The sequence below is a fragment of the Bogoriella caseilytica genome (genome assembly GCF_003752405.1).
Lineage (GTDB): Bacteria > Actinomycetota > Actinomycetes > Actinomycetales > Actinomycetaceae > Allobogoriella > Allobogoriella caseilytica.
The window spans coordinates 3,138,308-3,195,365 of the sequence record NZ_RKHK01000001.1 but is presented as its reverse complement, the minus strand read 5'-3'; the positions used below and the strand labels follow the sequence as shown (position 1 = coordinate 3,195,365).

General features: G+C 68.0%; 52 protein-coding genes and 1 pseudogene (2 of these 53 cut by a window edge). 32 read left to right on the top strand and 21 right to left on the bottom strand.

From position 1 onward, the window contains the following. From uvrB to EDD31_RS14400, 3 genes are all read left to right on the top strand, one after another. Positions 1–1,789: the 3' portion of an excinuclease ABC subunit UvrB gene (gene uvrB, locus EDD31_RS14410; RefSeq protein WP_123304814.1), read on the top strand. The gene continues 293 nt to the left of window position 1, outside the view; the window shows 1,789 of its 2,082 coding nt (coding positions 294–2,082); its start codon lies beyond the left edge, outside the window; its stop codon occupies positions 1,787–1,789. 19 nt (positions 1,790–1,808) lie between these two features. Further along, on the top strand, positions 1,809–2,144 hold the full coding sequence (locus EDD31_RS14405; protein ID WP_148058969.1) for a hypothetical protein: 336 nt from the start codon (positions 1,809–1,811) through the stop codon (positions 2,142–2,144). A 275-nt stretch (positions 2,145–2,419) separates the two neighbouring features. Continuing rightward, positions 2,420–3,493, top strand: a complete 1,074-nt coding sequence (locus tag EDD31_RS14400) for a TerC family protein (protein WP_123304810.1) — start codon at positions 2,420–2,422, stop codon at positions 3,491–3,493. Here the strand turns inward: EDD31_RS14400 and EDD31_RS14395 are convergent. The 5 genes from EDD31_RS14395 to EDD31_RS14375 form a co-directional block, all read right to left on the bottom strand. After that, positions 3,490–4,251 (bottom strand): GTP pyrophosphokinase, encoded by a 762-nt coding sequence (locus EDD31_RS14395; protein ID WP_245991244.1) that lies wholly within the window; start codon positions 4,249–4,251, stop codon positions 3,490–3,492. The two genes, EDD31_RS14400 and EDD31_RS14395, sit on opposite strands and share 4 nt — an antisense overlap. Before the next feature lie 115 nt (positions 4,252–4,366). Further along, positions 4,367–5,356, bottom strand: a complete 990-nt coding sequence (locus EDD31_RS14390) for a bile acid:sodium symporter family protein (RefSeq protein WP_123304808.1) — start codon at positions 5,354–5,356, stop codon at positions 4,367–4,369. Continuing rightward, entirely contained in the window at positions 5,353–5,640 is a 288-nt protein-coding gene (locus tag EDD31_RS14385; protein WP_123304806.1) for a YciI family protein, read from the bottom strand. The genes EDD31_RS14390 and EDD31_RS14385 overlap by 4 nt, the downstream gene beginning before the upstream one ends. Before the next feature lie 61 nt (positions 5,641–5,701). Next, positions 5,702–6,391, bottom strand: coding sequence for an MBL fold metallo-hydrolase (locus tag EDD31_RS14380; RefSeq protein WP_123304804.1), 690 nt, complete (start codon positions 6,389–6,391; stop codon positions 5,702–5,704). A gap of 44 nt (positions 6,392–6,435) precedes the next feature. Further along, positions 6,436–7,104, bottom strand: a complete 669-nt coding sequence (locus EDD31_RS14375) for a nucleoside/nucleotide kinase family protein (protein WP_123305615.1) — start codon at positions 7,102–7,104, stop codon at positions 6,436–6,438. 292 nt (positions 7,105–7,396) lie between these two features. On the opposite strand from EDD31_RS14375, the gene EDD31_RS14370 reads away from it, so the two are divergent. From EDD31_RS14370 to EDD31_RS14305, 14 genes are all read left to right on the top strand, one after another. Continuing rightward, positions 7,397–8,947 carry a sodium-dependent transporter gene (locus tag EDD31_RS14370; protein ID WP_123304802.1) on the top strand — a complete coding sequence of 517 codons (1,551 nt, stop codon included), beginning with the start codon at positions 7,397–7,399 and terminating at the stop codon, positions 8,945–8,947. Next, positions 8,944–9,105, top strand: coding sequence for a methionine/alanine import family NSS transporter small subunit (locus tag EDD31_RS14365; RefSeq protein WP_123304800.1), 162 nt, complete (start codon positions 8,944–8,946; stop codon positions 9,103–9,105). The genes EDD31_RS14370 and EDD31_RS14365 overlap by 4 nt, the downstream gene beginning before the upstream one ends. Positions 9,106–9,368: 263 nt before the next feature. After that, entirely contained in the window at positions 9,369–12,356 is a 2,988-nt protein-coding gene (gene uvrA, locus EDD31_RS14360; protein WP_123304798.1) for an excinuclease ABC subunit UvrA, read from the top strand. Between the two features lie 9 nt (positions 12,357–12,365). Further along, positions 12,366–14,417, top strand: coding sequence for an excinuclease ABC subunit UvrC (uvrC, locus tag EDD31_RS14355; protein ID WP_123304795.1), 2,052 nt, complete (start codon positions 12,366–12,368; stop codon positions 14,415–14,417). 46 nt (positions 14,418–14,463) lie between these two features. Beyond that, positions 14,464–15,432 (top strand): RNase adapter RapZ, encoded by a 969-nt coding sequence (gene rapZ, locus EDD31_RS14350; RefSeq protein ID WP_123304793.1) that lies wholly within the window; start codon positions 14,464–14,466, stop codon positions 15,430–15,432. 162 nt (positions 15,433–15,594) lie between these two features. Further along, a complete protein-coding gene (locus EDD31_RS14345) occupies positions 15,595–16,557 on the top strand; it encodes a gluconeogenesis factor YvcK family protein (protein ID WP_123305613.1) in 963 nt (320 codons plus the stop codon). A gap of 5 nt (positions 16,558–16,562) precedes the next feature. Further along, positions 16,563–17,543 (top strand): DNA-binding protein WhiA, encoded by a 981-nt coding sequence (whiA, locus tag EDD31_RS14340; protein WP_123304791.1) that lies wholly within the window; start codon positions 16,563–16,565, stop codon positions 17,541–17,543. 141 nt (positions 17,544–17,684) lie between these two features. Then, on the top strand, positions 17,685–18,689 hold the full coding sequence (gene gap / locus EDD31_RS14335) for a type I glyceraldehyde-3-phosphate dehydrogenase (RefSeq protein ID WP_123304789.1): 1,005 nt from the start codon (positions 17,685–17,687) through the stop codon (positions 18,687–18,689). 78 nt (positions 18,690–18,767) lie between these two features. Continuing rightward, positions 18,768–19,961 (top strand): phosphoglycerate kinase, encoded by a 1,194-nt coding sequence (locus tag EDD31_RS14330; RefSeq protein WP_123304787.1) that lies wholly within the window; start codon positions 18,768–18,770, stop codon positions 19,959–19,961. 3 nt (positions 19,962–19,964) lie between these two features. Beyond that, on the top strand, positions 19,965–20,762 hold the full coding sequence (tpiA, locus tag EDD31_RS14325) for a triose-phosphate isomerase (RefSeq protein ID WP_123304785.1): 798 nt from the start codon (positions 19,965–19,967) through the stop codon (positions 20,760–20,762). A 116-nt stretch (positions 20,763–20,878) separates the two neighbouring features. Further along, positions 20,879–21,124 carry a preprotein translocase subunit SecG gene (gene secG / locus EDD31_RS14320; RefSeq protein WP_123304783.1) on the top strand — a complete coding sequence of 82 codons (246 nt, stop codon included), beginning with the start codon at positions 20,879–20,881 and terminating at the stop codon, positions 21,122–21,124. Positions 21,125–21,178: 54 nt separating this feature from the next. After that, complete coding sequence (locus EDD31_RS14315) at positions 21,179–21,526, top strand: RNA polymerase-binding protein RbpA (protein WP_123304781.1); 348 nt, start codon at positions 21,179–21,181, stop codon at positions 21,524–21,526. Positions 21,527–21,760: 234 nt separating this feature from the next. Continuing rightward, the gene (locus EDD31_RS14310; protein WP_123304779.1) at positions 21,761–23,701 is read left to right on the top strand and encodes an ABC transporter ATP-binding protein; all 1,941 of its coding nucleotides are present in this window, start codon (positions 21,761–21,763) and stop codon (positions 23,699–23,701) included. Continuing rightward, positions 23,698–25,506, top strand: coding sequence for an ABC transporter ATP-binding protein (locus tag EDD31_RS14305; RefSeq protein ID WP_123304777.1), 1,809 nt, complete (start codon positions 23,698–23,700; stop codon positions 25,504–25,506). The genes EDD31_RS14310 and EDD31_RS14305 overlap by 4 nt, the downstream gene beginning before the upstream one ends. 184 nt (positions 25,507–25,690) lie before the next feature. Here EDD31_RS14305 and EDD31_RS14300 read toward each other — a convergent pair whose 3' ends face one another. After that, positions 25,691–26,620: a PDDEXK family nuclease gene (locus EDD31_RS14300; RefSeq protein WP_148058968.1), complete on the bottom strand. Its 930-nt coding sequence runs from the start codon at positions 26,618–26,620 to the stop codon at positions 25,691–25,693. A 260-nt stretch (positions 26,621–26,880) separates the two neighbouring features. Here EDD31_RS14300 and EDD31_RS14295 point away from each other — a divergent pair, with 260 nt between their 5' ends. The 4 genes from EDD31_RS14295 to EDD31_RS14280 all read left to right on the top strand — a co-directional run bounded on the left by EDD31_RS14295 (position 26,881) and on the right by EDD31_RS14280 (position 31,586). After that, positions 26,881–27,642, top strand: a complete 762-nt coding sequence (locus EDD31_RS14295; protein WP_123304773.1) for a LamB/YcsF family protein — start codon at positions 26,881–26,883, stop codon at positions 27,640–27,642. Between the two features lie 10 nt (positions 27,643–27,652). Then, a complete protein-coding gene (locus EDD31_RS14290; protein WP_245991242.1) occupies positions 27,653–29,233 on the top strand; it encodes a 5-oxoprolinase subunit B/C family protein in 1,581 nt (526 codons plus the stop codon). A gap of 20 nt (positions 29,234–29,253) precedes the next feature. Further along, positions 29,254–30,399 (top strand): 23S rRNA (uracil(747)-C(5))-methyltransferase RlmC, encoded by a 1,146-nt coding sequence (gene rlmC, locus EDD31_RS14285; RefSeq protein WP_123304769.1) that lies wholly within the window; start codon positions 29,254–29,256, stop codon positions 30,397–30,399. A 158-nt stretch (positions 30,400–30,557) separates the two neighbouring features. Next, on the top strand, positions 30,558–31,586 hold the full coding sequence (locus EDD31_RS14280; RefSeq protein WP_123304767.1) for an aldo/keto reductase: 1,029 nt from the start codon (positions 30,558–30,560) through the stop codon (positions 31,584–31,586). A 165-nt stretch (positions 31,587–31,751) separates the two neighbouring features. On the opposite strand, the gene EDD31_RS14275 is transcribed toward EDD31_RS14280, so the two are convergent. The 3 genes from EDD31_RS14275 to EDD31_RS14260 all read right to left on the bottom strand — a co-directional run bounded on the left by EDD31_RS14275 (position 31,752) and on the right by EDD31_RS14260 (position 36,540). Further along, the gene (locus EDD31_RS14275) at positions 31,752–34,004 is read right to left on the bottom strand and encodes a transglutaminase TgpA family protein (RefSeq protein WP_148058967.1); all 2,253 of its coding nucleotides are present in this window, start codon (positions 34,002–34,004) and stop codon (positions 31,752–31,754) included. Positions 34,005–34,141: 137 nt separating this feature from the next. Beyond that, on the bottom strand, positions 34,142–35,494 hold the full coding sequence (locus EDD31_RS14265; protein ID WP_123304761.1) for a DUF58 domain-containing protein: 1,353 nt from the start codon (positions 35,492–35,494) through the stop codon (positions 34,142–34,144). A gap of 20 nt (positions 35,495–35,514) precedes the next feature. Then, positions 35,515–36,540, bottom strand: a complete 1,026-nt coding sequence (locus EDD31_RS14260; RefSeq protein ID WP_123304759.1) for an AAA family ATPase — start codon at positions 36,538–36,540, stop codon at positions 35,515–35,517. 16 nt (positions 36,541–36,556) lie between these two features. Between EDD31_RS14260 and EDD31_RS14255 the strand changes: the two genes are divergently transcribed. Beyond that, entirely contained in the window at positions 36,557–37,126 is a 570-nt protein-coding gene (locus EDD31_RS14255) for a ribonuclease H family protein (protein WP_170163314.1), read from the top strand. 38 nt (positions 37,127–37,164) lie between these two features. Here the strand turns inward: EDD31_RS14255 and EDD31_RS14250 are convergent, their stop codons facing one another. Beyond that, positions 37,165–38,154 (bottom strand): LLM class F420-dependent oxidoreductase, encoded by a 990-nt coding sequence (locus EDD31_RS14250; protein ID WP_123304755.1) that lies wholly within the window; start codon positions 38,152–38,154, stop codon positions 37,165–37,167. Between the two features lie 22 nt (positions 38,155–38,176). Between EDD31_RS14250 and clsA the strand changes: the two genes are divergently transcribed. The 5 genes from clsA to EDD31_RS14225 all read left to right on the top strand — a co-directional run bounded on the left by clsA (position 38,177) and on the right by EDD31_RS14225 (position 41,631). Continuing rightward, on the top strand, positions 38,177–38,797 hold the full coding sequence (gene clsA / locus EDD31_RS14245; protein ID WP_281270451.1) for a cardiolipin synthase ClsA: 621 nt from the start codon (positions 38,177–38,179) through the stop codon (positions 38,795–38,797). Positions 38,798–38,864: 67 nt separating this feature from the next. After that, positions 38,865–39,353, top strand: coding sequence for an FHA domain-containing protein (locus EDD31_RS14240; RefSeq protein WP_123304751.1), 489 nt, complete (start codon positions 38,865–38,867; stop codon positions 39,351–39,353). Between the two features lie 7 nt (positions 39,354–39,360). Beyond that, complete coding sequence (gene ftsR, locus EDD31_RS14235) at positions 39,361–40,146, top strand: transcriptional regulator FtsR (protein ID WP_245991240.1); 786 nt, start codon at positions 39,361–39,363, stop codon at positions 40,144–40,146. A 100-nt stretch (positions 40,147–40,246) separates the two neighbouring features. Then, positions 40,247–40,822 carry a bifunctional nuclease family protein gene (locus tag EDD31_RS14230; protein WP_245991238.1) on the top strand — a complete coding sequence of 192 codons (576 nt, stop codon included), beginning with the start codon at positions 40,247–40,249 and terminating at the stop codon, positions 40,820–40,822. A gap of 290 nt (positions 40,823–41,112) precedes the next feature. Beyond that, a complete protein-coding gene (locus tag EDD31_RS14225) occupies positions 41,113–41,631 on the top strand; it encodes a MerR family transcriptional regulator (RefSeq protein WP_123304749.1) in 519 nt (172 codons plus the stop codon). A gap of 13 nt (positions 41,632–41,644) precedes the next feature. On the opposite strand, the pseudogene EDD31_RS14220 reads toward EDD31_RS14225, so the two are convergent. The 4 genes and pseudogenes from EDD31_RS14220 to EDD31_RS14205 all read right to left on the bottom strand — a co-directional run. Next, positions 41,645–41,938 (bottom strand): annotated as a pseudogene (locus EDD31_RS14220) (hypothetical protein); the annotation flags it as partial. A 99-nt stretch (positions 41,939–42,037) separates the two neighbouring features. Beyond that, a complete protein-coding gene (locus EDD31_RS14215; RefSeq protein ID WP_123304747.1) occupies positions 42,038–43,285 on the bottom strand; it encodes a glycosyltransferase family 4 protein in 1,248 nt (415 codons plus the stop codon). A 3-nt stretch (positions 43,286–43,288) separates the two neighbouring features. Beyond that, the gene (locus tag EDD31_RS14210; RefSeq protein ID WP_123304745.1) at positions 43,289–44,212 is read right to left on the bottom strand and encodes a DMT family transporter; all 924 of its coding nucleotides are present in this window, start codon (positions 44,210–44,212) and stop codon (positions 43,289–43,291) included. Between the two features lie 303 nt (positions 44,213–44,515). Next, on the bottom strand, positions 44,516–44,722 hold the full coding sequence (locus EDD31_RS14205; protein WP_148058966.1) for a hypothetical protein: 207 nt from the start codon (positions 44,720–44,722) through the stop codon (positions 44,516–44,518). Positions 44,723–44,827: 105 nt separating this feature from the next. Between EDD31_RS14205 and EDD31_RS14200 the strand changes: the two genes are divergently transcribed. Next, positions 44,828–45,007, top strand: coding sequence for a hypothetical protein (locus EDD31_RS14200; RefSeq protein WP_123304740.1), 180 nt, complete (start codon positions 44,828–44,830; stop codon positions 45,005–45,007). Between the two features lie 38 nt (positions 45,008–45,045). Here EDD31_RS14200 and EDD31_RS14195 read toward each other — a convergent pair whose 3' ends face one another. Beyond that, positions 45,046–45,903 carry a UbiA family prenyltransferase gene (locus EDD31_RS14195; RefSeq protein WP_245991236.1) on the bottom strand — a complete coding sequence of 286 codons (858 nt, stop codon included), beginning with the start codon at positions 45,901–45,903 and terminating at the stop codon, positions 45,046–45,048. A 220-nt stretch (positions 45,904–46,123) separates the two neighbouring features. On the opposite strand from EDD31_RS14195, the gene EDD31_RS14190 reads away from it, so the two are divergent. From EDD31_RS14190 to EDD31_RS14660, 4 genes are all read left to right on the top strand, one after another. Next, on the top strand, positions 46,124–47,023 hold the full coding sequence (locus EDD31_RS14190) for a macrolide 2'-phosphotransferase (protein WP_123304738.1): 900 nt from the start codon (positions 46,124–46,126) through the stop codon (positions 47,021–47,023). A 49-nt stretch (positions 47,024–47,072) separates the two neighbouring features. Beyond that, on the top strand, positions 47,073–47,414 hold the full coding sequence (locus EDD31_RS14185) for a hypothetical protein (protein WP_148058965.1): 342 nt from the start codon (positions 47,073–47,075) through the stop codon (positions 47,412–47,414). A gap of 251 nt (positions 47,415–47,665) precedes the next feature. Beyond that, the gene (locus tag EDD31_RS14825; protein ID WP_170163313.1) at positions 47,666–47,842 is read left to right on the top strand and encodes a hypothetical protein; all 177 of its coding nucleotides are present in this window, start codon (positions 47,666–47,668) and stop codon (positions 47,840–47,842) included. 63 nt (positions 47,843–47,905) lie between these two features. Continuing rightward, on the top strand, positions 47,906–48,457 hold the full coding sequence (locus EDD31_RS14660; RefSeq protein ID WP_148058964.1) for a hypothetical protein: 552 nt from the start codon (positions 47,906–47,908) through the stop codon (positions 48,455–48,457). A gap of 631 nt (positions 48,458–49,088) precedes the next feature. On the opposite strand, the gene EDD31_RS14180 is transcribed toward EDD31_RS14660, so the two are convergent. The 6 genes from EDD31_RS14180 to EDD31_RS14155 form a co-directional block, all read right to left on the bottom strand. After that, positions 49,089–49,958, bottom strand: coding sequence for a hypothetical protein (locus EDD31_RS14180; RefSeq protein ID WP_123304734.1), 870 nt, complete (start codon positions 49,956–49,958; stop codon positions 49,089–49,091). Between the two features lie 65 nt (positions 49,959–50,023). Next, a complete protein-coding gene (locus tag EDD31_RS14175) occupies positions 50,024–51,043 on the bottom strand; it encodes a hypothetical protein (protein ID WP_211336132.1) in 1,020 nt (339 codons plus the stop codon). Beyond that, entirely contained in the window at positions 51,040–52,314 is a 1,275-nt protein-coding gene (locus EDD31_RS14170) for an AlbA family DNA-binding domain-containing protein (RefSeq protein ID WP_123304732.1), read from the bottom strand. The genes EDD31_RS14175 and EDD31_RS14170 overlap by 4 nt, the downstream gene beginning before the upstream one ends. A 5-nt stretch (positions 52,315–52,319) precedes the next feature. Then, positions 52,320–53,012, bottom strand: a complete 693-nt coding sequence (locus tag EDD31_RS14165; RefSeq protein WP_148058963.1) for a hypothetical protein — start codon at positions 53,010–53,012, stop codon at positions 52,320–52,322. Then, positions 53,005–53,433, bottom strand: a complete 429-nt coding sequence (locus EDD31_RS14160) for a hypothetical protein (protein ID WP_123304728.1) — start codon at positions 53,431–53,433, stop codon at positions 53,005–53,007. Before EDD31_RS14160 ends, EDD31_RS14165 begins: the two co-directional genes overlap by 8 nt. Further along, positions 53,430–57,058, bottom strand: partial view of a type ISP restriction/modification enzyme gene (locus EDD31_RS14155; protein WP_123304726.1) — the 3' portion only. It continues 268 nt past the right edge of the window; the window shows 3,629 of its 3,897 coding nt (coding positions 269–3,897); its start codon lies beyond the right edge, outside the window; the stop codon is at positions 53,430–53,432. Before EDD31_RS14155 ends, EDD31_RS14160 begins: the two co-directional genes overlap by 4 nt.

The following is a 57,058-nucleotide window of genomic DNA, read 5'->3' as shown; positions in this document are numbered from 1 at the left end:
CGTCTCGTACTACGACTACTACCAGCCCGAGGCCTACGTCCCGCAGTCGGACACCTACATCGAGAAGGACTCCTCGATCAACGACGAAGTGGAGCGCCTGCGGCACAGCGCCACCAACTCCCTGCTCACCCGGCGCGACACCGTGGTGGTCGCCTCCGTCTCCTGCATCTACGGCCTGGGAACCCCCCAGGAGTACGTGGACCGCATGGTGCAGCTCAAGGTCGGTGACCAGATCTCCCGCGACGATCTGCTGCGCCGCTTCGTGCAGATGCAGTACGTGCGTAACGACCACGCCTTCACCCGCGGCACCTTCCGCGTGCGGGGCGACACCATCGAGATCATCCCGGTCTACGAAGAGCTCGCCATCCGCATCGAGATGTTCGGTGACGAGATCGACGCCCTCTCCGCCCTGCACCCGCTCACCGGTGACATCGTGAACTCCGAGCAGTCCGTGCACGTCTTCCCCGCCACGCATTACGTGGCCGGTCCCGAGCGGATGGAACGCGCCATCGGCAGCATCGAATCCGAACTCGAGGAGCGCCTGGCCGAACTCGAAGCGCAGAACAAGCTGCTCGAAGCCCAGCGGCTGCGCATGCGCACCACCTACGACATCGAGATGATGCGCCAGATCGGCTCCTGCTCCGGCATCGAGAACTACTCACGCCACATCGATGGCCGCGGCCCGGGCACCGCGCCGCACACGCTGCTGGACTACTTCCCCGAGGACTTCCTCCTCGTCATCGATGAGTCCCACGTGACCGTGCCACAGATCGGCGCCATGTACGAGGGCGACATGTCGCGAAAGCGCACTCTGGTCGACCACGGCTTTCGCCTGCCCTCGGCCATGGACAACCGGCCGCTGAAGTGGGAGGAGTTCCTCGAGCGCATCGGCCAGACCGTCTACCTCTCCGCCACCCCTGGTGACTTCGAGATGGCGCAGTCCGACGGCGTGGTCGAGCAGATCATCCGGCCCACCGGGCTGGTCGATCCCGAGGTGGTGGTCAAGCCGACCGAGGGGCAGATCGACGATCTGCTGGGAGAGATCCGCGACCGGGTCGATCGTGACGAGCGCGTGCTGGTCACCACCCTGACAAAGAAGATGGCCGAGGACCTCACTGACTACATGCTCGAGCGCGGCGTGCAGGTCCGCTACCTGCACTCCGATGTGGACACCCTGCAGCGGGTGGAGCTCCTACGCGAGCTGCGCATGGGCACCTACGACGTGCTGGTGGGCATCAACCTGTTGCGCGAGGGTTTGGACCTGCCGGAGGTCTCCTTGGTCTCCATCCTGGATGCGGACAAGGAAGGCTTCCTCCGCTCCCCGCGCTCGCTCATCCAGACCATCGGCCGCGCCGCGCGAAACGTCTCCGGGCAGGTGCACATGTACGCCGACACCGTCACCCGATCCATGTCGCAGGCCATCGAAGAGACCAATAGGCGCCGGGAGAAACAGGTCGCCTACAACACCGAGAACGGCATCACCCCGACGGCGCTGCGCAAGAAGATCGCCGACGTCACCGACATGCTCGCCCGCGAGGAAATCGACACCCAGGAACTGCTCGCGGGCGGCTACCGCAAGAGTCCCAAGCGCCCCGCCGCCGGAGGAGAGGCCACCAGCCGTGAGAAGCTCGCCGGTGCTGCGGCCTCGGACCTCGCCGGGCTGATCCAGGATCTCAATGACCAGATGCACGCGGCCGCCGAGGAACTCCAGTTCGAGCTCGCCGCCCGGCTACGGGACGAGATCTCCGGGCTGAAGAAGGAACTCCGCCAGATGCAGGCCGCGAACTGACCCGGGTAAGCTGGCCGGCGTGACGGATGACACGCAGGGAATGAACAGCAGTGACCGGGCCGAGCTGAGCGCGCTGCGCACGCGCCGGATCATCTCGCTGGTGTTCTTTGAGATGGCATTCATCGTCCCGCTCATGCTGCTTTTCCTTTTCGAGGTGATCCCGCTCATGATCTTCATGATCGGAATCGTCGTCCTCACGATCAGCTTCGCGGCCTTGCTCTATCTCATGGTGATCCGCCCCGTCTCTGCGGCTGGGCAGCAGGTGGTGACCGACGCAAAAGCAGAGGTTCCCGGAGCCACGGGAACCACCGGTTCCACCAGGGACGGTTACGACCCCATGAAGAAGTACCGCTGAGCGGCGAAGAAGTGCCGCTGAGCGGCGCATCGCTGCGCGGCGCGGTCACCACGACGCCGACGACGGACCGGAAGTGACCGAGGGCACAACAATCGAGGGCTCTGCGGGAGCGACGCGGGCGTAGTCTTCCGCTCCAGGAGGGGAGTATTCCCCGAACGATGGTGTCGTCATCACAGCGGGTTGGCCCGCTCGGCATCGTCGGTCTGCACCAGGCCCCGGCATCAGCAGACGGAAGAGACCTCCGGTACCACTGACCCGTACCGGAAGGAACCCCCATGGACGTGCCCATGCTCGCCTGGATCGGCCTCGTGACCGTCATCCTCACCATGATCTCGGTCGACGTGCTCGGCCACCTGCGCACCCCGCACACTCCTTCGCTGCGAGAAGCCGCCTGGTGGTCCGCCGCCTACGTGGGGATCGGCCTCCTGTTCGGCCTCGCCGTCTGGGCTGGGTGGGGGGCGGAACGGAGCGCCGACTACTACTCGGGCTTCATCCTGGAGAAGAGCCTGTCGGTGGACAACCTCTTCGTCTTCGTCATCATCATCGCGGCCTTCCGGGTGCCGCGGCACTACCAGCAAGCCGTACTGCTCTCCGGGATCCTCGTCGCCATCGTGCTCCGCGGAGTCTTCATCGCCTTCGGCGTCGCCATCATCGAACGATGGAGCGCCGTGTTCTACCTGTTCGGTGCCTTCCTCATCTACACCGCGATCGCCCAGGCACGTGAGGGCAAGCTCCAGCCCGAAACCGGCGAGGAGTACCAGGAGAGCGGCGTGATCCGCCTCGTCCGGCGCGTGATTCCGGTGAGCGCGGACTACGAGGGGGGCAAGCTCACCACCCGACAGCACGGGCGGTGGATGATCACCCCGCTGCTACTCGTCGTCGTGGCCCTCGGCTCGATCGACGTGATCTTCGCGCTCGATTCCATCCCGGCGATCTTCGCGATCACGCAGGAACCGTTCCTCGTGTTCGCCGCGAACGCCTTCTCCCTGCTGGGCCTGCGGCAGCTGTACTTCCTCATCGATGGCTTGCTCGACCGTCTCACCTACCTGCACTACGGTCTGGCGGCGATTCTCGCGTACATCGGCGCCAAACAGATCATCCACGCACTGCACGAGAACAGCCTCGGCTTCCTCAACGACGGGGAGCCATGGACGGTGATCCCGGAGCCGGGGCGCTTCCTCTCCCTCGGCGTCATCGTCGTGGTCTTGACCGTCACCGTGCTCGCCAGCCTGCGATCAGGGCGCGGCACGGATGGCACTGAAGTCAGCGAGGTTCAGGGCGCGAAGCTGGAGCTGGCTGAGCGCCCCGGCGGGCGGGTGGGGCGCTCAGACCGCTGCGTGGAGCGCTAGGCCCGGTGGGTGCCGGAGGCCGAGCCGTTGAGCTCGGCGCGCAACCGCTCCATCTGCACGTCCATGTCGGCAGCCCGCTCGGCCGCCGTCTGGAGTTCCGCCCGCAGGTGCGTGGGCACCTCGCCGTCGTACTTGTACGACAGCTTGTGTTCCACGCTGGCCCAGAAATCCATGGCCGAGGTGCGGATCTGCATCTCCACCGGCACCTGCTCGGTGCGGTCGGAGAGGAAGATCGGCACCTCGAGGATCAGGTGCAGCGAGCGGTAGCCGTTTGGTTTGGGCTTGGCGACGTAGTCCTTGACCTGCAGGATGGTCAGGTCGGGCTGGCGCTCGAGCATCGAGGCGATCCAATAGACGTCGGAGACGAAGCTGCAGGTGATGCGGATGCCGGCGATGTCCCTGATCGTCTTGCGCACTGCGGGCACATGTGGCTCCAGACCGAGACGCACGATCTTGCGCACCAGGGACTCCGGCGACTTCAGGCGCGAGGTGACGTGCTCGATGGGGCTGTGCTCGTGGGTGGCCTCGAACTCGCGCTGGAGGATCGTCACCTTGGTGAGCACCTCGTCGATGCCCGACTGGTAGACCATGTGCAGCTCGGCGAACTGATCACGCACCGTACGCAGCTGGAGGGCGAGCTCCTCTGCTTCGCCCTGGGTGATGGAGAGCGTGGTCAGGAGCTCCTGCCGCATCTCCAGGATGCTCTCTTGCGACAGCACTCCACGCTCACCGAACTCATCTGCCGCCGTGGCGATCATGCCCAGCCTCTCTTCGGCTCACTCGGTCACCCTGACAAACGTCTAGGCACGCGCCGGTGTTCCAGTTCCGTCTTCCCATCGTGCGTCCGCGCAGCCCTGTGGCCGGTGCTGCGAGTCAGGCTTGGGCGGGCGCCATGGCGGGTTCTCCGCCCGCCAGTCGGCGCGCGAGCACTGCGCAGACAATCAATTGCATCTGGTGGAAGATGATCACTGGCACCGCCACCACGGCCGCCGTCGCCGGCTCGAAGAGGATCGCCGCCATGGGCAGGCCGGTGGCCAGTGACTTCTTGGAGCCGCACATCAGCAGCGCGATCCGGTCACCGCGATTCATGCGCAGGAGTTTCCCGCCCCACCAGGTGCTGCAGAGCATGACGGTCAGGAGCGCCGCACTCAGCCCCAGCAGTACAGCGAGCATGCTGGGGGAGACGGCCGACCACACGCCATCGGCGGTCGCCGCGGTCACGGCGCCCGCGACGACGATCAGGATGGTGCCGCGGTCGATGACGGTGGTGACCGACTTGTGCGCGCGAATCCACCTCCCTGTCCACCGCTGGAGGATCTGGCCCACCACGAAGGGCAACAAGAGACGTAGCAGCACGTCAACCAGGCTCCCGCCGCCGGCCGCTCCGGCCTCGTGCATCACCCACAGCACCAGCAGCGGGGTGAGCACCATGCCCAGGATGTTCGAGATCGTCGCCGCGCACAGGGCACCGGCCACGTTGCCCTTCGCGATCGAGGTGAAAGCCACCGAGGACTGCACCGTGGACGGCAGCAGCGTCAGGTAGAGCAAGCCGGTGGCCAGCGCTGCGCCGAGCAGCGACCCGGTCACCGCGTGTAGCGCGATGCCCAGCAGCGGGAAGACCAAGTAGGTGGTGAGCAGCACCGAGCTCTGCAAGCGGATGTTGCGCAGTCCGATGAAGACCTCGCGGGTGGACAGTCGCATGCCGTAGACGAGGAAGAGCAGCGTCACCGCCACGGTGCCGGCGATGCTGATGATGTCGCGGACCGGCTCGGGCACCGGCACCAGGATGCCCAGGGCCAGCACGGTCAGGAGCGCGACAACAAACGGGTCCACCCATCGGCGGACCGCAGAACCTACGCTCATTCGGCGAGCTTGCCGATGGCCGGACTCCAAGCGCGGGCGGTGCGCTGCGTGATCAGGTGGGCGCGGTGGAAGGGGTCTGCGTCCAGCAGCTCTAGCGCAGCGGCGTCGTCGTAGGCCTCGACGATGAGGAGCGCACCCGGCGCGCCGGCGTCCTGCCAGCGGCCGGCCACCACGAGGGAGCCCTCGTCGTGGAGGTGTTGCAGGAAGTCCCGGTGCTGGGGGCGCAAAGACTCCAGGTCCTCAGTGCGGGTCTGGTCGTAGACGTACTCGACGGCGAAGAGCATGCCTGCAGGGTAGTCCTGCTCGTGGTGGGGCAGTAGCCCCGGATTGCGGAGTGGTCGGCAGTTACCAGCCGCGTTCGCGCCAGGCGGCCAGCTGCGGCCGCTCGATGCCGAGCAGGGTGTCATCGCCGTGACCGGGATAGATGCGCGTGGTGTCGTCGAAGGCGTCGAAGATCCGTGCGTCGACGTCGTCGATGAGGGCGGTGAAGTTCTCGGAAGAGTCGGTCTTGCCTACGCCGCCAGGGAAGAGGCTGTCACCGGTGAACAGGTGCGCGCGGCCAGGGCGGGGACCGTCGGCCGGCTCGCTGAGGACGACGGCGACTGAGCCCGGCGTGTGGCCCCGCAGGTGGATCACTCCCAGCTCCAGATCGCCGAGCTTGATCGACTCACCGTGACGCAGCTCGCGGTCCACCTCCACCGGGAGAGCCGCGGCATCGTCGGCGCCGGCGAGCACTGCTGCACCAGTGTTGTCGGTGACCTCTTCCAGAGCACGGTGGTGGTCCCAGTGCTGGTGTGTGGTCACCACCGCGAGCAGCGGGCCTCCGGCTTCGTCGATCAGTTTCAGTAACCGGCCCGCCGAGTCAGCGGCATCGATGAGGAGCTGACCGGATGCCGTGGTGAGCAGGTAGGCGTTGTTGTCCTGCTCGGAGACGGAGATCTTGCGCAGTGTCACCGAGCCGAGCTGGTGCAGCACGGGGGCCGCGCCGGGCTCAGTGTGCGGGGACGCGAGGAGGTCGGGGTCGGTCTGGCTCATAGTGGTGATCCTCTGGTGGGGAACGGGGCGTGGTGGAGAGCTGCCTAGCTGGGCGAGCTCTCGGGCGAGAACCGGGCGAGCTGGTCGTCCAGGCCGCGGCTGTCGATGATGAGGTGCGCGCGATCGCGAGTGGTGGCGACGAGCCGGGCGTTCGGTTCGTCGACCGTGCGCACCCATGCGTGCGCCTCGGCCGAGGAACGCCCGCGTACATGTCGTGCGATGAGACGTGCCTCGCGGAGAGTGGCCGGTGCCTCGAGGTACCAGGAGCTGTCGAGGAGGGGCCGCACCGCGCTCCACGCACCGTCGAGCAGCAGGTAGTTGCCCTCGGTGACGATCACCTGGGTGCTGGCTTCGATGCGGAGGCGCCCGGCGATCGGCTCGTGCAGCCCGCGGTCGTAGTCGGGGCAGTAGACCGCTTCACTGGGCCCGGCGGCGAGCCGCTCCAGCAGCGCGACGAAGCCGGCGACGTCGAAGGTCTCCGGGGCGCCCTTGCGCGCACGCAGTCCGAGCCGGTCGAGCTGGTGGTTCGAGAGGTGGAAGCCATCCATCGGCAGCACAGCTGCTGACAACCCGGCTTGCTGCAGGGTCTCCACCACCCGGGCGGCGGCGTAGGACTTGCCCACGCCCGGCGGTCCCACCAGCCCCAGGAACGCCGTCCGGCCGGACGTTGTGGCGCGCTGGGTCAGCTCCGCAAGTGCCTCGTGGACCGCCATGGGACCAGTGTCCCGCATGACCGCCATGGGACCAGTGTCCCGCATCGCGCCCGGCGGCCCCTCTCCGCGTTGCCGGCGGCCCCTCTCCGCGTTGCCGGCGGCCCCTCTCCGCGATTGTGCTCACTTCATGTCGCTCTGGATGCCGGGTCGGCCCGTCAGAACGACGCGAGGTGAGCACAAACGAGAAGCGGGTGTGTTCCAGAGCTCAGTCGCTGGCCCACGAGAGGAGAGTGATCACCGTCGCGTCGGAGCAGGCGTGCGCAATCGGTCGTGAGGAAGTAGCTTCTCCCGCATGAATACGGGGGCAGCAACGGCCAGTGCGCCGGAAGTCGGCCGCGAGCGGTGGTCCGGTCAGCTCGGCTTCGTCCTGGCAGCGCTCGGCTCGGCGGTAGGCCTGGGTAATATCTGGCGCTTCCCGAACGTGGCCTACGAGAGTGGTGGCGGGGCCTTCCTCATCCCGTACCTGGTTGCTCTCCTGACCGCCGGAGTGCCGATCCTCCTGCTGGACTACTCGCTGGGGCATCGATTCCGTGGCGCCGCCCCTACGGTCTTCCGGCGGCTCGGCCGGCGCTTCGAAGGGCTCGGCTGGTTCCAGGTGGCCATCTGCTTCGTGATCGCCACCTACTACATGGCCATCATCGTGTGGGCGCTGCGGTACACCCTGTTCTCGCTCGATCTGGCCTGGGGCGCGGACCCAGCAGCCTTCTTCCAGAACGACTTCCTTCAGGCCGAGGAGCCGGCCTACACCGGTCGCTTCATCGGCGGGATCTTTTGGCCGATGCTTGGGCTTTGGATCGCCACATTGGCGGTCCTGGCCCTCGGGGTGAAGAAGGGGATCGAAGTGGCCACCAAGGTCTTCGTGCCCCTCCTCGCCGTGCTGTTCTTCATCCTGGTGATCCGGGCGCTCTTCCTCGAGGGCGCGGCAGCGGGGCTGGACGCCTTCTTCACCCCCGACTGGAACGCGCTGGTGGACCCCGGAGTGTGGATCGCGGCCTACAGTCAGGTGTTCTTCTCCCTGTCGATCGCCTTCGGCATCATGATCACCTACTCCAGCTACCTGCGACGGCGCTCGAACCTGGCGCCGGTGGGGTACGTCGTCGCCTTCGGTAACGCGTCCTTCGAGATCCTCGCTGGTATCGGCGTCTTCGCCACCTTGGGGTTCATGGCCTACCAGCAGGGCGTGGCGGTGGACCAGCTCGAGAACATCGCCGGCATCGGGCTGAGCTTCATCACCTTCCCGCAGATCATCTCGATGATGCCCGGTGGGCCCTTCTTCGGGGTGTTGTTCTTCCTCTCGCTGACACTGGCCGGCTTCACGTCGCTGATCTCGGTGCTGCAGGTGGTCATCGCGGCGTTCCAGGACAAGTTCGCGCTCTCCCGGGTGAGCGCCACGGCCTTCATCGGCGGCGCCATCGCAGCGATCTCGCTGGTGCTGTACTCCACCACCGGCGCGATGTTCATTCTCGACAGCGTGGATGCGCACACCAACGAGATCGGCGTGGTGCTCTCCGCGATCCTAATGTGCCTGGTGGTCGGGATCGGCACCCGGCAACTCCCGGCATTGCGCCGGCACCTCAACGCCGCCTCGACCCTTGGACTGGGGCGCTGGTGGATCGCGTTGGTCGGCATCGCCATCCCACTCCTTCTGACCTTCATGCTTGTCAGTACGCTGGTCACGCTCATCGCCGAGCCCTACGAGGAGTATCCGCAGTCATTCCTCTTCACCTTCGGGTGGGGGGTGCTGGCGCTCATGGTGGTGTTCGCGGCGGTGGCGACGGCGCTGCGCTGGCGCCGTCCGGTCGATGACTTCACACCCGAGCCAGTGCAGGAGGTGGGGCGATGAGCACCGCAGCCATTCTGATGATGATCGTGGCCGTGCTGATCGTCGGCGGCGGGCTCGTGGCCTCGATCATCTACTTGCTGCGGCACCCGGTGGACGACGTGCCCGACGGTGACGCGGAGGGCAAGGTGCCTCCCGGGAGTTCGCCGAGCGAGCAGTGATCTCGGAACCGTGACGGCGGGGTCGCGGGTCACGGTCGGAGGGGGAGGGCCGGGGGCCGGCGGAGATCATCCGCGAGATATCGAGATGTCGGTGCGGCGATTGTGCACGACTTCAGTCGTTCTGATTGGCCGCGGCGCCCCGCAGAGCGACGAGACGTGAGCACAATCGCGAAGGAGGCTCACGCCCTCCTGCCCGCACCGGCGAGACACACCCCACTCGAACAGCCGTGCGAATGTCGGTGATCCGTCCTAGACTCGCGCGAGTGAGCGATCAGCTAACAGTCCGCGGCGCCCGCGAGCACAATCTCAGGGACGTCTCCATCGATCTGCCCAGGGATTCCCTCGTCGTCTTCACCGGGCTCTCCGGTTCCGGGAAGTCCTCTCTCGCCTTCGACACCATCTTCGCCGAAGGCCAGCGCCGCTACGTCGAGTCGCTCTCAGCGTACGCGCGCCAGTTCCTCGGCCAGATGGACAAACCTGACGTTGACTTCATCGAGGGCCTCTCTCCGGCGGTCTCGATCGACCAGAAGTCCACCAACCGGAACCCGCGCTCCACGGTGGGCACGATCACCGAGGTCTATGACTACCTCCGGCTGCTCTTCGCCCGCGCCGGCACCCCGCACTGCCCCATCTGCGGTGAGCAGGTGGTCGCCCAGACGCCGCAGCAGATCGTCGACCGGTTGCAGGAGATGCCCGAGGGCACCCGTTTCCAGGTCCTCGCGCCCGTGGTCCGTGGCCGTAAGGGCGAGTACGCCGACGTCTTCCGGGATCTCCAGGCTCAGGGCTTCGCCCGCGCCCGGGTGGACGGTGAGACCGTGCAGCTCTCCAGCCCGCCCACACTGGAGAAGAAGCTCAAGCACGACATCGACGTCGTCGTCGACCGGCTCGTGATCCGCGAGGGGATGCGCCAGCGCCTGACCGACTCCGTCGAGACCGCGCTGCGCCTGGCCGAAGGGCTGCTCGTCGTCGACATGGTCGACCTCGAGGCCGACGATCCGGAGCGTGAGCGCCGCTTCTCCGAGAAGCGCGCCTGCCCCAACGACCACCCCCTCGCGCTCGAGGAGATCGAGCCGCGTACCTTCTCCTTCAACGCCCCCTACGGTGCCTGCCCCGAGTGCACCGGCCTCGGCACGCGGCTGGAGGTCGACCCCGAGCTCGTGGTCCCGGATGAGGACCTCAGCCTGGCCGACGGCGCCGTGGCGCCCTGGGCCACCGGTGGCGCCGGCGATCACTTCCTCCGTCAGCTCACCGCCCTGGGCGAGCAGCTTGGCTTCAGTGTCGATACGCCGTGGCGTGGCCTGCCGCAGCGCGCCAAGGACGCGGTCCTCCACGGCGAGAACTACGAAGTGCACGTGAAGTACAAGAACCGGTGGGGGCGGGAGCGGGCCTACACCTCCGGATTCGAAGGCGTCGTCTCCTTCGTCAAGCGCAAGCACGCCGAGACCGATTCCGATTGGTCCCGGGAGCGCTACGAGGGATACATGCGCGAGATTCCCTGCCCCGTGTGCGACGGTACGCGCCTCAAGCCCGAAGTGCTCGCGGTCAAGGTCGGCGGGCTCTCGATCGCCGAGGTTTGTGCCCGGTCGATCGCGGAATCGAAGGTCTTCCTTGATGCGCTGGAGCTCGGGGCCCGCGAAGCGGCCATCGCCGGTCAGGTGCTCAAGGAGATCCACGCCCGGCTCGGCTTCCTGCTCGACGTCGGCCTGGACTACCTCACCCTCGCTCGCGCCGCAGGCACGCTCTCGGGCGGCGAGGCACAGCGGATCCGGTTGGCCACGCAGATCGGCTCTGGCCTGGTGGGCGTGCTGTATGTGCTGGACGAACCCTCGATCGGCCTGCACCAGCGCGACAACCGACGGCTCATCGACACCCTCACCCGTCTGCGGAACCTGGGTAACACCCTGATCGTGGTCGAGCACGACGAAGACACGATCCGCACCGCGGACTACATCGTCGACATCGGCCCCGGCGCCGGGGAACACGGTGGTGAGATCGTGCACGCCGGCGACGTCGAGGGCATGCTCGCCAACGAACGCTCACTGACCGGCGCCTACCTCTCCGGCCGCCGGGTGATCCCGCTTCCGTCCAAGCGACGCAAACAGGACAAGTCCCGTCAGCTCTCGGTGGTCGGTGCCCGGGAGAACAACCTCAAGGACGTCACCGTCCGCTTCCCGCTGGGCAACCTCATCGCCGTCACCGGGGTCTCCGGTTCGGGCAAGTCCACGCTGGTCAACGGCATCCTCTACAAGGCTCTCGCCAACGACCTCAACCGGGCTCGCAATGTGCCCGGACGGCACAAGCGCGTGACCGGCATCGAGCATCTCGACAAGGTCGTGCACGTGGATCAGTCGCCGATCGGCCGCACCCCGCGATCGAACCCGGCCACCTACACCGGCGTGTGGGATCACATGCGCAAGCTCTTCGCCACCACCGAGGAGGCGAAGGTGCGTGGCTACGGGCCTGGCCGCTTCTCCTTCAACGTCAAGGGCGGGCGCTGCGAATCCTGCAAGGGCGACGGCACCCTGCGCATCGAGATGAACTTCCTGCCCGATGTCTACGTGCCCTGCGAGGTCTGCCAGGGCGCCCGGTACAACCGGGAGACTCTCGAGGTGCACTTCAAGGGCAAGAACGTCTCCGAGGTGCTCAACATGCCGATCGAGGAGGCCGCCGACTTCTTCGCCGCGCATCCGGCGATCGCCCGGCACCTGCGCACCCTCGTCGACGTGGGCTTGGGCTATGTGCGTCTCGGACAGCCCGCTCCCACGCTCTCCGGTGGTGAGGCGCAGCGCGTGAAGCTGGCCGCCGAACTGCAGAAGCGCTCCAATGGCCGCTCGGTCTACGTGCTGGACGAGCCCACCACCGGCCTGCACTTCGAGGACATCAACAAGCTCCTCATGGTGCTGCAGGGCTTGGCGGACAAGGGCAACACGGTGATCGTCATCGAGCACAACCTCGACGTCATCAAGTCCGCCGACTGGGTCATCGACATGGGGCCCGAGGGAGGCTCGGGCGGTGGCACCGTGGTGGCCACCGGCACCCCGGAGCAGGTCGCGAAGGTCAGCGAATCCCACACCGGCGCCTTCCTGGCCGAGGTGCTCGCCAGCGACCAGGCGCGAGCCTCGGGCGTAGTGGGCGGGTCCGCTTCGGGTGGATCCGCCCCTGCCGCCGCCAAGGGTGGCGCGCGCACCAACGGCGTCCGGGCGAAGGCGTCTAGCGCTGCGGAGCCGGTGGCCGCCGGCACGCAGTCGTAGCCTGACAGCATGGCCGACCCCTCCACCTACCGCCCCAAGCCGGGGGAGATCCCGGTCGAGCCAGGCGTCTACCGCTTCCTCGACGGCCACGGCCGCGTGATCTACGTGGGCAAGGCGAAGTCACTGCGGTCACGCCTGTCCTCGTACTTCCAGGATCTCGCCGGCCTGCATCCACGCACCCAGCAGATGGTCACCACCGCGGCCAAGGTGGAGTGGACGGTGGTCGGCACCGAGGTCGAAGCCCTCACCCTGGAGTACGCCTGGATCAAGGAGTTCGATCCGCGGTTCAACATCAAGTACCGCGACGACAAGTCCTACCCCTTCCTGGCCGTCACCATGGGGGAGGAGGTTCCGCGAGTGCAGGTGATGCGCGGCTCCAAGAAGACCGGCACCAAGTACTACGGCCCCTACACCCACGCCTGGGCCATCCGGGAGACGGTCGATCAGCTCCTGCGGGTGTTCCCGGTACGCACGTGCTCGCCCGGTGTCTACAAGCGCGCGGCCGCCTCGGGCCGGCCCTGTCTGCTCGGCTACATCGACAAGTGCTCCGCGCCCTGCGTGGGCCGGGTCAGCCCGGAGGAGCACCGCGAGCTGGCCGAGCAGTTCTGCCATTTCATGGACGGTGAGACCGGGCCGCACATGAAACGCCTCGAGCAGCAGATGAGGCAGGCGGCCCTCGATCAGGACTTCGAACGTGCGGCACGGCTCCGCGACGACATCGGGGCCTTGCGCCACGTGGTGGAGAAGAACGCGATCGTGTTGCCCGACGCCACCGACGCCGATGTCTTCGGTCTCGCTGCCGATGAGCTGGAGGCGTCGGTACAGGTCTTTCACGTGCGCGGCGGACGGATCCGCGGTCAGCGCGGCTGGGTGGTCGAACGCGTTGAGGCAGTCGACGAGGCCGGTCTCGTCGAGCACCTCCTCGAGGTCTATGACGACAACCCGACCATGGGCATCCCCCGGGAGGTGCTGGTGCCCGTGCTTCCGGAGAACGCGGAAGCCATCGCCGACTACCTCTCCGGCTTGCGAGGCTCGCGGGTTTCGCTGCGCGTGCCGCAGCGCGGGGACAAGAAGGCGATCGCCGAGACGGTGCGCACCAACGCGGTGCAGGCCTTGGCCCTGCACAAGACCCGGCGTGCCGGCGACCTCACCTCCCGCTCCCAGGCCCTGGCCGAACTCACTGAGGCCATCGGGCTGACCGAATCGCCCCTGCGGATCGAGTGCTACGACATCTCCCACACCCAGGGCACACACCAGACCGGCTCCATGGTGGTCTTCGAGGACGGCATGCCCAAGAAGTCGGACTACCGCCGCTTCGTGATCCGCGGCGAACAGGGCGAGGGCGCCAAGACCACTGCCGGCGCCACTGCCGGCGCCGCCGCCAGTAGCGCTGCCAGCGCCGATGACACCGCCGCCATGGACGAAGTGCTCCGCCGGCGCTTCAAGCGGTACCTCGCCGAACAGGCCGGCATCGAGACCGCCGGAGTACCCCAGCCGGACCCGGCAGCAGCTGACGTGGAGGAGTCCGATCGGGACGCCGGCCCGCAACTCGACGACGACGGCGTTCCCCTGGCCACCGGGCCGGTGGATCCCGAGACCGGACGCGCCCGGAAGTTCTCCTACCCGCCCAACCTCGTTGTCGTCGACGGCGGCCTGCCGCAGGTCAACGCCGCCCGAGCGGCCCTCGACGACCTCGGGGTGGACGAGGTCGCGGTGATCGGATTGGCCAAGCGCCTCGAAGAGGTGTGGATCCCGGGCGAGGACTTCCCGGTGATCCTGCCGCGTACCTCGCCGGCCCTGTACCTGCTCCAGCAGCTGCGCGACGAGTCCCATCGCTTCGCCATCTCCCATCACCGTTCCCGGCGCGGCAAGGCGATGACCCGCTCGGTTCTTGATGACATCCCTGGCCTGGGCGCCACCCGACAGACCGCTCTGCTCAAGCACTTCGGCTCAGTCAAACGCCTGGCGCAGGCGGACGTGGCGGAGATCGCCGCGGTCAAAGGCATGGGGCCGGCCACCGCCCAGGCCGTGCACGATGCGCTGAGCTCGCGCGAGAAGTAGGCCCGGGTCCTGAGCGGGCGAGCCAGCAACCTGGCATCCTGGCCGCATGACATCGCCGGAGCCTGAGAACGACTGGCCGGAGGACTCCGGCCCGCCCACCGTCCCCGACGGCATCCCCGTGCTCGATGAGAGCACCTCGCTCCCGCAGAATGACCCACCCGAGATCCTGATCATCACGGGCATGTCCGGCGCTGGGCGATCGCGCGCCGCGGCTGCCCTGGAGGATCTCGACTGGTACGTCGTCGACAATCTGCCGCCCCGGCTGCTGGGCACTCTGGCGCGGATGATGACGCCCGGCGACGGCGGTGTTCACCGTTTGGCCGCCGTCGTCGATGTGCGTTCCGGGGAGTTCTTCGCCGAACTCGTCGGCGTGCTGGACCAGTTCCGCGCGCAGGGCACGGACTACCGCGTCATCTACCTCGACGCCTCGGACGAAGAACTGGTGCGCCGCTACGAATCCGTGCGCCGCCCCCACCCGCTCCAGGGGGACGGACGCCTGCTGGACGGCATCACCGAGGAACGTAGCCTGCTCGCCACCCTCCGCCGCCGGGCCGACGTCCTCATCGACACCACCGAGCTCTCCGTGCACGACCTCGCCCGCCAGATCCGCGAGAACGTCGCCGACGGCGGCGCGCTGGCCGGGCCGCGGCTGACGGTGGTCTCCTTCGGCTTCAAGTACGGCCTGCCGCTGGACGCCGATCACGTGGTCGACATGCGCTTCTTGGCCAACCCCTACTGGGTCTCCGAACTGCGCCACCTCACCGGGCAGGATCGCCGGGTGAGCGAGTACGTGCTGGGCCAGGACGGCGCCACCGAGTTCGCCGAGCGCTACGTGGCCGCCCTGGAGCCGGTGCTGGCTTCCTACGTCAACGAACTCAAGCCCTTCGTCACCATCGCGGTGGGATGCACCGGCGGCAAACACCGATCAGTGGCCGTCTCGGAGTTCATTTCGCAGCGCCTGCGGGAACATGGCCATCCGGTGCGCACCCTGCACCGTGATATGGGCCGTGAGTGAGCGGGTGCCATGACCGAACCGACCGCGCGGCCAGGACCCGCTGAGGATCCCGAGCCCACCTTCACGCACGAGCCCACCACTACAGCCAAGCCCGACCCCCGTCCGCTGCTCGGCCTCCAGCCGCTCGATCGCGGGCTCCCTGCCACCGTGCACCGGCCACCCATGGGGCCGCCGGTGGTCGCCCTCGGGGGAGGGCACGGCCTGGCCGCCACCCTCAAGGCGCTGCGCCACCTCACCAAACAGCTCACCGCCGTCGTCACGGTCGCCGACGACGGCGGATCCTCCGGCAAGCTCCGTGGCGAGCTCGGAGTCCTGCCCCCCGGCGATCTGCGCATGGCGCTGTCCGCGCTCTGCGACGACGGGGACTGGGGCCTGCTCTGGCGTGACGTACTGCAGCACCGCTTCCACTCCGCGGGCGAACTCGACAACCACGCTGTCGGCAATCTGCTCATCGTCGCGCTGTGGGAACTGCTCGGTGACACCGTCGCCGGTCTGGACATGGTCGGCCGCCTGCTCGGTATCCAGGGTCGGGTGCTCCCGATGTCGGCCGTGCCGCTGGAGATCGAAGGAGACGTCAAGCTGCCCGACTGCCACCCGGACGGCCCCGGCTTCCGCACCCTGCGCGGCCAGAGCACCGTGGCCCTCGAGCCCGGCCGCATCGAGCAGATCCGCCTCTTCCCTCAGGCGCCGCCGGCTGTTCCCGAGGCCGTGGAGGCCGTGCGCGAGGCCGAGTGGGTCGTGCTGGGCCCGGGCTCCTGGTACTCCTCCGTGGTCCCGCACCTGCTGGTACCCGAGCTCGCGGCCGCCCTGCACGAGACCAAGGCCCGTCGTGCGCTCACCGTGAATCTCTCCGCCCAGGAGGGGGAGACCGACGGCATGACCGCGGCCGATCATGTGCGCTCCCTGCGCGAAGACGCACCCGAGTTGCGTCTGGACGTGGTGATCGCCGACCCCTCGGTCGTGGAGGACCTGGACGACCTCACCGACGCGGCCGAGGCCTTCGGCGCACGGGTGCTCTTCCGTCAGGTACGGGTGGGCGATGGCACACCGCGTCACGATCCGCTGCGCCTGGCCGCTGCGTATCGCGATGCCTTCGAAGGCACCATGGGGGACGTGGGAAGATGACCCGCATGTCATTGACCGCCGCCGTGAAGGATGAGCTCGCCCGAGTCGTTGTGGAGAAGCAGTCCGCGCGGAAGGCAGAGGTCGCCGCCACTCTGCGTTTCGCCGGAGGGCTGCACATCATCTCCGGCCGGATCGTGGTCGAGGCCGAGCTCGACCAGGGCGTCGCGGCCCGCCGGCTCCGGGAGACCGTGCGCGAGTGCTACGGCCACCAGGCCGACATCATCGTCGTCTCCGGTAACGGGCTGCGGAAGGGCAACCGCTACGTGGTCCGCGTGATCCGCGAGGGGGAGTCCCTCGCCCGGCAGACCGGATTGCTGGACGCTCGCGGGCGCCCCGTGCGCGGCTTGCCACCGCAGATCGTCTCCGCCGGTGTCGCGGAGGCCACCGCGGCGTGGCGCGGCGCCTTCCTGGCCCACGGTTCACTCACCGAACCGGGGCGTTCCACCGCCCTGGAGGTCACCTGCCCCGGCCCCGAAGCGGCCCTGGCGCTGGTGGGCGCAGCCCGCCGGATGAGCATCCTCGCCAAGGCCCGCGAGGTGCGCGGCATCGATCGGGTCGTCATCCGTGACGGCGAGGCCATCTCTCAGATGCTCACCCGACTCGGCGCGCACGACGCCGTCATGGTGTGGGAGGAACGCCGCATGCGCCGCGAGGTGCGCGGTACGGCCAACCGCCTCGCCAACTTCGATGACGCCAACCTGCGCCGCTCCGCCCGCGCGGCGGTGGCCGCAGGAGCCCGCGTCGAGCGCGCCTTCGAGATCCTCGGCGACGACGTGGCCGAGCACCTCCGCCAGGCCGGGCGTTTGCGCCTGGAGCACAAGCAGGCCTCCCTCGAGGAACTCGGACAGCTCTCCGATCCGCCGCTGACCAAGGACGCCGTCGCCGGCCGGATCCGCCGGCTGCTCGCCATGGCCGACCGCCGCGCCGCCGAGCTCGGCATCCCCGACACCGAGGCCGGGCTCTCCCCGGATCTGCTCGACCTCTAGCCCGGGACCAATGGCCCATCTCACCGGGACCCCCCGATGAGACAGACCCCCGGCACCGGTGAGTAGACTCGGAGCAGCACCCCCAGGGGTGATTCCCACAATCGATCGAGTGCGCCGCCTGGCGCACACCAGGAGGACATTGTGACCATCCGCGTCGGCATCAACGGCTTCGGACGTATTGGCCGTAACTTCACCCGCGCGCTGCTCGCCTCGGGGCAGGACATCGAGATCGTCGGGGTCAACGACCTCACCGACAACAAGAGTCTCGCCCACCTGCTGAAGTACGACTCCGTCTTCGGCAAGCTGCCCTACGAGGTCAGCGCCACCGAGGACTCCCTCATCGTCGATGGCAAGACCATCAAGACCACCGCCGAGCGCGACCCGGCCAACCTGCCCTGGGGTGACCTGAACGTCGACATCGTCATCGAGTCCACCGGTATCTTCACCGACGGCACCAAGGCCAAGGCGCACCTCGACGCCGGCGCCAAGAAGGTCATCATCTCCGCCCCGGCCAAGAACGAGGACGCCACCTTCGTCGTCGGCGTGAACCACACCGACTACGACGCCGCGAACCACAACATCGTCTCCAACGCCTCGTGCACCACCAACTGCCTGGCCCCCATGGCCAAGGTCCTGAACGACGAGTTCGGCATCGAGCGTGGCCTCATGACCACGATCCACGCCTACACCGCCGACCAGAACCTGCAGGACGGCCCGCACAAGGACCTGCGTCGCGCCCGCGCCGCCGCGGTCAACATCGTGCCGACCTCCACCGGCGCCGCCAAGGCCGTGTCCCTGGTGCTCCCCGAGCTCAAGGGCAAGCTCGACGGATACGCCCTGCGCGTGCCGGTCCCGACCGGTTCGGCCACCGACCTCACCTTCACGGCGGCCCGCGAGGTCACCGTGGAGGAGATCAACGCCGCCATCAAGAAGGCCGCTGACGGCCCGCTGCAGGGCGTGCTGGAGTACGTGGACGACCCGATCGTCTCCTCGGACATCGTGGGCAACCCGCACACCTCGATCTTCGACTCCGGCCTGACCAAGGTCAGCGGAAACCAGGTCAAGGTCGTCTCCTGGTACGACAACGAGTACGGCTACTCCGCCTCGCTGGTCACCCTCGCCGCCTACATCGGCGAGCGTCTCTGAGCCACCCCCTGTTGAGCCGATGAGGACGCCCGCGCACCCCTCGGGTGCGCGGGCGTTTCCCTGGAAGGAGCAGTTCCTGTGAAGACCATCGAGGATCTGGGCGACCTGCGCGGCAAGCGCGTTCTGGTCCGCTCCGACTTCAACGTGCCGCTCGACGGCACGACCATCACCGACGACGGGCGCATCCGCGCCGCCCTGCCGACGATCACCGCGCTGACTGAAGCCGGCGCGAAGGTGATCCTGACGGCGCACCTGGGCCGGCCCAAGGGTGAGGTCAAGGCCGAGTACTCCCTGGCTCCGGTGGCCGCGCGACTCGGCGAACTGCTCGGGCACGAGGTGCGCTATGCCTCCGACCTGGTGGGGGACTCCGCCACGTCCACGGTGGCCTCGCTCGCCGTGGGGGACGTGGCTCTCCTGGAGAATGTGCGTTTCGACGCGCGCGAGACCTCCAAGGACGACGCCGAACGCGGCGCGCTGGCCGCAGAGCTGGCCCAGCTTGCCGACGCCTTCGTCTCGGATGGCTTCGGCGTGGTGCACCGCAAGCAGGCCTCGGTCTACGACGTGGCGCAGCTGCTGCCGCACGCGGCCGGCAAGCTGGTCTTCAAGGAGATCGCCTCGCTGTCCAAGGCCACCGACGACCCGGAGCGCCCCTATGCAGTGGTGCTGGGTGGCTCGAAGGTCTCCGACAAGCTCGGGGTGATCTCGAACCTGCTCGGGAAGGCCGACCGCCTGCTCATCGGTGGCGGGATGGTCTTCACCTTCCTGGCCGCCAAGGGCTTCGGCGTGGGATCCTCCCTGCTGGAGCAGGACCAGGTCGAGACGGTCAAGGGCTATCTCCAGGACGCCGAGGACAAGGGTGTGGAGATCGTGCTGCCCACCGACGTCATCGTCGCCCCGGAGTTCAAGGCTGACGCACCGGCCACGGTCGTGTCCGCCGAGGAGATCCCGGCAGACCAGATGGGCCTGGACATCGGCCCGGACTCGCAGCGCCTCTTCACCGAGAAGCTGGCCGATGCGCGCACCATCGTGTGGAACGGCCCCATGGGCGTCTTCGAGTTCCCTGCCTTCGCCGGCGGCACCCGCGCCGTGGCGCAGGCGATGTCCGACTCGGAGCGGGCCTTCACCATCGTCGGTGGCGGAGACTCAGCGGCCGCCGTGCGGACCCTCGGATTCGACGAGTCCACCTTCTCCCACATCTCGACCGGTGGTGGCGCCTCCCTCGAACTTCTCGAGGGCAAGGTTCTCCCCGGCATCAACGTACTGGAGGGCTGATACATGGCAGCTAGCACCCGCACCCCGCTGATGGCGGGCAACTGGAAGATGAACCTTGACCACCTCGAGGCGATCTCCGTGGTCCAGAAGCTCGCGTGGACCCTGCAGGACGCCAAGCACGACTTCTCCGCGGTCGAGGCCGTGGTGGTCCCGCCCTTCACCGACCTGCGCTCGGTGCAGACCCTCGTCGACGGCGATGACCTGAAGATCGCCTACGGCGCCCAGGACGTCTCGGCGCACGAGTCGGGCGCCTACACCGGCGAGATCTCTGCCGGAATGCTGGCCAAGCTCGGCGTGAGCTACGCCGTGGTCGGCCACAGTGAGCGGCGCGAACAGCACCACGAGGACGACGCCCTGGTGGCTGCCAAGGCCAAGGCTGCTCTGGCCGCCGGGATCACCCCCATCATCTGCGTGGGTGAGGGCCTGGATGTGCGCAAGGCTGGCGACCAGGTGCCCTACACCCTCGCCCAGGTCGAAGGTTCGCTCGCTGGCTTCGACGCGGAGCAGGCCGCGAAGGTCGTCATCGCCTATGAGCCCGTGTGGGCCATCGGCACCGGTGAGGTCGCCACCCCGGAGGACGCCCAGGAGGTGTGCGCGGCGATCCGTGCGCGCCTCGCCGAGCTGTACGACTCGAGCGTGGCCGAAGCCGTGCGCGTGCTCTACGGCGGCTCGGTGAAGTCCTCGAACGTGGCCTCGATCATGGCTCAGCCTGACGTTGACGGCGCCCTGGTGGGCGGCGCCAGCCTCAAGGCCGAGGAGTTCGCGGCGATCGTTCGCTACCAGGACCACGCTGGTAGTTGATAGCCTGTCGGGGCCTTGCGAGTATCTTGCTCGCAAGGCCCCGGCCAGCTGTGGCCGGCCGCGGCCCTCGACCGAGGCCGGCATTCCTTCCCGATCGAACAGAGGTAGACCGCAACGTGGAGATTCTCCGGATCGTCCTGCAGGTGCTCCTGGTCCTGCTCGGCGTCCTCATGGTCGTCTTCATCCTGCTGCACAAGGGCAAGGGTGGCGGTATCTCCGACATGTTCGGTGGTGGCATCTCGAGCTCGGCCGGCTCCTCCGGGGTCGCCGAGCGTAACCTCACGCGATACACGTTGATCCTGGCGATCGCCTGGGTCAGCGTGGTGGTGCTCCTCGGACTGATCCAGCGGTTCGAGTTCTAAACCGGTAGTACCTCGTGGCCGGCTCCTGAGCGCCGGCCGGCCTCAGGAGGCGGCATGGCGAGCGGTAATGCAATCCGTGGGTCCCGGATCGGCTCGAGTCGTGGGGGTGAGCCCGAGCGCGGGACGCCTGCGCCGCGGACCTGGGTGACCTTCTGGTGCGAGAACCGGCACGAGACCACGCGCGGCTTCGCTCAGGATGACGACGTCGACATCCCCGAGCTGTGGGACTGTCCCCGCTGTGGGCTGCCGGCCGGCACCGACCGGGACAACCCGCCCCAGGCGCAGAAGGTGGCGCCCTTCAAGACCCACCTCGCTTACGTGAAGGAGCGTCGCACGGACGCCGACGGCGAGGCACTGCTGGACGAAGCTCTCGAGGCCCTGCGCGCCCGCCGCGACGGTTGAGCCAGGAGCACGCCGTCGTGACGAGCGGGCGCCGTCGTCCTTGACGTGACTCTCGCGCGCGCTGACGTGGCCCTGGCGCGAACTGACCTGACCCGTGCGCGCGCCGCCGGTTCTCCTTGAGCCCATGACCAGGTCAAGCCTTGGCCATCGCGTGTCCAAGTTCGCCCACTGAGACGCGCATCTCGGCGATTACATGTGCGGTGCACGGGTTTGGTAGGGAAGAATAGATGCACGATGCCATCAAAAACTGCTGCTCCACGCAGGCCTGAGGCACCCGGGCCCGCCGGATCGCATCTGTCGACGCCCGCCTCACTTCGCCGCCTTTACCCCTACGTCCGCTCCGCGCTGCCACAGCTGCTCGCCGGTCTGCTCTCGGCGCTCGGCGCTTCGCTCGTGGCCCTGGCCATCCCGCAGGTGCTGCGTTATGTGGTGGACACCTACCTCACCGACGTCGACGCCGGCGCCTCGCTGAGCGACCTCGTCTGGCCGATCGTCCTCGTGCTCGGCCTCGGGCTCGCCGAGGCCGGCTTCATCCTGCTCCGCCGCACTCTGGTGATGTTCCCGGGCACCCGGGTGGAGTCCGATATGCGCATGGGGCTCTTCCGGCACCTGCAGGACCTCCCGCAGGCCTTCCACGACCGTTGGCCTGGCGGGCAGCTGCTCTCCCGCATCGTGGGTGACCTCGGGATGCTGCGCCGCTGGCTGGTCTTCTCCGCCATCCAGCTCGTGGTCTCGGTCCTGACGATCATTGTGGGCACCGTCCTGCTCATCACCACCGCAGGTTGGCTGGGACTGATCTACCTCGCCGGCGCGATCCCGATGACGATCATCGCCTTCACCTTCTCCCGCAAGTTCCGCGTGGTGGCCCGCCGTTCCCAGGAGCAGCTCGGCGAACTGGCGAACACCGTGGAGGAATCGGTGCACGGCATCCGGGTGCTCAAGGCCTTCGGGCGCGGCCGCGATGCCCTCCGCGGTTTCTCCGGAGAGGCCGCGCAGCTCCGCGAGACCGAGCTGTCCAAGGCCAACACCCAGTCCAAGCTGGTCCAGGCCCTGCAGATCATTCCCGAGTCCACGCTGGCGATCGCCATGGTCGTCGGCGCCTTCCTGGTGGCCAACGAGACCATCACCATCGGCGCCTTCTCTGCTTTCTTCCTCACCGCCGCGATCATGAACGGCCCCGTGGTCGATCTCGGCATGACCCTGGCGATGACGCTGAACGCCCGCACCGCCGTGGACCGGTACTTCGAGATCCTCGAGACCCCGAACTCGATGGCCGACCCCGACCACCCCGATGAGGCGGGCACACCTGCCTCGGACAAGGGCTCCCATGTGCGGCTGCGCGATGTCGAGTTCCAGTATTCGGATGCCGCCGAGCCGCTGCTGAGCCACATCGACCTCGACCTCCCGGCCGGGACGACGACCGCGCTGGTGGGCCTGACCGGCTCCGGCAAGTCCACGCTCGCGATGCTCATCCCGCGCATCTTCGACGTCACCGACGGCAGCGTGGAGATCGACGGTGTCTCGGTGCGCGGCATGCGCCGCTCCGATGTGCGTGACGGCGTGGCCGTGGCCTTCGAAGACCCCACCCTGTTCTCCGCTTCGGTGCGCGAAAACGTGCTCTTCGGCGTCGACGACGCCCTGGATCACGCCGAGAAGGAGCGCCTCATGCACGAGGCGCTCGAGGTGGCCCAGGCTGCCTTCGTCTACGAGCTGCCCGAGGGCGTGGACACCAAGATCGGCGAAGAGGGCCTCTCGCTCTCCGGTGGCCAGCGTCAGCGGCTGGCGCTGGCGCGTGCCATCGCCTCGCGGCCCCGCGTGCTGGTGCTCGACGACCCGCTCTCTGCCCTCGACGTCACCACCGAGGAGGCCGTCTCCCGGCGGCTGCGTCAGGTGCTCGACGGCACCACGTCGCTGGTCATCGCGCACCGGCCTTCCACCGTGGCGCTGGCCGACCGGGTCGCGGTGCTGGAGAACGGCAGCATCCGCGCCGTCGGGACCCACAGCGAGCTGCTGGCCACTGACGCGCACTACCGCTACATCATCTCCACCCTCGAAGAGGACGCCCAGGAGCACGGCATCGGGCACTTCGAGGACCTTCCACCCGCCGAAGGGGAGGCCGACGAGACCGACCGCAGCGCCGGCGTCGACGACGAGGCAAAGGGGGCCCGGCTGTGAGTCACTCCGCGACCGACAATGAGGACCAGATCGAGCTCGGACGGGACGAGAACAAGGCGATCCGGCAGCGTTCCCTTCGCCTGCTCGGCTCCCTGCTCTCCCCGCACAAGAAGGCTCTCGCCATCGCTGCCGGCCTGGTGATGCTCTCCTCGCTCGGCCAGGTCGCTGGGCCGTGGCTCGTGGGCTGGACGATCGACAACGCCTTGATGCCGCTCATGGAAGACGGCGACACCGGTCCGCTGACCTTCTCCGGCCTGACCTACCTCGCCGCCGCCGTGATCGGTGGCCTGGCGGCCGGGGCCTACATCCGTCAAGCAGCTCGTATCGCGCAGGGCGTGATGTACGACCTGCGCCGCCGCGTGTTCCGCCAGACCCAGCGCCTGTCGCTGGAGTTCCACGAGAAGTACACCTCCGGGCGCGTGATCTCGCGGCAGACCTCCGATATGGAGGCGCTGCGCGAACTGCTCGACGGCGGCCTGACCGGTGTCATCTCCTCAATGTTCCTCATGGTGTTCATCGCCGGCACGATCGTGTTCACCGACTTGGGTTCCGCGGGCATCCTGGCGCTGGCCTTCATCCCGTCCTTCTTCCTCACCCGCTGGTTCCAGAAGAAGTCGCAGTTGTTCTACCGGGAGCAACGCACCGCCTCGGCGCGGCTGATCGTGAAGTTCGTGGAGACCATGACCGGCATGCGCGCCGTGCAGGCCTTCCGCCGGGAGTCGACCACCGAGCGGGACTTCGGGAACCTCTCGAACAGTTACCGCGAGGCTTTCCTCAAGGTTTTCTCGATCAACGGCCGCTTCCAGCCGGGGCTGGTCGTCATCGGCAACCTGACCGTGGTGGTCGCCCTCGCCGTGGGCGCCTGGCGCGTGATCGAGGGTGACCTCGGCGCCGGCACCCTGGTGGCCGTGCTGTTGCTGGTCAAGCGCTTCTTCCAGCCCATCCAGCAGATCGGCATGTTCTACAACTCCTTCCAGTCGGCCACCGCCGCGCTGGAGAAGGTCTCCGGGCTGCTCGCCGAGGAACCCACCGTCGTGGAGCCGAAGAACCCCGCGCCGCTGGAGAACCCCCGCGGCGATCTGCGGCTGAGCTCGGTGAAGTTCCGCTACGGCAGCGGCCCTGTGGTGTTGCCGCACATGGACCTGCACATTCCAGCCGGGCAGACCGTGGCCCTGGTGGGCACAACCGGGGCGGGCAAGTCCACTCTGGCCAAGCTCGTCACGCGCTTCTACGACGCCTCGGAGGGCACCATTAGCCTCGACGGCGTGGACCTGCGCGAGATCTCCACCGACGATCTGCGCAATGCCGTGGTGATGGTGACCCAGGAGGCGTACCTGTTCTCCGGATCGGTCCGTGAGAACATCGCGCTCGGGAAGCCCGGGGCCACCGACGAGGAGATCGTGGCGGCGGCCCAGGCCGTCGGCGCACACGAGTTCATCCTCAAGATGCCCGAAGGCTATGACACCGAGGTGAACAAACGCGGTGGTCGCGTCTCCGCCGGCCAGAAGCAGCTGCTGTCCTTCGCCCGTGCCTTCCTCGCCGACCCGGCCGTTCTGGTGCTTGACGAGGCCACCGCCTCGCTGGACCTCCCGGGGGAGCGGATCGTGCAGCACGGCCTGCAGACGCTGTTGGCCGACCGCACCGCAATCATCATCGCGCACCGGCTCTCCACCGTCGCGATTGCTGACCGGGTGCTGGTCATGGCCCATGGCGAGGTCACCGAAGACGGCACCCCCGAGGAGCTCCTGGCAGCTGGCGGTACCTTCGCCGACCTCAACCAGGCCTGGGAGGACTCACTCGTCTGAGCCGGTGGCTGGCCGGGGTCAGGGGTCCGGGGTGGTCCGCCGGGGCCTCCGCTCGCCCCTTCCGCAAGCCCCTGGCGATTGTGCTCGCTCGATGTCGCTCTGGCAGGCCCGCGGGCCTGCCAGAGCGACGTGTAGTGAGCACAATCGTCTCGGCGGACGCCGAGGTTCATGAGCGGTGGATCCGTCAGGATGCGAGCAAGTGGCCCACTTGGGCGACCGCCCTGGTGAAGCCGTCGCGCGCGTCCTCCCGGTTGAAGCGCAGCAGGGACCAGCGGGCCGAGGTGAAGGCGTTGTCTCGGCGTTGATCGTGGCGCGCCCGTTCGGGGTCGAAGTGCGTGGCGCCGTCGAACTGGATGGCAATGCGTTGCCGGCGATAGCCGAGGTCTGCCGGTGGTGACCACGGATCGTCGTCGGGGCGCACCTGAAGCTCGGGTTCCGGGAGTCCTGCGTTCACCAGGGCCAGCCGCAGTGCGGTCTCCTGCGCCGAGTCCGCTCCGATGCGCACCTGATCGACCGCTGCCCGTGCCCGCTTGACGCCGTGCATCCCTGCGGCACTGTCCACCACGTCGCGCAAGGAGGCGAGGGTCGTCCACGGCTCGGAGCGTCCCTCGTACCTCCGGTAAGGCCGCCGCACAATGTGGTCGCCGAGCATGACCAGCTCCTCAATGCTCATCGCCCCGGCGAGTTCGAGCCACGTCAAAGCCGGTGAGCTGATCAGTGTGTTCTCGTAGCGCTCGAGGTTCCGTGGAGCCCGGGTCGTGCGGTGGCACATCACCTGATCGCGCCGGGAGTATGTGCCGGCAGCCTTGAGCACGGTGAGGTGGACGGTCCTGGCATCCAGTAGCCGTCCTGGTATCGACCAGCCACGCAGCATCGCGGCGGTGTGGTGAGAGATCCAGCTGTTGGCACGCTCGCGCGCGAGGAGGACCGCTCGCTGGCGAAGCCGTTCGATCTCGTGCACGGGCATGTGGGAGCGCTGCATCCTGATGCCGCGGGCGATGGGAGCGATGTCCCGTCGCCGCAGCCGGTTGAGGTCAACGCCCGCAACACGTAGCGCGCCCGGAGTCAGTGCCTGTCCTTCCAGGCTGTGGGGCAGGGGGCGCGGTGTTCTCATGCCACGCGATTCTGCTTCCCGTGACCCTGCCATGGGGGTTATCCACAACACCGATCGCTCGAGATGAGGCGGGCGCCCGGGCCCCGGCGAGGACGCCTCCACCACCCACTCGGCGATTGTGCTCGCTTACTGTCGTTTTGAACCCGGGAACGGCGGCTCATAACGACGTGGAGTGAGCACAACCGCGGAGGAGTGGGGGCGACCGGCGGAGCGAGCAGGGCAGCGGCGGTCGAGGAGAACTCCGCCGATAGGGTGAAGGCATGCAACCCGCGCCCGGGATCGACCTCAACGCCGACCTTGGCGAGGGCTTCGGCCCTTGGCCGATGGGTGATGACGCCGCGATGCTCGACCTCGTCACCAGCGCGAACGTAGCGGGCGGCTTCCACGCCGGCGATCCGGCGGGCATCGCGCGTACTCTCGCGGCGGCCGCGGCCCGCGGGGTGAGCGTTGGCGCCCACCCCGGCTACCGGGATCTCGTGGGCTTCGGTCGACGCTTTGTGGCCGCCACCGCCGAGGAACTCCGCGCCGACGTCGTGTACCAGGTGGGCGCGGTGCAAGCACTGGCCCGCGCTGCTGGGCTCGACGTCGGTTATATCAAGGCACACGGCGAGCTCTACCATCAGCTCTCGAGCAATCCGACGCACAGCGCTGCTTTCCTGGCCGCTGCGACGGACGTCGGTCTGCCGGTGCTGGCCCTGGCCGGTTCCGCCTTCGCCCAGTGGGCCGCCGAGGCCGGAGTGCCGGTCTACGCCGAGGCCTTCGGTGACCGCGCCTACGCACCGGACGGTTCCCTGGTGCCGCGTGGCGAGCCCGGTGCGCTGCGCCACGATGCGCAGCAGGTGATCGACGGTGTCCTCCAGCTCGCCGAGACCGGCACCGTGACCGCCATCGACGGCTCGGTCATCCCCGTCCGCGCGGACTCGATCTGCCTGCATGGTGACACCCCCGGAGCAGTCGAGTTCGCCCGCTCGGTCCGCGCCGCACTGCAGGATGCGGGCATTCCGTTGCGACCTTTCGTGTGAGGCGGACGCCGTGAGTGGGGAAGACTACCGGCCACTTCGAGCGGGCGGCGCCGTGCTGGTGGAACTGCCTGGTCTCGACGACGTGCTCACCTTGCTGGAGTCGCTCCGGGCGGAGCCTGTGGCGGGGATGGCCGAGGCGGTGCCTGCCGCTCGCACCATCCTGATCCGGCCCGAGGGTGGAACGAGCTGGGAGGCCCTCGCGGAGCGCATCGCACAACGCTGGCGGCGCTGTACGGGCAGCGACCGCGAGCGACCCCTGGGACCGGTACAGCCAGTGGCCATTCCCGTCCTGTACGACGGCGAGGACCTCGACGAGGTCGCGCACCTGTGCGGCATGCGCCGCGAGGATGTGATCGCCCGGCATACTGCCGCCACCTACACCGTGGCCTTCACCGGTTTTGCTCCCGGCTTCGGCTATCTGGCCGGCGGCGACCCCGCGCTGTACGTCCCTCGCCGCGAACGCCCCCGCACCGTCGTCCCCGCCGGCGCGGTGGGCCTGGCCGGCGAGTTCAGTGGGATCTACCCGCGCAGCTCGCCGGGCGGATGGCAGCTCATCGGCCGCAGTGACGTCGTCCTCTTCGACGCCGCGGCGGAGCCGCCCGCGCTGCTGCGTCCCGGTACCCTGGTCCGCTTCACGGCTGTGGATGAGCTGACCGGTACTCCGCCTTCTGGCCCGGCGCACACCGGCTCCCCGGCCCCCGAGGATATCGACTCCACCATCCGGGGCCTGCCCGCGGTGGAGGTTCTCACTCCAGGGCCCCACGCCCTCATCCAAGACCTCGGCCGACCGGGCCGGGCCGCGCTGGGCGTAGGAGTCTCTGGCGCGATGGATCGCGCTGCGCTCCGTCGAGGAAACCGGCTGGTCGGGAACTCCACCGGCGCACCGGCCCTGGAACACGTCGGCGGCGGCCTCCGGCTCCTCGCCCTGCGGGACATCGTCGTGGCGGTCACCGGGGCGCAGACGCCGATACTCCTCGACGGCGAACCCGCCGAGCATTCCTACCCGCTGAAGCTTCCCGTTGGGCAGGAACTCGAGATCGGGTCGCCGGAGGCGGGCACGTACGCCTACGTCGCGATCCGGGGGCTCACGGCGCCCCGAGTCCTGGGGAGCAGTGCAAGGGACGTACTCGCCGGTCTTGGCCCGGAGCCGCTAGGCCCCGGCGACCAGCTCACCGTGGGGCCTGTGGGCGCTGCTGTGGTGCTCGGTGAGACGGGCCCAGCCCTGCCGCGCGCTGACGACGAACTCACCCTCGACGTCGTCCCCGGGCCTCGCGCCGACTGGTTCACGGGTGACTCTCTCCACCTGCTCTTAAGTCAGGCCTGGCAGGTCACCGAGCGCTCCAACCGGGTGGGCCTGCGCCTCAGGGGGGACCGCCCGCTGGAGCGCTTGCGGCACGAGGAACTCCCCAGCGAGCCGACCGTACGGGGCGCGCTGCAGGTACCCGCTGAGGGACAGCCCGTGCTCTTCGCCGCCGATCACCCGCTCACCGGCGGGTACCCGGTGATCGCCTGCGTGGCGGAGCATCACCTCGACCTCGCGGCCCAAGCGCCACCGGGCGCTCGTTTGCGCTTCCGGCTGGCCATTCGCTGATCGGGCACACTGGTCCCGTGATGTTCTGCGGCTACCACGCGGCCGGGTTGTGCGGCTCCTGCACCGCCATCGACCGCCCGTACGCCGAGCAACTCAGCGCGAAGCACATTCATGCCCAGCAGCTTCTCGACGACGCCGACTTGGAGTGGCTCGAACCGGTCGCCTCCCCGGAATCCGGCTACCGCAACAAGGCCAAGATGGTCGTCACCGGCACGGCCGCTGCGCCGCGCCTGGGGATCCTCGGGGCCCCGGATCCCGCACTGGCCAGTGGGGGTGTGGATCTGCGCGGTTGTGGGGTCAATGCCCCAGAGCTGCGCGCTGCTATGCCAGTCCTCGCCGACTTCATCACCCGCGCGGCACTCACTCCCTACGACGTGCACGCCCGGCGCGGCGAGCTGAAGCACCTGCTGGTGACCGTCGGCAGCGGGGGCGCGCTGATGATCCGCTTCGTGCTGCGGTCCACCGAGTCGCTGGTGCGGATCGAGAAGCACCTGGGATGGCTGCGCGGGGAGCTGCCGCAGGCGGCCGTGGTGTCGGTCAACCTGCAGCCGGAGCACAAGGCCGTGCTTGAGGGCGAGCGCGAGATCGTGCTCACCCAGCAGCAGTCCCTGCCGGTGGTGATGGGGGAGGTGGAGCTGCAGGTGCTGCCCAAGAGCTTCCTGCAGACCAACACCGACGTCGCCTCGGCGCTGTACCGCCAGGGTGCGGCGTGGATCGAGGAGGCGGCACCGGCGAAGGTGTGGGATCTGTACTGCGGCGTGGGGGGCTTCGCGCTGCACGCCGCAGCGCACGTGAGCGATCCGGGGAGAGAAGTGACCGGCATCGAGATTTCCGCGGAGGCGGTCGCCGCTGCGGAACGGGCCCGCGATGCGGCCGGGTTGCGCGCGACCTTCCACGTGGGCGATGCGACCGCCTTCGCGGCCCAGGCCGAGGCGCTGCCCGACCTCATGATCGTGAACCCCCCGCGGCGTGGTCTCGGCCGGGAACTCGCCGGCTGGCTGGAGGATTCCGGTGTGCGGCAGGTGCTGTACTCCTCCTGCAACGCCACCAGCCTGGCGCGCGACCTCGCGGCGATGCCCTCGCTGAGGCCGACGCGCGCCCAGGTGCTCGACATGTTCCCGCAGACCAGTCACTACGAGGTGCTCACGCTGCTCCGGCGCCACTGAGCGGGACAGTCTTTTCGGGACCGTGTTATGGCCATGCGGTCCGGCCCTGCATGGGGTAGGAAGGACGAGGCGGGCATGGTGGCCCACTCCACGACCCGCCCGTGTCACTGACCGCTGGCACAGCCGGGCGGTCGCCGTCGAGAGGCCGGAGGAATCCCATGGAATACCGCACTCTAGGGCGCAGCGGAACGCTGGTGTCCGTGCACGCACTGGGCACGATGACCTTCGGCGCGGAGGCCGATGAAGCCACCTCGGGCGAGATCATGAACGCCTACGTCGAGGCGGGCGGCAATTTCTTCGACACGGCAGACGTGTACTCCCGCGGCGTCTCTGAGGAGATCATCGGGCGATGGTTGAAGGAGCACCCCACCGAGGCCTCGCAGGTGGTGCTTGCCACCAAGGGTCGATTCCCGATGGGGGAAGGGCCCAATGACGTCGGCCTCTCCCGCCGGCATCTCCGAGACGCCCTCGATGCTTCCTTGCGCCGCCTCGGCGTCGAGCACATCGACCTCTACCAGATGCACGCGTGGGACGCCGTCACGCCTGTGGAGGAGACGCTGCGTTTCCTCGACGACGCCGTCCGTGCCGGCAAGATCTCCTACTACGGCTTCTCCAACTACCTCGGCTGGCAGCTGACCAAGGCGGTGCACGTGGCCGACGCGCGCGGTTACACCCCGCCGGTAACGCTGCAGCCGCAGTACAACCTGCTGGTGCGGGACATCGAGCATGAGGTGATCCCCGCCTCGCTCGACGCCGGGATCGGACTGCTGCCCTGGTCCCCGCTCGCCGGTGGTTGGCTGACCGGGAAGTACGAGCGCGACGTCGAGCCCACCGGCGCCTCCCGCCTCGGGGAGGATCCGAAGCGTGGCATGGAGGCCTGGGAGGCCCGGAACTCCGACCGGCGCACCTGGCGGGTTCTCGATGCGCTCAAGCAGGTCGCGGAGGCCCGGGGCGTCTCGCAGTCGCAGGTGGCACTCGCGTGGCTGGCGGGCCGGCCGGCGGTGACCTCGGTGATCCTCGGCGCGCGGAAGATCAGCCAGCTCGAGGACAACCTCGCCGCGGCCGACCTGACGCTCTCCGAGGACGAGAGGCAGGTGCTCACCGAGGCCAGCGCGCCAGAGCCGGACGACTACCCCTACGGCACCGCCGGTGTCGCCCAGCGCCACCGCGCCGTGACCGGCTGGTAGGGGGCGCCGAGCTGGCGGCGGCGGGGCAAGGCGCCGCTGGCTCGCGCCACTTCTCGCGATTGTGCTCACTCGACGTCGGAATAGCCACGCTCCACGGTCCTGGGAACGACGATGAGTGAGCACAAACGCCCAGATGATCCAGAGGTAAGTGCTCACCGCCTTCTCCTACACGGCCGCCCGAGGTCGACCGCTCCGGCGCCCCACGATCCGATCAGCCGCCTCGGCGATCCCCGTCCGCCCGCTCCGCGGCCAGAGCGCCACCCGGATGCGCTGACGCCAATTGAGCCGGGCATGGGCTGTGGTGATCACGGTTCGCACAGCCGGGCCGCACTCTCGTGCCGCCGTCGCCTCAACGCCCGCGCCGTAGCGTGCCGACTCCACATGCGCCACCAGCACGCCGATCACGTGGGTGACCTCTGCGGCGCCGCCGAGCTTGGTGGCGTATCGGCGTCCAGCCTGCCGAGGGGTGAGCTGCGGGGCCGGGGCGATCCCGACGTCGTGCAGTGAACGGACCAGTTGCTCCCAGCGCGCTTCGACCCGCTCCGCGGAATCGGAGGCGGCGTGCAGCGGTGCCAGCCGGAAGCGCCGTCCGGCTGCCGGCACCACGGCAAGCATGACCGCCGAGGCGAGCAACGCCAAGACCCACAGCCACACCGGCGTGCCCGAGGCATCATCGGCCGTTCCGGGCAGGGCACCGGTGTCCTCGTCCTCCTCCGGGGCTTCCGGCTCCTCCGGGAGCTCGGGAGCCTCAGGCTCCGCCACGTCCTCGTCCTCCTCTGTGGCAGGCTCGGGGTCGTCCTGCGTCCCTGCCACAGGGAAGCTGGGCGCGTCACCGGCGCGGATCCCGGGTGTCGGCTCGAAGGCCGTCCAGCCCAGGCCGGAGATGTAAAGCTCGGGCCACGCGTGCGCGTCGGAAGCCACCACCGTGCGGACGCCGTCCTCACCCTCCTCGCCAGGGATGAACCCCATGGCGAGACGCGCGGGGATATCCGCAGCCCGCGACATCATCACCATCGCGGTGGCGAAGTGGGTGCAGTAGCCGGTGCGGGTGGCCAAGAAGTGGGCGAGCGGATCCTCACCGGGATCAGTGGTCTCCGTGGGCGGGGCGAGCTCCAAGGAGTAGGTGTAGGTGTTGCTGCGCAGGTGTGCCTGAATCGCCTCGGCGATCTCCATCTGATTCAGCGCGGCCGGGTCGGGATCGTCGAAGCGTTCGCCCAGCACCTCCTGCAGGAGGTCGCGCACCGTCTCGCCCGTGGCCTCGTCCACGCGCCGGAGCTCCTCCTCGGCGTCGACCGGCTCGCCTGTGCCCACATCGGCGGGCAACGTGCCCTCAGGCGGGGTGGCCACCGCGCTGTAACTCTCCACGGACTGGCCCGCGCTCACGGTGCCCGTGCGCGGATCGAGCTGGAGCGCAACTCCTGAGGCATCCACGGAGGTCACCGGGTGGGGGAGCGCGAGGTTCGGCGCCCCGAGATTGCTCTCCTGCACCTCGATCTGCCAGGAGCCTCGCTCCACGTCCTCACGCTCCACCACCTCGGGCAAGGGCTGGCTGCCCGCACCCAGGTCCCGGCTCCACCCGCCATCTGCGTAGCGGTGCACCGCCAGAACCCGCATCGGCCCGGACGCCCCGGTCTCCTCATAGCGCAGCACCGGCGCATCGGAGTCGTTACGCAGATCCCGGGAGAGGTCGAGGGTGCCGGTGAACTGCACGGAGCCGGCGGTGGAGCCGCTCCCGGTCCCGAAGCCCTCTCCGCTGAGCAGGGCGGGCGGATGGGCATGCGGCAGGCTCGGCGCCAGGACCGCCAGCGCTATCGCGGCCGGCGCCAGGACGGCGGACTGCGCGATCGCGGAGGGACGCGCACCCGGCGCTCCCCGTGGCGTCGGCGTGACCAGGAGGAGCAGCCAGGCCAGTGCGAGGACGACGAAGTAGTGCGGCGGCATGGCCACGCCGGCACTCGAGCCGGTACCCACGAGGACGGCGAGGAGCGGGATGCCGGCCAGGATCGGTGCGCGGAGCGTGGCGGCGAGGGCATCCACGGCCCAACCGCACAGCACCAGCAGGGCCGCCACGATGAAGGTCAGCCCCGGGCCTTCCGGAGCGGGGACGGCGTTGAAGCGAATGATGTCGGCGCCCTGGAGCACAAGTGCATGGGCGGCGCGGCCGGATTCGGCCAGCGGTAGGTACAGGGCGAGCGAACCGGGCGAGACGAGCGCCATGAGCGCCCACCACCCGGCCATCAGCTGCAGCAGCAGCACTAACGCTTGGGGGACGCGCAACGCACGGGTGGCGATCCCGGTGATCGACACCGCCAGCATCGCCAGCAAGCCGGTGCTCCACCATTGGCCACCGTCGATCAGCCGGGTGACCGGCCACGTCGCAGCCATCACCGCGAGGAAGCTCAGGACGGCGGAGACCACGCGGGCGCGCCTGGGCGCCGACGGCCGCGAGGTTGCCCCGGCAGCCTCAGCCGGTGAGCCTGCGCTCGGCGAGGACCGCGAGGAAGACGGTGACGACGTGGGCCCGGGCGCCACCGCGCGCGAGGCAGGCGGGGCGCTCATCGCGTCTCCCCGGGTGGCGGCACCTCTGTGACCTCGGCGCTGCCGGCAGCGGCCACCGTGCCGGCACCGGCCACATCGCCCGCACCGGCCAGTGTGGACGCGCGGCCCGGTTTGCTGCGCAGCGCCGCATGCCAGGCGTCCTCCACCCGGTCGGTGTGGTCGGCGGCGACGGCGCGCCAGCCGTGTGCCGATGCTTGCCGCAGGCGGGATGCCGGGAAGGGGGCGCGGCGCACGGTGGGCAAGCCCAGGAGGATACCGGTCTCCGCAGCAACCAGATCGCGCCATGGCCAGGCGCCGTCCTCCTCGTTGGCGCCCAGGGCCGCCACCACGAGGTCGCCGTCGAGGCGCTGGACGGCGGTGGCGAGCCCGGCGCTGGCACGTGGTCCTGGGCCCAGGCGTGCCAGCAGGCGGAGGAGTTGATCGGCAGTGAGGGCCTGGCCGGCCTCGCCGGCGGACAGGCGCGCGCCGGTCACGAGATGCAGCAGATGGCCCTGGCCGGCGAGCAGCATTCCGGCGGAGGCCAGGGCGCTGAGACCCCACTCGAGGTCCTCGGGACTCAGGCGGCCGGGGCGGTCGTCGAAGACGAGGACCGCACGCCGGCGGGTCGGGCGCTCCTCCTGGCGGACGATGAGCTGCCCGCGACGAGCGGTGGCCGGCCAGTGCACTCGGCGGATCTCGTCGCCATGACGGTAGGTGCGGGTGGTGACGTCGTCGGCCTCGAAGGCCGCAGCCTGATCCGGGATGGGCCGCACGCCGCTGCCGCCGGACAGGCCGCGCGGTAGCTGCGCCAGCGGCACCACAGCGGGCAAGACGAGCACGCAGGCGTGTGGAGATCCCAGGTCCACGGGCTCGCGGGTGAAGCCGGTTTTCACCGGCTCAGCCGGGCGTGCCTGCTCGGGTATCGCGCGTCCCCGGCTCAGGCCCAGGGGGTCGCTGAGCAGGACGGTCGCGGGGCCGAGGGCGTACTCGCCGCGATGCCGGCCGGTGACGGTATAGCCGGCCCGGGCGCGCCCACGGGGCTCGATCGGCGCAATGGCGAAGCGGACCCGCTCGCCCAGTGCCGCCGGGACATCCTCGATGACCTCGCGCGCCGGTTGCGGCCAGAAGCCTGTGATCGTGAGCCCCACCGTGACCTCAGCGGACTCTCCCTGGCTGAGGGTGTCCTGGGAGACGGTGCGGCGGATGTCCGCCTGGGGGCGCATCAGCCAGGTCAGGGTCAGCGCCAGGGGTGGCAGCACCGTCAGGAGTAGTCCGGCCCGTGAGAGCTCGGGCAGCCCGAGAGCGAGTCCGGCCGCCAGGAGGATGAGTCCGCTGACGAGCACGGCCCAGCCACGCCTGGTCAAGGCCACGCCGGAACTCGAGGACGGACTCACCGAGGTACCGGCACGCCTGCGACCAGGTCGGCGATGATCTTCTCCGCGCGCAACGAGGCCAGTTCCGCGTCGGAACCGAGCACCACGCGGTGGGCGAGCACGGCCACGGCCAGGGCCTGCACGTCGTCGGGCAGGACGTGCTCGCGGCCCGCGAGAGCGGCGTGGGCGCGTGCCGTGCGGAGCAACTGCAGGCCGGCGCGCGGGGAGGCCCCCAGGTGCAGGCGGGGGCTTTCGCGCGTGGCGGTCACCAGATCCACGATGTAGCGCTGCAGAGCTTCTGAGGCATGCACGGTGGAGACGGCGCGGATGAGGCCGGCCACCTCCTCCGGCGTGGTCACCGGGGCGAGATCGGCCAGAGGGTCGGCGGCGCCGTGGTGGGCGAGCATGCGCAGTTCGGACTGCCGGTCCGGATACCCCATGGAGACGCGTGCGGTGAAGCGGTCCCGCTGAGCCTCGGGCAGGGGATAGGTGCCTTCCATCTCGATGGGATTCTGGGTGGCGAGGACCAGGAACGGCTCCGGCAGGCCGTGGGTCTCGCCGTCGACGGAGACCTGTCCCTCGGCCATGGCCTCCAGCAGCGCCGACTGGGTCTTGGGCGAGGCTCGGTTGATCTCGTCCGCGACGACGACGTTGGCAAAGATCGCCCCGGGCCGGAACTCGAAGCGGTGCGTGTCCTGGTGGAACACCGAAACGCCGGTGACGTCCGAGGGCAGCAGGTCCGGGGTGAACTGGATCCGGTTCACACTGGAACCGACAGTGCGCGCGAGGGCCTTGGCGAGGAGGGTCTTGCCCACGCCGGGCACGTCCTCCACCAGGAGATGGCCGCCGGCGAGCAGCACGGTCAGAGTGGTGCGTACCGCCATCCGTTTGCCCTCGATCACCGAGCACATGGCGTCCTCGGCCGCCCGTGCCACGGCATGCACCCGCTCCAGCTCCACGCGGGGCGCCGGTGGCGGCGTGCCGGCTCCGCTCGGGCGGACCGAGCCGGGGGAGGCGGACATCGCGGGAGCAGCAGAATCCATGCAACGATCGTGCCCCATGAGCGCTTCCCCTGCAGGCACACCCGTGCGAATCGTGGCCACCGATGGTTCGGCCCTGGGTAATCCCGGACCGACCGGCTGGGGATGGGTGGATCAGGTCAGCGAGGAGTGCGGCTCCGGATCCTTGGCCCGGGGCACCAACAACATCGGCGAACTCCTTGCCGTGCGTCAGGCATTGCGTCACCTCGGCCCGGAGGTCGATGTGCTGATCCGGGCCGACTCCCAGTACGCCATCAAGGTGATCACGACCTGGGCTCCCAGCTGGCGGCGCCGCGGCTGGCGCAAGGGTGACGGCAAACGGCCCGAGAACCTCGAACTGATCCGCGGCATCCTCGAGCTGGTCGAGTCCCGAACGGGGCGCACCGACTTCGAATGGGTGCGGGGCCACGCCGGGGACGTGCACAACGAGCGGGCGGACGCCCTCGCCGTCGGGGCAGCGCAGCGCGCGCAGGCCGGCCAGGCCGACTTCCCCGACGTCGCCGCGATGCTGGCCGGGGACGCCGGGAGTCAGTCCGGCGACCAGGCTGGAGCGACTCACCAGCAGGCCGAGGCCGACACGCTCTTCTAGGCCAGGGACATGCTGTTCTCGGCCAGGGACACGCCCTTCTAGGCCAGGTGGGGGAGCACCTCGCGCTCGAAGAGTTCCATCTGCCCGGTGGAGTACGCGGCGTCGGAGAAGTAGAAGATGCCGTACTCCATGCCCAGGTTCTTGACCTCGGTGAGCTTCTCCACGATCTGCTCCGGAGTGCCGTGGGCCGGCATGCCTTGGTAGCCGGAAACCTGACCTGCGAGCTGCTCGTCGCTCAGGTGCTGGCCCAGTCGCGCCGCGAACTCCTGTTCGCGCTCACGCAGCTCTGCCTCGTCCGCGCCGATCATCACGTTGTAGTTCGCGGAGCGGGTGATCGCGCCGAAGTCGGTGCCGACCTCGCGGCAGTGCTCGCGCAGGATCTCACTCTTGTGCGCGAAGCCTTCCGGCGTGCCGTCGAAGTTGGTGTACTGCGCGTACCTCGCCGCGATCTTCAAGGTCACCTTTTCCCCGCCGCCGGCGATCCACAACGGGATACCGCCCTTCTGCAGGGGCAGGGGCCGGCAGATGGCGCCGTCGACCTGGTAGTGCTCGCCGTCGAAGGTGGCCACGCCCTCGCTCCAGGCTTGCCGGAAGATCTGCACCCCCTCGTCCAGCATCTTCAGTCGCACCCCGGCGCGAGGGAAGCCGTAGCCGTAGGCGCGCCATTCGTGCTCGTACCAGCCCCCGCCGATGCCCATCTCCAAGCGCCCGCCGCTGATGTGGTCCACCGTGGCCGCCGCTTTGGCGAGATACATCGGGTTCCGGTAGGCCATGCACGTGCACATCTGCCCGAGCCGCACGCGCGAGGTGGCGGCTCCGAGCCCGGCCATGAGGGACCAGGCCTCGTGCGTGGCTTCCTCCGAGGGCACAGGCGTGGTGTGGAAGTGGTCGTAGACCCAGATCGACTCCCAGGCCGGCTGAGCATCCGCGCGCTGAGCCCGGGAGGACATCGTGGACCAGTGGTCGGATTCGGGAACGCCGGCGAGGTCGAAACGCCAGCCTTGAGGAATGAAGAGTCCGAAGCGCATCCTGCGAGGTTACGCTCTACGTGTGGGACACGACACTGCGGCACCTGAGACGATCGGCGATCGTGTGTGGACCGTTCCCAACATCATCTCCATGTTCCGGCTGGTGCTGATTCCGGTGTTCGCGGTGTTGATCTTCACCGAGCGCGACATCGCTGCGATCGTGGTGCTCGTGGTGGCGGGATTCACCGATTGGGTGGATGGCGTCATCGCCCGGGCCTTCAACCAGATCTCGAGGCTGGGGCAATTGCTCGACCCGGCCGCCGATCGGCTCTACATCCTGGTCACTCTGCTCGGCTTGGCCTGGCGCGAGTTCGTGCCCTGGTGGCTGGTGGTGGTGATCGTGGGACGTGATCTCGTCCTGCTTGGCCTGATGCCCGCCCTGCGCCGTCACGGCTATGGCCCACTGCCGGTGCACCTGGCCGGCAAGGCGGGCACCTTCGCCCTGATGTATGCCTTCCCTCTGCTGCTGCTCGGTTCGCTGGAGGGCACCGCTGGTGAGCTGGCCTGGGTGTTCGGGTGGGCCTGTGCGCTGTGGGGGATCGGTCTCTACTGGTTCGCCGCCTTTGTCTACACCGAGCAGACCTGGCGTATCGTGCGCGGGGCGCACAGCGACTCCTCCGTGCGTGCCGCGGAGGTGTCGTGAGCCACTATCCTGAGGACGGGCTGAGCCATCTGGCGTCTGCCCGTCGCACCGATGAGGAGGAAGGCCCATGACGAGCCCACAGTCGCCGGAGGATGCCGGCCGCCCTCCGGAGCGGACCGACCCCACCACCACCGCGCACTTCGGCGCGATCAGCGCGGAGCACGAAGCTGCCGCGAGCCCGCAGGAGCACCACCACCCGGGCCTGACCAGCGAGGAAGCGGCCGCCGTCGACGGCCTTCCTGCGCGCAGCGCCCTGTTGCTCGTCCAGCGCGGTCCCAATGCGGGTGCGCGCTTCCTGCTCGACACCGAGGTCACCACAGCCGGGCGTCATCCCAGCTCCGACATCTTCCTCGACGACGTCACCGTCTCGCGCAAGCACGCGGAGTTCCGGGTGAAGGACGGCGGCTTCGAGGTGCGTGACGTCGGGTCGCTCAATGGCACGTACGTCAACCGGGAGCGCATCGAACAGGTGGTGTTGCGCGCCGGTGATGAGGTGCAGATCGGTAAGTACCGGTTGACCTATCACCCCAGCCCTCAGGGCGCTGGCGAGGCCTGATCCGCACGTGAGCACCGCAGGACAACGGGCGAGCACCGCCCCGAGCGCCGCCGCGCACACGGCTGACGCTCCGGCAGCTCCCGCCGGTGAAGCGGGCGGCTGGCCCTTCGATCTCCCTCGCACCCCGGTGATGAGCATCGGCACGGTCCTGGAGACGCTCAAACCCGAGTTCCCCGCGGTGACGATCTCCAAGCTGCGTTTCCTGGAGGACCAGGGACTGGTGACTCCGCACCGCACCGGCTCGGGGTACCGGCGCTTCTCCCGCGCCGACGTCGAGCGCATCCGCTATGCACTCGTGGCGCAGCGCGACAGCTACCTGCCCCTGCGGGTGATCCGCGAGCAGCTCGCCGACCTCGATGCCGGTCACTCCGCCGAGCCGGCCCAGCGCGCCCGGATGGTCAGCAGCGATGGGGAGCTGCTCGCCCCGGGGCCCAGCGGTCAGGTCAGCGCGCGTGAGCTGTGTGACCTGACGGGATGCTCCGAAGCTGAGCTGGAGGAGATGCAGCGCGTCGGGCTGCTCGACGCCCTCCGCCCGGGCCGTTTCGCCGGGCGTGCCGTGGCGATCGTCCAGGCCGCCATGGCATTGAATCGGCACGGCATCGGTGCCCGCGAACTGCGCCGGGTGCGCACGGCCGCCGAGCGCGCGGCGGACACCATCGAGCAGACCGTGAGCCCGCCGAGGCGCGGCGGTGCAGACCGCGAGCGCGCCGCGGCTCGGGCCCGCGAGCTCGCAGAGCTCTACGCCACCCTGCACGCAGAGCTGCTGCGCGCCGAGGTGGACAAGCCCGCCTGAGCCCCGGCCCCGGCTGCCAGTGGACAAGCCCGCCTGAGCCCCGGCCCCGGCTGCCACTGCACGAGAGCGGAACGGGGGCACCGGGGGCTACCGTGAGCCCATGGAGGAGATGGAGGTGCTCGGGGTCCGGCTGTCCATCCCCAGCAACGAGGTGGTGGTTGTCCTCGCTGGGCCCGGTGGCGCCGATGCCTGGGTGCTGCCCATCGTGATCGGCCCCCGTGAGGGCGCGGCGATTGCCGCGGCGCAGGCGGGTATGGTCCCGCCGCGGCCCCAGACGCACGATCTGCTCGTCACCATCATGGAGACGCTCGGCGCCGATGTGGTCGAGGTGCGGATCACCGGCATGGACGAGGGCATCTATTACGCCGAGATCGAGCTCAGCGGCGGGCACGTGGTGGATGCCCGGCCCTCGGATGCCATCGCGATCGCGCTGCGTGCCGAGGCTCCGGTGCTCTGCGATGAGGATCTGCTGCGTGAGGCCGGCCTTCCGGCGTCGCAAGCCGGGCTGGAAGCGGGGGAGCAGTGGGGCACCAGCGCGCTGTCGCCTGCCGAGGGGGAGGGGCCGGAGGATCTCGGTGCGGTGGACGACGAGATGCGGGCGCGCATGGTGGAGGATTTCCGCTCGTTTCTCGACGAGGTCGAGCCCGAGGACTTCAATACCGACGACGCGGAGTGATTGCTGCTCCGACACGCCAGTTCGTGACTTCTTCACCTCAACGTGACCTTGAGACTCGCCGAGTACGACACGCGAGTGAAATCGCCGGTGCGCCTCGTTGACCGGGCTTGCTCGCGGCCCTAGTTTGTGAGAGTCCCAACGCGGACACCGTCTCGGTGTCAGGGAGAGCGAGTAGTCTTCGAAGAGGCCTCGCGGGGCAACCAGCGAGCAGTGACGACGAGTAGGAGCCCGAAGTGAGCACCGACGCAACGGCGGACGCGGGCAGGGGAGTCCCCCAGCGCGCTCAGGGCATGCTCTTCGGGGACGATCTCCCGGATCTCGATCAGGACACCGGCTACCGCGGACCCACGGCCTGCAGCGCGGCCGGGATCACCTATCGCCAGCTCGACTACTGGGCCCGCACCGGATTGGTGGAGCCGACCATCCGCGGCGCCTCCGGTTCGGGAACGCAGCGCCTGTACTCCTTCCGCGACATCCTCGTGCTCAAGGTGGTCAAGCGCCTCCTCGACACCGGTGTGTCCTTGCAGCAGATCCGCGCGGCCATCACCTCGTTGAAGGAACGCGGTGTGGATGACCTTGCCGGCATCACTCTGATGAGCGACGGCGCCTCGGTCTACGAGTGCACCTCAGCCGATGAGGTCATCGACCTCGTCCAGGGCGGCCAGGGCGTCTTCGGGATCGCGGTGGGCCGCGTGTGGCGTGAGGTGGAGGGAAGCCTCGCCGAACTGCCCACCGAACGCGTGGACCCCGAGCGCACTCCCGAGGTGCAGGACGAGCTGGCCCAGCGCCGGGCTCGTCGCGGCGCCTGACTGTTCGCTGGGCTCAGGCACAGCGCCTGACTGCTCCCAGACTCAGGCACAGCGCCTGACTGCTCCCAGACTCAGGCGCTGAGGAGCTGTCGTCCCCTCCGCTCGACGGCGGGCACGCGGCGCGTGTAGAGCTCCTCGAAGCGTGCGAGGGTGCGCTCGATGCTGTGCTGAGGCCACCCGGGCTGGCAAGCCGGCAGGTGGGGTATCGGGAACTGCGCACCGATCGCACGTGAGGCACGCGCACCTGGTCGGCGCCCAGGAGGAAGCTGGCCGGCCCGGTGGGAGAAGGGCAGATGACGTGGACCTCGTGGCCCCGGGCGGCGAGGCCGCGGGCGAGGCGCTGGGTGCACTGTGCCGCGCCGTTGACCGTGGGTGGGTAGGTGTCGGTGCCGAGGAGGACCCATCATCACCTTCCGGAGGTGAGGACGAGGTCTGGGAAGCCGGCGCGGTGGTAGCTCTGCACGATCGAGCGGGTGAACTCCTCGGCCGAGAAGAGCTGGCGGGCCTGTGCGGCAGCGGCGGAGGCGGCGATCACCGGGGCGGGATCGAGAGCGAGCTGGACCAGCCGTGCGGCGAGCTCCTCCTCGCTGGCTCGGAGGGCGGGGATACCAGCCAAGGTCAGACCTTCTGTCAGGGCGGGGTCACACCACAGGACGCCCCGTAGCGCCATGAGCGATTCCGCGACGGTCATGGGCTGGTTGTCCCAGCCGACCGAGGTGAGAGCGCTCATGTGGCTGCGCGCCAGCCAGGCGGGCACGTCGGCGTTCGGCACCCTTCCGTGGAGCCGGGGCCCGGGGCGCTGGGCCACGAGGCGTTCCGCAGCGGCGAACTGCACTCCGGCTCCCAGCACATCCACCTGCAGACGCTCGGGGCCGACGCGCTCGATGGCGGTACTGGCGGCTCGCAGGAAAGGAAGGATGCGCTTCTCCGGTGCGAAGCGGCCGCTCCAGAGCACGCGCAGTGGCCCATCGATCCTGGTCACGGGCTGTGCGGCGGGGTTGCCGGCCACGGAGTTCGGGACGACGTCGACATGCGTGAGCCCGGCCGCGCGCAGCCGCTGTGCCTGATGCGCGGAGGGGGAGATCACGCGATCGGCCGCCAACCCGGTGGCCAGGGTGATGTTCCGCAGCGCGGAGTCTCCGCTGCGCTCCGCCAGCCGCCGGGCCGGGTGCGGCAGGCCGGTGACGGCGTGATGGAAGGCGGGTGCCCCCATGGCGAGCAGCGGCTGCATGGCGACCCCGGCCTGCCAGAAGAAGGTGTGCACGGTGTGCACGACCGGAATGCCCAGCTCGCGCGCCGCGGCGATGGCGGCCGCCGCGATGCCGAACTCCGAGTGCACGTGCACGACATCGGTGCCGGCCCGGGCGAGGGCCGCACGGATGACCCCGCGCAGCTGAGGTGTGTGCCGGGCGACGGGGAAGCCGAGAGCCGGCACGGTGAAGGCCACCGGCACCGGCACCGCCGTGATTCGCGGATGAGTGGCCAGAGCGCTCAGTGCCGCGCTGTCGGGGCAGATGGCCAACACATCGGTGACCGCGGCCAGAGCGCCGGCCTGCTGGGTGAAGGCGGTTTCCGCGCCGCCGAGGGTAACCAGGGTGTAGTCGCTCACCACGGCGACCCGTGGCGTGGTGGGGGAAGAGACGAGAATGCTCATGGGTCAGCCCTGCTTTTCGGTGAGACCGGATGGGAGGAGAGGGAGGGAGCGATGCTTAACAGCTTCGGGATGGTGCCGCGAGAGCCCTGCCACGCCGGCGATCGCCACTGCACCGAAGACGGCCAAGGCGACGATGACGAGCACGCCTACATTGGCGCCTTCGTGCAGCACCACCAGCCCGTAGACCACGGCGACGACGGGGTCGATGGTGGTCAGTGCGGCGACCACGACCTCGGGGTGGCCGAGGGCGTAGGCCTGCTGGGTCAGCCACGCACCCGCGGCAGCGGCGCCGGCGATGGCCAGCCCGGTGAGGAGCACGGCGGGGGAGAGCAGGCTCGCTCCGGCGTGGTACATGACCAGCACCGACTTCAGCAGTGCGGAGACCAGGCCGAAGAGCACGGCGGCGCCGGCCGCCCAGGCGAAGGACCGCAGCAGCGACGGGGCACTGCGGCTGAGTGCGACCAGGGCGGTAGCTGTGCCACCGCAGAGCACCACCGACCAGGCCAGGAGCGAGAGGTCGGGGGCGGTGTGGGTGCTGGTGGTGAAGGTGCTCGCGAGGATCGTGAAGCCGGCGAGCCCCGCCAGCGTGACGGCTACTGCCATCCAGAGCTGGGCCGAGGTGCGGTGGCCGTAGAGGCGAATGGCGAGCAGGACTGACCACGGAACGGCCAGGACACCGATGGGCTGAATGAGGCTGACCGGAGCCATCGAGAGTGCGGTGATGTGCAGGGCGGCCGCGGCCGCCATCAGCAGGACACCCATCAGCCAGCGAGGGTTGGACAACAGGCCGGTGAGCTGGTGCCATGACAGGGCGTTCCGGGGCTGGGAGCGCTGGTCGAGGCGAATAGCACGATGCTGGGCGATGGCTCCGCCGGCGAAGGCCACCGAGGCAAGCACCACCAGGATGATGGCGAGAGCGCCGCTCACGGGCGGTCCGCTGCCGTGGCGGAGGTCCCTGCGTCGGCGGCGGGGCCGGGGAGTTCCATGTTCGGAAGGCTAGGGTCGTGCCCGTGCGTTCGGCGTCCGCCCCAGGGCCGATTGTGGCCCCCTACTCCAAGCGTATGTGCGGGTGCTGCGGGTCTGACCCGACCGGCGTCTTGTGGCGTCATCACGTCTTCCTTCGACGACGCCGGCACGGTGCCGGCCTCGTGTTTGGGACGCTATGACGCTGGATCGGAGGGCGGTATCAGGTACAGCCCTGAACCGACCCCGACTCGGGCCCGGGGAGTCTCAGGGGGTCTGCTCGTCCTGTTGCCTGCGGACGGCACGCGCCTCGCGCAGCTGCTTGCGGCCCACGAGCAGCCCGAAGGCTAGCCAGATCAGCGCCGCGCCGCCGCCCACGTAGAGCCCCAGCGTTCCGTTGCCCGTGGCACTGAAGAGCAGCCAGAAGACGAGGAAGAGAGCGAGCGCACCGCCGTACCGAAATGCCGCATCCATGCCTTCACGGTAGCCCGCCGCACGCTTGGCCATCGGTCGCCCGCGCGAAGACGGGTCGAGACCACGGTGGTGGCGATCGATCGTGCTGGTGAATAGGGTCTGCGGATGGGACCGAACACCGCATTCCTCATGAGCATCGTGTGTTTCGCGGTGTTCGCGTACGTCATGTACTGGGTGATCCGCGCCAGTGTGCGCGCCGGCGTGCGCGATGCCCTCCGGGGCGCACGACTCTCTGGCGACGGGCGGATGTCCTTCGAGGACTCGGAGCGTGGTTCACCGAGGTGAGCTGACCTCCCCGGCGGGAGCTTGTTCCCATGGTCCCCTCAACCGGCGAAGGCGTTGCCCGTGGTCACCAGGTGGGCGGCCAGCAGGAGGCCTGCGAGCATGATGAGCCGGAAGAGGATCCGGCTCGATCGCCCGGCGAAGGCCAGGGCGACAGCCAGCAGCGCCACGGCGCTGATCAGTCCGAAGAAGAGCCAAGAGGTGGTGTTGACCTCTGCGGCCTTGGCGCCGGCGGGCCCGATCAACACGGCGATGGCACCGGCAATGACGGCGGTGGCAGCGAGCACCACCGAGGGCCGCACACCGAGGCGGTGGGGGAGGCCGCGGATGCCGGTGCGGGCATCATCATCAAGGTCGGGGAGCACGTTGGTGAGGTGCACGGCTGCACCGAAGGCACCGCCGGCCACCCAGGCCCACATCGGCGCGAACTGCGACGGCTCTGCGGTGAGCGTGGCGAAGGAGGGGAACAGCCCGAAGCTGAGGATGAAGGGCGCGATCGAGAAAGCGGTCGCCTTCAGCGTCGCGTTGTACGACCAGGCCGAGGCCAGGGCGAGCGCGTGCGCGGTCAGCAGCCCGACGCCCAATGGCGCAGAGAGCCCCAGCGCGAGCAGCAGGCAGAACAGCGCTGCGACCCAGACGGTGTGCACGGTGATCTCGCCTCGGGCGAGGGGCTTGTCGTCTCGCCCGACCTCGCGGTCACGCCTCGCGTCGAAGGCGTCGTTCGAGAAGCCGACGAAGAGCTGGCCGGCGAAGACGGCGAGAGTGAGCAGCACCGTGCGCCAGAGTTCAATCTCGGCGGCGATCGCGAGCGCGGCTGCGAGCGCGGTGACCACCAGAGAGGGGCCCGGATGGCAGGAACGCCACAGCGCGCTGATCGTCCGGCCCGGGGGAGAGGTCACCGGTGCAGTCTCTCACCGTGCTGCAGCTGCGGCAGTTGACCGAGCACCTTCCTAGGGTGGCTGAGCTACGCACCCCGGAGAGGGGGCGCCGTGACAAAGCGGAGCGCGACGGCCTGGGCTGAGCTCTGTCCATGAGGAGTGCCCATGAATCGCGACGCCGAGCGTGGGGGCGGCGGAAAAACGGTGGCTTCCGCGGCTGAATCGGTGACACGGTGCGCCTATGAACACGCTCGATGAGGCACTGAGCCTGGCCGCCTCCCATGGCCTGTGCCTGTCCGCCGGGGGCGCGACGGTCAGCGAAGCCGGTCTCGACTACCGGGTGGTGATGGCCTCGAACGAAGCCGGTCAGGTCTGGGTGCTGCGCATCCCGCGACGCGAAGATGTCGCCCGGGGCATGGCAGCTGAGGTGGCGATCCTCGAGCTCGTCTCGCCCGTTCTCGGCCTGGACGGGATCGAGGTGCCGGACTGGCGGATTCGCAGGCCGGAGCTCATCGCCTACCCGGCGCTCCCCGGGGCCCCGGGCCTGACCCTGTCCGAGGCCGGGGAACCTATCTGGCACATGGACCCGGCCAGCCCGGACTACGCCGCACGCTTGGGGCGTCTCCTGGGCCGCCTGCACTCGGTGACAGCCGCAGAGGCGGCGACGGCCGGCGTGGAGATCCGGTCACCCGACGAGGTGCGCCAGGCATGGCGGGATGACGTGGCCCGGGTGAGCGCGGAGTTCACGGTAGCCCCGGCGCTGGCCGGGGCGTGGCAGACCTGGCTGGAGGACGACGCGTGCTGGCCTGATCACACGGTGATGACCCACGGCGAGATCTACCCCGCACACATCCTGTTCAGGGACGGCGGTGCGATCACCGGAGTTCTGGACTGGACCACGGCACGCGTGGACGATCCGGCCCGGGACTTCGCCGCTCAGTACGGCGCCGCAGGGGAGGAGATGCTGCAGGCCGCGCTCGACGCCTACTCGGTGGCCGGAGGCCGGATTTACCCGGGTCTCGCAGCGCAGGCCCGGCACCTGTGGGACGCCTCGCCGCTCGGTTATGCGCTCTATGCGCTGACGACCGGCGCCGAGGCCGATCATGCCGCGGCGTCCGCCCTGCTCGATCCGGCGGAATGACCGCTAGCCCCGACAGTTGATCCAAAGGCATCCGCCGTATTCTGACGGCATGGTCCAGCGTCGGTCGCCCACGAACAGGGGAGTTCACCCAGCACTCTGGGGTGTGCCGGTGGCCCTTGCTGTGATCGGGCTGTGGCAGATCTGGAACCTGGTGGTTCCCCGCCGTGATGTGTGTGCCGCGATCTACCCGCCCCCGGCGGGGTGCGGCGGTGAGGCGCGGCTTGCGGTGGCGGCGGCGTGGACCGCGGTCATCGTGGCCGCATTGGTCGCCACGCTGACACTCGGCCGGACACGGCGTCGGTGGGCCATGCTCGGCACGGCATGGGTCACTCTCGCGGCCCTGGCCGGCTGGTTCGCGACGCATGTCGTGCGGCCCTTCGTCTTCTTCTAGCCGGCGGCACATCACCCTTTTGCTCGCTCCAGAGTCATCTGCACGCGTCAGGCCTCCAATCCTGCCGAGGTTCGATGAGCCCCTCGTACCTGATGACTATTGACACAAAGCGCACACTCCTGGATAGCGTGGGTGAAGGACCTCTTTCGTGAACGCATCACCTGGGGGAACAATTGAGTGCGCAATCTGGGGCAACCGGGGCTCAGTCTTCAGTGGAACGCCGACATCGCTCCTGGCGCGAGGTGGGGGCGGTGGCAGTCTCTGTAGCAACCTTCGCCTACGGGTACGTGCATCTCGCGATGCTCATCGGACAAGAGCAAGCTTTCGTGGGGGCGGAGAGCGGGCTGAACGCTTTCCTGTTCCTCTCATCGTTTGCCTCCGTCCTGATCGTACCGATCGTCGTGGTATCCATCGCGGCGTATGGATGAGTAGCCGCTGGCAGTCGATTGGCCGGGAGGGACTCGGCTCGCACTCTGGTGATGGTGGGGTCGATGGCTGCCACTGCAGCTGCGGTCGTTGCTGTCAATTTCTTGATCTATGGGAATAGCCTCCTGTTCCCTGGGTCCGTCCTGCTTCCCGTCTTGGCAGCGCTCGGCGTGCTCGTCGCCTTGCGAGTCGATGTCGTGGCGAGAATGAATCTTCTCCCCATAGTGACGTCTGGATTCCTGGCAGCAGCCGCATTGACCATATTCACCGGGGCAGTCTCCAGTGATGAATGGGGAGTAAATCTCAGTGACGACCGGTCAGTTTTCTTGAGCTCTGACTGGCCCCTGTATGTGGTCGCGGCTCTCGGTGCTTCTCTCTTCACAGTGGCTATAGCGTGTGTCGTTTCGATCGTTCTGGGCGTGGTCGCACGCGGTCTCTCACCGATGACTCGGTCGATCATCGGTGCGATTGCCGTTGGTGCATGGTGGATCGTTCAGCCCGGATTTCTCGGCGATGGCTGGAGGTCGTCCGTAACCATCGTCGGACTCGCGGCCGCCATGGGATTCTTCGTCGGAAGTGCGCTGTCGGATCGAATCAGCGAACGCGGTAGGCGCTGAACACTGACGCGGTGTCCGCTGAGGGGGAGTCACGCCGGGGACGGAAGCCGGACGTCGTGGCGCGCCACTACGGACTTGTCTGTCTGGTCTCATCTGAAATGTCAGTAGTCCAATTCGCTGACCTGCCTACTGACAAGAACCTGTCACCTATCCGTGCAGCAGTCCCTTCCACCTTCGACCCTGCCGTGTTGTTCGGCACAGGAGAAGAATCCCAAGCCGCCACCTCGCCGGGCAACTATTTCACATGCATGGGTTGCGCCGTCGCAACAGTGGGGTCGGGATGTCGGGTATGTAATAATAGGGTTCAACGATAATTCGGATCGCCTCTATGCGCTCTCGTCCTATAGTGGTGGAGAAGCTATCGAAGTCTGCTCACTAGAGGGCTGGAATAGCCAATGGTTTAGGTGCACGCACTGGCCGTTTGACACCAGCCAGGCGGCGGAGTTCGCCAATGCCCACCTTAATACTCCGGCCCGCCCAGGGGTGGGGAACTATTGGTTGCTCATCAATGAGTGCGGGGCGGAGATCTGGCATTCCGATAACAGGATCGACGCCCCGTGCTGACCGAGTATGGTCGCGTTGATGACGGTCTTACCGGTGGCGCGCCAACCGGGCGTCCCAAGCTTCGGTGTCAGCCCGCTCCCACCAGATGGACCGGTAGCCCGAGCACGCTACTCGCCGCTGCGGTACCGGCCTTGTTGGCGAAGCCTTCGAGGAACGAGTTACGTAGCCGTTCCATCCGACCTGGGTCTCCGGTGTGGGCGGCTTCTTCGAGCTGGTCAACCTGGCCGAGAAGCTCGTCCCGATCCTGATCGGTCTCCGCGTTCTCCCGGACCTGCTCTCGCAGCTCTTCAAGCGCCTGAGCGAATCCTCCGTCGAGGTCCTGCTGCACGTTGGCGACGTTGCCCTGTCCGCCGACCACGGCGGCACCGAGCGTGCCGCCGTTCATGTTGAACGCGTTGTGCTGGTTCATGGTCACCTGCCCCGCCTCTTCCTCGATTCTTGGCACCCAATGAGCCCGGCGCCACTGCCTGCCCTTGGGGGTCAACTGCATGCGGAACACCGCTTCGTTAGATGACCGCACCCCGTCCACGAGACCGTGTTCATCGAGTAGATGTGCTGCGTCGTCAGCGATCTCACTGTCGAAAGGCTCGCCGGTGACGGGATCGGTGGCGCCGTCTTCGAAGGCTGCCGCCGCTTCCAAGAGGTCGGCTCCCCGCCGTGTGGGGACAGCTTGAAGGACCTCATAGGCAGCACTACGAACGAGGTAGTCGGAATCTTCGCGCCGCGCCTGTGCCTTCCCCTCGTCCAAGAGCAAGAAGCTCACCGTTCCCGCGAGTGTCTCGACTTCCTCGACGGGGAGGGTCCAGCGGCGCTCAGCCATCTCGCGGAGGACGAGCTTCTGGTCCTCTGGCGGGCACACGGTCTCCGGTGGGTTGCCGCTGCGCGGGTTTCTGGCGAGCCAGATGAGGCTCCGGTAGGCGTAGATGCTGATGGTCACTGCCTGCTCCTTTCTAAGAAGGCCGTTGGGCCCGGTGACCTGATGACATCAGTTGCCACTGACATCTACCTTCCGTTGCGGAAGAGGGCGTCGGCGTAGCCGGTCAAGCTGGTGACGAGCATGAGCGCCTGGGCGCAGTTCCTCTTGCTGAACTGTCTCTTGGACACGCCGTGGACGCTGGCGTGGCGGGAGTACCGGTAGGGGATGGAGTCGCCCTTGTCTCTCCAGAACTGCTCGTGGGCGTTCCAGATCGGAAGCCAGACCATGGCCTCACGCACCCCCATACTGTTGATCTCCTCCGGTACCTCCTCGCCTCTCTTCCGGCTGGTGATCGCCGTCCGGATCGCCTTCTCGGGGTAGAAGCGGGCGATGAGGGTGTCGAGGGTGACTGTGAAGATCGCTTGCGCAGAACGTGTATGCCCGGCCTTCATCGCCCCGAGCCCGTCCTGGACGAACAGCACCTCCTCGCGCACCTGTTCATGATCAGCTCGCGCCAGTAGGTCCGCGCAGTCCTCGATGATCTGCCCATAGCAGTCGTTCAGGACCTTCCGCCTGGCTCTATGGTCCTCGGCGCGAAGAAGCCGGACCGCTACGCGCCCACTGGGGACGAGGTAGAGAGGGATGCCCTCTTCCCTGAGAAAGCGGTAGACCTGGGTGACCGTGACCTCATCGGCGTGGTCACGCAAGTTCGGTGGCAGGAGGTAACGGTTGAGGTCAGCGAAGACCCGTCCGGTGTCAGGCGCGAAGGACTTGTACAGGTCGCGCCAGACCCGGGTGTGCTCCTCAGTGATCCGCTGTGCCGTCGCGGCCCACTGGCTCGTCAGGGCACCGGTCCTCGCGAACGTCTGCATGAATGCAGGCATCTCGATAAACGGCTTGCTCGCTTCCGCCGCAGCAGCCCACCAAGACGCGTCGATGCCCCAGAGGCGCCCCATACCGGGCCCGAGTGCCTGCATGAACCCCGGAGAGAACCCGGAACCGAAACGGAAGAACGGCTCGCCCCGTTCTTCTTGCTCTTCGTGGTCCGACTCCGAACCAGACTCGTCGCCGTCCTCGTGCTCCGGCGGCTCCTCGTCGTCGGTCAAGACGTCACCGGCGTGTCGGACTCGTCAAGTGGCAGGAGTGCCTTCAAATGCTGGGCGCCGCTTTGGTTGATGAGGTCCGCCGCCAACGTTCGCGTCTGAGCGAGAAGCTGTCCCTCGGCGGCTAGCGGGTCGAACTCGACCGTGAGGGGGCGGAAGTTCTTCACCCACTCACGCTGGTCCTCGGGCACAAGGCTCGCGAAACCGGGGATGCTGTCTCGGACCATGATCGGCGCTCCGTCAGGACCTACGAGCCCGACACGCAGGCTATAGCCGCCAGTGACGTTCAGGTGCTCTGCGAGGTTGCGCAGTACGGCGATGTTCTGTGCCAGGTAGTACTCAACATCGGTGGATAGACACTGGTCACGCTCACCGCGCGGGGCTACCTCCGAATCACCCTGGTGGTCGGCCAGGCCGCTGAGGCGATGACAGGACGACATGGCGCCGTCGTCGTGCAGCCCTATCCGATAGGGCGGCATCACGTTGTTCGTTCGTAACCGCAGCACCCATCCCCGCAGGCCTCGATGGACCTCAGCAGGATGCCCGCTCTGAGTGGCGTAGTCACCCCGAAGGAGGAGCCGAAGGGGGCGTTTCGCGTAGACGGCAGACGCAGCGATCTCAGCGAGACGTTGTCCGGAGCGGTACTCGCGGGGGATTGCCTCGAAGACCAGACAGACGCCGTTCTCACGGTCCAACCAGTCAGCCGTGGCCCGGTACGCCTCTTCCAGTTCCTCGCGGCGCTCACGAGCACGCTGGAAGCGCTGCCGGTACTGGTCCGCGATCTGCGCTTCGGACATGAAGACCGTATGCGGCCCGTTCCGCAGCGGCGCCACGAGCCCTTCCTCAACCTTCTTTGACCGCGCGAAGTGAGGACGCTCCGACGTTGACGGGATCCGCATCGCCACCACCGGATCAGCGCCGCCCCGGGGGATGGGGTGGAACTCGACACCTACGACGGGCGGCGCGATGAGGTTGTAGGCAACGTCCCGGAGCCGCTGAGCCTCCCCGTCACTCCATGACACTCCTGGAGCGGAAGCCGCTTCGTCATCATCGTCGGTAATGCCGAAGAGGAACCAGCCGCCACCTGCGTTGGCCATCGCGGCAATGTCCTTTGCCGCCTCTGCCCGCCACACCTGGTTCTGGGCTGGGTAGACCTCGGCCTTGAACTCCAGGTCCGTGGCCTCCTCAACCCGCTGCTCGATAGCCCTGTCGATGAGGGCGGAGTCGAGCGGACCTGGTGCCTGACCGAGAACGCGGTGGATCGGGGTGAACAAGACGCCTACTCCTGGTCCTCGTCGTCCTCGAACGGGGGCGCGTACAGTGTCGCGTCTACCGACAGGGCGCTACGTGGGTTGATGACCGGAGAACGAGCGAGAAGCTGGTTCGTCTTCTCCAGCTTCTTCGCGAGATGGTGGACGGTCATCTCTTTGGCGAACATCGTGTCTCTGAGTGCATCGAGATCGAGGACCGACTCCTCGTCGTAGACCTCCTTGGAGCTGTCGCTGTACGTCACGTGAACGCGATGGCTCGTAGGGAGCTCACCCCTTCTTTCCTCACGCTCTATCGAGTTGTCAAAGAATGTTCGTAGCTCCTGGCCTGGCGCGATCATGGCGATGGGCTCGTTCAACATCTTGACGTCTCCGATCACCGCACCGCCGCGTTCGTCCGCGCGCACTGGCTTCGGATCAAGCTTCACTCGCACGTCGTGGGCTGGCCGCCGTCCGATGTTCTTCACCACCAGATCAAACAGATGCCGGTCTACCCGTGTGGGCTCCGTAGTCACGATCACGTAGGGACGCGACGCCTCTTGGGCTGCACGCCTCGCTTCCGCACGCTGCTCGCGCATCGCACTGACTTGCGCCCACGCGACCAAGGCGGCGACTACTGCGACAAGTAAGAGCCCTCCGGTGAAGAAGGTGTAGAGACCTGTCCACTGCACTTCTGTGAACCCGAGCCAGGTGTCGTCAGTCATCATCCGTCTTCCGGTACCGGGTGTGGAAGGTGTTGTCAGGCATACCCCAACACTCACCGGTCTCGTTCATGACAATCCAGTCGCCCGCGCCCAAGGTGTCCACCCCTTCGAGGGTTTCCAGTTGTGCGGGGTGCTCTAGGCGGCGGGCGCGCACCGGCGCCGTCTTACGGAACCTCCCGTCTCCAAGGGGTTCGTAGGTGGCTTTGAAGACGTCCTTATCGACTGTCCACGTCCCGCCGTGGCTGTCGTTGACCTGCCAGTCTCCGGCCTCGCCTCGCAGAGTGGCGCCGGAGGAGGTGGCCCATGAGGTCTCTTCCGTGAGTTGCTCAGCATGGACGACCTCGCCTGTAGGGACGTAGGTGTCCCCGGCAGATACCCAATCTCGGGCGCGTTTGGCCGTCAGGTGATCGGGGGCGGTCACAGGTCGAACCTGTCCTGTGCCTCGACGGGGCGATAGGTCTTCTTGCGGGGCTTCCTTTCCCAGTCGGCTGGTTCGGGCAGCTCCGCAACGGTGAACAGGTCGCTGGCTGTGATCTGGTCGAGGAGGGAAGCGGCCTCCTGCTCGGCGGCGAGCATCTGTTCGAGGGTGCGGAGAAGTTCGAGGAGTTCGAGGTCGAACTCCCACCGCTCGGCCTGGATCTTGTCCAGCGGGGAGCTGGACTTTCCGGCGGGGTTCTTCATCCGGTAGCCAAGCCACGACTTGACCACGGGCATGCCCGAGACCTGGTAGTTCCACACTTCGGGTGCGACGCTGTGGAACTCGCCGTCACCAACCTTCAGGACGCGGCGAGAGTCGTCGTATGAGAACCGTTCGGGGTACGCCTCGGGGTTGGGCGGGGTGGCGACGGCTAGGGTGGCCTGGCCGTGGATAGTCCAGGGCTCAACAGCGCCGTACCGGTTGGGTGTGCGGAAGCGTTCACCGAAGGTCGCTAGGGCGAGGAGGCCCCGCCCGAAGGAGGCTGTTCGCGTGAAGAGGTCGGTGTCTTTCGTTAAGGGGAGGCGGGCGCCAGATTCGGTGAGGTCTTCTTTGAATCGTTCGTAGAAGGCGCCTGTTCCGGTGAGGGCGAAGGCGTAGGCGGCGAGGTCTTCTGCCGTGACGGTGGTGCCAAGTTCTGCCGTGAGGGTGTCGAGCAGTCCAGAGGTGATGTTGGGGGTGGTGGCTTCGAAATCGCGGTAGAGGGGTATCACGTTCTTCGCGCCAAAGCTGCCACGGAAGAAGTCGAGGTCGGGGACATGAGCTGAGACGGTGACGACGGGGCCGGTGCCGAGGCGTGTAGAGGTCAAGGTGGTGATGTAGAGTTGTCGGTTCGAGTAGCTCTGCCACAGCTCAGGCCGCATCCGATCAGCCATGCGGGCATCAGGGAAACACCACTGGCGGTCGAAGGAGCGGTAGCCGTACCGGATCGGCTTCATCATCGAGGTTCTGCCCTTGTCGCTATCGAACGCAGGCAGCTTCTCACCTGTGATTACGTCTTGGACGCCAGGCTTGGAGACTTTGCGATCACCGGTTTCTCGGAAGAGCCCGCCATCTGGCTTCCCTGCCCGATACAACTCTTCCCATCGCGTACTTAACGTCTCAGGGCTGGCTGCGATGGGCCATTTGCGCTTGTACTGGGCGCCTGAGTGCTGCCAGGGAAAGATGTCCAGGAGGCTCGGCCACGTGAAGAACTCGCCCGCTCCTTCGGGGATGAAGCTTGCGGTCCACTCTTTGCTAGCGATCTGCCAGGTGGTGTCGTCTTCATCGAGTGCGTGAAGAGTGTCTAGGGTCGCGAGCTTCTCGGAGGCGGTGCCATCGATGCGGTGGTAGCGCACGGTTGCTGGTGCTCTCTTGCCGGTGCGCCTGCCTTGGCGCTGGATACCGGTGACGATGGCGACTGGGGTCTGGATGGCGAAGACGTTTTCTTCCTTGTGGGCGCCGCGTCCTTCACCGCCGAGGTCGATGATCCACAGCTCTTCGAACCTTTCGCGCATGTGCTTGCGCATCCCCGCGAATCCTGGACCTCGTAGGAAGGAGGAGGATGTGATGAAGGAGACGATGCCCGGGCCTGCATCTCTCTGCTCGCACGCCTTCCAGATCGCCCAGCGCCAGAAGTAGACGTACGAGTTGTACAGGTTCTTGACCTGTCCGCCGGGGGTGTCTTTTGTGAAGTCCTCCAGCAGCGACGCCTTGTCTCCTTCGCCGGTGTTATGGGCTTGGAGGACGATGTTAGGTCGAGCATCATCCGTCAAACCGCCGATTCCTTCCGCGCGACTTCCTCGGCTGTAGGGCGGGTTGCCGATGATGACGCGGATGGGGGTGTCATGTCGCTTGACGGCAGAGGAGCGCTGCTGTTCATGAGAGATGGCCTGAGCCTCGTCTGATAACAGCGCGAGTTGGCCGGGGTTCTTCTCACCCAGCAAGGGAGCCGTCAGGGTGTCGGTGAGGAAGACCTTGACGCCTTCGTTACCGAGGTCTGCTCCAGCGGAGGTCAGCGCCTGGGTGAGGCGGAGGTGGGCGACAGCGTATGAGCCGACCATGAGTTCGAAGCCGTGAAGGCGCCTGGCGAGAGAGGTCGCGGTGGGGGCGTTAGAGCCTCCGGTAGTGGCATCAAGGACATGCTGAGCGGTCTGGAGCAAGTACGTACCGGTGCCGAGGGCGGGGTCGAGGACGGTGACGTTCTCACTGGAGAACGTCACGCCGTGGCGGGTGCGTAGCGCGTGTTCAACGAGCCGGACCTGTGCGCCGACCACGGGTAGTGGGGTGTAGTAGACGCCTGCTTCTTCGCGGCGTGCGGGGTCGTAGGCGGCGAGGAAGTCTTCGTAGAAGTACAGCCAGGGATCTTGGTGGCGTCCGTCGTTGCGGGTCTTGGTGAGCGCTTCGGGATCGACGTGGGCGACGAGGGCTTCAATGAGGCCGAGGGGTCCGGAGAGTACCTCTTTGGTCTGGGGGCCGACCATGACTGAGAGGACGTCCCCGAGAAGTTCGTGGCCCTTGGCGCGCAGCGCGGAACCAAGCTGACGCTCATCGAGAGGGAGGGAGAGTGCGTTTTCGAAGCGGGCGATCAGGAGTGCGTAGGTGTAGCACTGGGCGAAGGCGTCCGCGAAGTCTTCGACCGTCGCGGATGGCATGAGTGTCTGCTGCCAGGCTGCGTACTTTCCGGCGAGAGGGCTGCGACCGTTGCTCTCGTCCACGGTTTTGAGGTGTGCAACGACTTTGTCGCGTAGCAGTCGAGTCAGGGGTGCGAGTCGGTCGGCCAGGGCGCGTGGGGAGCGGGGTGCTGTGGGGGTCTCTCGGAGGAAGGCGCCGATGAGTTCGACCAGTTCAGCAGCCTGCGCATCGGAGAGGGACTTCTCGGGATCGAGAGCAACCTCGGCTCGCTTGTAGCCACGCTGGAGGTGTACGAGTTCGAGCCCGTTGCTGTAGATCAGGTTCGGATGGCCTGCGAGCTGCTCCCACTGCTGTCGGTCGTGGGTGCTCCAGCCTTTGCGGTCGGTAGGGTCGGCGCTCTTGCGGGGGCTCTTCAGCTCGACGTGCCCGATCAGCAGTCCCCGGGTGTTCTTTACCGAGAGGTCAAGGCGTACACCACTGACGTCATCATCGCTGGTGGTCCGGGCTTCGAAGGAGACGTTCGCTTCCACTCGTGGCAGGAGAGCGGCGACGTTCTCGATGAGCGTCTTGACGGGGGCTTTGAGCGGGTCCTCGGGAGAGGTCCGCTCGTCCATCTCTATGTCGTGTAGGTGTGAGGTGACCTGGTGGCGATAGTCCTCGATGACGGGACGAGCCTGGGTGGTGCGACGGGCGTCGTAGTGGCGCTGAGCTAAGGCGAGAACGCTGCGGGCGAACTCCTGGACGATCCGCGCCTGCGTGTCGGGGTCTTCGGCTTCGACGGGGCGGCCTTCGTTAGCAGCCTGGAGGTCGGACAACTCCCTGTAGGTGTCAGGGATGTCCTCGGGACGGACGTCTTTGCGAGAGATGGTCAGGACACGCGCTGGGGTACCGGGGCGCCGGTCGCGGGCGGCGCGGACCATGACGGGGAGTTCGTGACGGGCGATGTAACCGTTGTTGT

What these genes read in the sequence shown, in the direction of transcription:
- EDD31_RS14395 (WP_245991244.1), bottom strand. Translation starts at nt 4,251, where the DNA reads ATGATCGCCACGGCGGCAGATGAGTTCGGTGAGCGTGGAGTGCTGTCG.
- EDD31_RS14300 (WP_148058968.1), bottom strand. Translation starts at nt 26,620, where the DNA reads ATGAGAACACCGCGCCCCCTGCCCCACAGCCTGGAAGGACAGGCACTG.
- EDD31_RS14200 (WP_123304740.1), top strand. Translation starts at nt 44,828, where the DNA reads ATGGGACCGAACACCGCATTCCTCATGAGCATCGTGTGTTTCGCGGTG.
- EDD31_RS14315 (WP_123304781.1), top strand. Translation starts at nt 21,179, where the DNA reads ATGGCGAGCGGTAATGCAATCCGTGGGTCCCGGATCGGCTCGAGTCGT.
- EDD31_RS14660 (WP_148058964.1), top strand. Translation starts at nt 47,906, where the DNA reads ATGGCTGCCACTGCAGCTGCGGTCGTTGCTGTCAATTTCTTGATCTAT.
- rlmC (WP_123304769.1), top strand. Translation starts at nt 29,254, where the DNA reads ATGTTCTGCGGCTACCACGCGGCCGGGTTGTGCGGCTCCTGCACCGCC.
- EDD31_RS14280 (WP_123304767.1), top strand. Translation starts at nt 30,558, where the DNA reads ATGGAATACCGCACTCTAGGGCGCAGCGGAACGCTGGTGTCCGTGCAC.
- EDD31_RS14190 (WP_123304738.1), top strand. Translation starts at nt 46,124, where the DNA reads ATGAACACGCTCGATGAGGCACTGAGCCTGGCCGCCTCCCATGGCCTG.
- whiA (WP_123304791.1), top strand. Translation starts at nt 16,563, where the DNA reads ATGTCATTGACCGCCGCCGTGAAGGATGAGCTCGCCCGAGTCGTTGTG.
- EDD31_RS14260 (WP_123304759.1), bottom strand. Translation starts at nt 36,540, where the DNA reads ATGGATTCTGCTGCTCCCGCGATGTCCGCCTCCCCCGGCTCGGTCCGC.
- EDD31_RS14165 (WP_148058963.1), bottom strand. Translation starts at nt 53,012, where the DNA reads ATGACTGACGACACCTGGCTCGGGTTCACAGAAGTGCAGTGGACAGGT.
- rapZ (WP_123304793.1), top strand. Translation starts at nt 14,464, where the DNA reads ATGACATCGCCGGAGCCTGAGAACGACTGGCCGGAGGACTCCGGCCCG.
- EDD31_RS14215 (WP_123304747.1), bottom strand. Translation starts at nt 43,285, where the DNA reads ATGAGCATTCTCGTCTCTTCCCCCACCACGCCACGGGTCGCCGTGGTG.
- EDD31_RS14385 (WP_123304806.1), bottom strand. Translation starts at nt 5,640, where the DNA reads ATGCTCTTCGCCGTCGAGTACGTCTACGACCAGACCCGCACTGAGGAC.
- EDD31_RS14310 (WP_123304779.1), top strand. Translation starts at nt 21,761, where the DNA reads ATGCCATCAAAAACTGCTGCTCCACGCAGGCCTGAGGCACCCGGGCCC.
- EDD31_RS14400 (WP_123304810.1), top strand. Translation starts at nt 2,420, where the DNA reads ATGGACGTGCCCATGCTCGCCTGGATCGGCCTCGTGACCGTCATCCTC.
- EDD31_RS14390 (WP_123304808.1), bottom strand. Translation starts at nt 5,356, where the DNA reads ATGAGCGTAGGTTCTGCGGTCCGCCGATGGGTGGACCCGTTTGTTGTC.
- EDD31_RS14345 (WP_123305613.1), top strand. Translation starts at nt 15,595, where the DNA reads ATGGGGCCGCCGGTGGTCGCCCTCGGGGGAGGGCACGGCCTGGCCGCC.
- EDD31_RS14240 (WP_123304751.1), top strand. Translation starts at nt 38,865, where the DNA reads ATGACGAGCCCACAGTCGCCGGAGGATGCCGGCCGCCCTCCGGAGCGG.
- EDD31_RS14225 (WP_123304749.1), top strand. Translation starts at nt 41,113, where the DNA reads ATGCTCTTCGGGGACGATCTCCCGGATCTCGATCAGGACACCGGCTAC.
- EDD31_RS14255 (WP_170163314.1), top strand. Translation starts at nt 36,557, where the DNA reads ATGAGCGCTTCCCCTGCAGGCACACCCGTGCGAATCGTGGCCACCGAT.
- EDD31_RS14295 (WP_123304773.1), top strand. Translation starts at nt 26,881, where the DNA reads ATGCAACCCGCGCCCGGGATCGACCTCAACGCCGACCTTGGCGAGGGC.
- EDD31_RS14380 (WP_123304804.1), bottom strand. Translation starts at nt 6,391, where the DNA reads ATGAGCCAGACCGACCCCGACCTCCTCGCGTCCCCGCACACTGAGCCC.
- EDD31_RS14370 (WP_123304802.1), top strand. Translation starts at nt 7,397, where the DNA reads ATGAATACGGGGGCAGCAACGGCCAGTGCGCCGGAAGTCGGCCGCGAG.
- EDD31_RS14205 (WP_148058966.1), bottom strand. Translation starts at nt 44,722, where the DNA reads ATGGATGCGGCATTTCGGTACGGCGGTGCGCTCGCTCTCTTCCTCGTC.
- tpiA (WP_123304785.1), top strand. Translation starts at nt 19,965, where the DNA reads ATGGCAGCTAGCACCCGCACCCCGCTGATGGCGGGCAACTGGAAGATG.
- EDD31_RS14375 (WP_123305615.1), bottom strand. Translation starts at nt 7,104, where the DNA reads ATGGCGGTCCACGAGGCACTTGCGGAGCTGACCCAGCGCGCCACAACG.
- EDD31_RS14250 (WP_123304755.1), bottom strand. Translation starts at nt 38,154, where the DNA reads ATGCGCTTCGGACTCTTCATTCCTCAAGGCTGGCGTTTCGACCTCGCC.
- EDD31_RS14365 (WP_123304800.1), top strand. Translation starts at nt 8,944, where the DNA reads ATGAGCACCGCAGCCATTCTGATGATGATCGTGGCCGTGCTGATCGTC.
- EDD31_RS14230 (WP_245991238.1), top strand. Translation starts at nt 40,247, where the DNA reads ATGGAGGAGATGGAGGTGCTCGGGGTCCGGCTGTCCATCCCCAGCAAC.
- uvrC (WP_123304795.1), top strand. Translation starts at nt 12,366, where the DNA reads ATGGCCGACCCCTCCACCTACCGCCCCAAGCCGGGGGAGATCCCGGTC.
- EDD31_RS14185 (WP_148058965.1), top strand. Translation starts at nt 47,073, where the DNA reads ATGGTCCAGCGTCGGTCGCCCACGAACAGGGGAGTTCACCCAGCACTC.